55 protein-coding genes, 2 tRNA genes and 2 pseudogenes are annotated in these 53,871 nt (G+C 66.5%); 15 read left to right on the top strand and 44 right to left on the bottom strand.

Annotation, left to right across the window (positions count from 1 at the left end):
- Positions 1-92: 92 nt before the first annotated feature.
- From AB0269_RS15110 to AB0269_RS15075, 8 genes are all read right to left on the bottom strand, one after another.
- On the bottom strand, positions 93-1,379 hold the full coding sequence (locus AB0269_RS15110; RefSeq protein WP_366212064.1) for an ATP-binding protein: 1,287 nt from the start codon (positions 1,377-1,379) through the stop codon (positions 93-95).
- A 375-nt stretch (positions 1,380-1,754) separates the two neighbouring features.
- Complete coding sequence (locus AB0269_RS15105) at positions 1,755-2,855, bottom strand: CHAT domain-containing protein (RefSeq protein WP_366212063.1); 1,101 nt, start codon at positions 2,853-2,855, stop codon at positions 1,755-1,757.
- Positions 2,852-4,843, bottom strand: coding sequence for a DUF3732 domain-containing protein (locus tag AB0269_RS15100; RefSeq protein ID WP_366212062.1), 1,992 nt, complete (start codon positions 4,841-4,843; stop codon positions 2,852-2,854). Before AB0269_RS15100 ends, AB0269_RS15105 begins: the two co-directional genes overlap by 4 nt.
- A complete protein-coding gene (locus AB0269_RS15095; protein WP_366212061.1) occupies positions 4,840-5,340 on the bottom strand; it encodes a three component ABC system middle component in 501 nt (166 codons plus the stop codon). Before AB0269_RS15095 ends, AB0269_RS15100 begins: the two co-directional genes overlap by 4 nt.
- On the bottom strand, positions 5,337-6,563 hold the full coding sequence (locus AB0269_RS15090; RefSeq protein WP_366212060.1) for an ABC-three component system protein: 1,227 nt from the start codon (positions 6,561-6,563) through the stop codon (positions 5,337-5,339). The genes AB0269_RS15095 and AB0269_RS15090 overlap by 4 nt, the downstream gene beginning before the upstream one ends.
- Positions 6,560-7,009, bottom strand: coding sequence for a site-specific integrase (locus AB0269_RS15085; protein ID WP_366212059.1), 450 nt, complete (start codon positions 7,007-7,009; stop codon positions 6,560-6,562). Before AB0269_RS15085 ends, AB0269_RS15090 begins: the two co-directional genes overlap by 4 nt.
- A 24-nt stretch (positions 7,010-7,033) precedes the next feature.
- The gene (gene mobF / locus AB0269_RS15080) at positions 7,034-10,327 is read right to left on the bottom strand and encodes a MobF family relaxase (protein WP_366212058.1); all 3,294 of its coding nucleotides are present in this window, start codon (positions 10,325-10,327) and stop codon (positions 7,034-7,036) included.
- Between the two features lie 36 nt (positions 10,328-10,363).
- Entirely contained in the window at positions 10,364-10,948 is a 585-nt protein-coding gene (locus AB0269_RS15075; protein WP_366212057.1) for a hypothetical protein, read from the bottom strand.
- Positions 10,949-11,229: 281 nt separating this feature from the next.
- On the opposite strand from AB0269_RS15075, the pseudogene AB0269_RS15070 reads away from it, so the two are divergent.
- Positions 11,230-11,465 (top strand): annotated as a pseudogene (locus tag AB0269_RS15070) (cation-transporting P-type ATPase); the annotation flags it as partial.
- Positions 11,466-11,588: 123 nt separating this feature from the next.
- Here AB0269_RS15070 and AB0269_RS15065 read toward each other — a convergent pair.
- On the bottom strand, positions 11,589-12,917 hold the full coding sequence (locus AB0269_RS15065) for an MFS transporter (RefSeq protein ID WP_366212056.1): 1,329 nt from the start codon (positions 12,915-12,917) through the stop codon (positions 11,589-11,591).
- A 185-nt stretch (positions 12,918-13,102) separates the two neighbouring features.
- On the opposite strand from AB0269_RS15065, the gene AB0269_RS15060 reads away from it, so the two are divergent.
- The 3 genes from AB0269_RS15060 to AB0269_RS15050 all read left to right on the top strand — a co-directional run bounded on the left by AB0269_RS15060 (position 13,103) and on the right by AB0269_RS15050 (position 14,960).
- The gene (locus AB0269_RS15060) at positions 13,103-13,558 is read left to right on the top strand and encodes a DUF6153 family protein (protein WP_366212055.1); all 456 of its coding nucleotides are present in this window, start codon (positions 13,103-13,105) and stop codon (positions 13,556-13,558) included.
- Positions 13,559-13,669: 111 nt separating this feature from the next.
- On the top strand, positions 13,670-14,263 hold the full coding sequence (locus AB0269_RS15055) for a DUF305 domain-containing protein (protein ID WP_366212054.1): 594 nt from the start codon (positions 13,670-13,672) through the stop codon (positions 14,261-14,263).
- A 73-nt stretch (positions 14,264-14,336) separates the two neighbouring features.
- Positions 14,337-14,960, top strand: a complete 624-nt coding sequence (locus tag AB0269_RS15050) for a CueP family metal-binding protein (RefSeq protein ID WP_366212067.1) — start codon at positions 14,337-14,339, stop codon at positions 14,958-14,960.
- A 147-nt stretch (positions 14,961-15,107) separates the two neighbouring features.
- Here AB0269_RS15050 and AB0269_RS15045 read toward each other — a convergent pair whose 3' ends face one another.
- The 3 genes from AB0269_RS15045 to AB0269_RS15035 form a co-directional block, all read right to left on the bottom strand.
- The gene (locus tag AB0269_RS15045) at positions 15,108-15,605 is read right to left on the bottom strand and encodes a universal stress protein (RefSeq protein WP_054683612.1); all 498 of its coding nucleotides are present in this window, start codon (positions 15,603-15,605) and stop codon (positions 15,108-15,110) included.
- 45 nt (positions 15,606-15,650) lie between these two features.
- Positions 15,651-17,072: a DHA2 family efflux MFS transporter permease subunit gene (locus AB0269_RS15040; RefSeq protein ID WP_366212053.1), complete on the bottom strand. Its 1,422-nt coding sequence runs from the start codon at positions 17,070-17,072 to the stop codon at positions 15,651-15,653.
- A 534-nt stretch (positions 17,073-17,606) separates the two neighbouring features.
- A complete protein-coding gene (locus AB0269_RS15035; RefSeq protein ID WP_366212052.1) occupies positions 17,607-18,275 on the bottom strand; it encodes a TetR/AcrR family transcriptional regulator C-terminal domain-containing protein in 669 nt (222 codons plus the stop codon).
- 63 nt (positions 18,276-18,338) lie between these two features.
- On the opposite strand from AB0269_RS15035, the gene AB0269_RS15030 reads away from it, so the two are divergent.
- Positions 18,339-18,983, top strand: a complete 645-nt coding sequence (locus AB0269_RS15030; RefSeq protein ID WP_366212051.1) for a DUF4386 domain-containing protein — start codon at positions 18,339-18,341, stop codon at positions 18,981-18,983.
- Between the two features lie 267 nt (positions 18,984-19,250).
- Here the strand turns inward: AB0269_RS15030 and AB0269_RS15025 are convergent, their stop codons facing one another.
- From AB0269_RS15025 to AB0269_RS14965, 13 genes are all read right to left on the bottom strand, one after another.
- Complete coding sequence (locus tag AB0269_RS15025; protein ID WP_366212050.1) at positions 19,251-19,661, bottom strand: hypothetical protein; 411 nt, start codon at positions 19,659-19,661, stop codon at positions 19,251-19,253.
- Complete coding sequence (locus AB0269_RS15020) at positions 19,661-20,053, bottom strand: VOC family protein (RefSeq protein WP_366212049.1); 393 nt, start codon at positions 20,051-20,053, stop codon at positions 19,661-19,663. The genes AB0269_RS15025 and AB0269_RS15020 overlap by 1 nt, the downstream gene beginning before the upstream one ends.
- A gap of 11 nt (positions 20,054-20,064) precedes the next feature.
- Entirely contained in the window at positions 20,065-20,337 is a 273-nt protein-coding gene (locus AB0269_RS15015) for a metalloregulator ArsR/SmtB family transcription factor (RefSeq protein ID WP_366212048.1), read from the bottom strand.
- A gap of 198 nt (positions 20,338-20,535) precedes the next feature.
- Positions 20,536-20,609, bottom strand: a tRNA-Cys gene (locus AB0269_RS15010).
- A 9-nt stretch (positions 20,610-20,618) separates the two neighbouring features.
- Entirely contained in the window at positions 20,619-21,152 is a 534-nt protein-coding gene (locus AB0269_RS15005) for a carboxymuconolactone decarboxylase family protein (protein ID WP_366212047.1), read from the bottom strand.
- Between the two features lie 72 nt (positions 21,153-21,224).
- Complete coding sequence (locus AB0269_RS15000; RefSeq protein ID WP_366212046.1) at positions 21,225-21,536, bottom strand: metal-sensitive transcriptional regulator; 312 nt, start codon at positions 21,534-21,536, stop codon at positions 21,225-21,227.
- Between the two features lie 8 nt (positions 21,537-21,544).
- Complete coding sequence (locus AB0269_RS14995) at positions 21,545-23,767, bottom strand: heavy metal translocating P-type ATPase (RefSeq protein ID WP_366212045.1); 2,223 nt, start codon at positions 23,765-23,767, stop codon at positions 21,545-21,547.
- Positions 23,768-23,810: 43 nt separating this feature from the next.
- Entirely contained in the window at positions 23,811-24,962 is a 1,152-nt protein-coding gene (locus tag AB0269_RS14990; RefSeq protein ID WP_366212044.1) for an FAD-dependent oxidoreductase, read from the bottom strand.
- A 58-nt stretch (positions 24,963-25,020) separates the two neighbouring features.
- Entirely contained in the window at positions 25,021-25,362 is a 342-nt protein-coding gene (locus AB0269_RS14985; protein ID WP_366212043.1) for a metal-sensitive transcriptional regulator, read from the bottom strand.
- Positions 25,363-25,431: 69 nt separating this feature from the next.
- Positions 25,432-25,701, bottom strand: coding sequence for a YHS domain-containing protein (locus AB0269_RS14980; RefSeq protein WP_366212042.1), 270 nt, complete (start codon positions 25,699-25,701; stop codon positions 25,432-25,434).
- Between the two features lie 49 nt (positions 25,702-25,750).
- Complete coding sequence (locus tag AB0269_RS14975; protein ID WP_366212041.1) at positions 25,751-28,021, bottom strand: heavy metal translocating P-type ATPase; 2,271 nt, start codon at positions 28,019-28,021, stop codon at positions 25,751-25,753.
- 50 nt (positions 28,022-28,071) lie between these two features.
- Positions 28,072-28,983: a hypothetical protein gene (locus AB0269_RS14970; protein WP_366212040.1), complete on the bottom strand. Its 912-nt coding sequence runs from the start codon at positions 28,981-28,983 to the stop codon at positions 28,072-28,074.
- 41 nt (positions 28,984-29,024) lie between these two features.
- Positions 29,025-29,234: a heavy metal-associated domain-containing protein gene (locus AB0269_RS14965; RefSeq protein WP_366212039.1), complete on the bottom strand. Its 210-nt coding sequence runs from the start codon at positions 29,232-29,234 to the stop codon at positions 29,025-29,027.
- A 154-nt stretch (positions 29,235-29,388) separates the two neighbouring features.
- On the opposite strand from AB0269_RS14965, the gene AB0269_RS14960 reads away from it, so the two are divergent.
- The 4 genes from AB0269_RS14960 (at position 29,389) to AB0269_RS14945 (ending at position 33,412) form a co-directional block, all read left to right on the top strand.
- The gene (locus tag AB0269_RS14960) at positions 29,389-30,363 is read left to right on the top strand and encodes an AraC family transcriptional regulator (protein WP_366212038.1); all 975 of its coding nucleotides are present in this window, start codon (positions 29,389-29,391) and stop codon (positions 30,361-30,363) included.
- A 283-nt stretch (positions 30,364-30,646) separates the two neighbouring features.
- Positions 30,647-31,651 (top strand): site-specific DNA-methyltransferase, encoded by a 1,005-nt coding sequence (locus tag AB0269_RS14955; RefSeq protein ID WP_366212037.1) that lies wholly within the window; start codon positions 30,647-30,649, stop codon positions 31,649-31,651.
- A gap of 89 nt (positions 31,652-31,740) precedes the next feature.
- Positions 31,741-32,256, top strand: a complete 516-nt coding sequence (locus tag AB0269_RS14950) for a hypothetical protein (protein ID WP_366212036.1) — start codon at positions 31,741-31,743, stop codon at positions 32,254-32,256.
- 505 nt (positions 32,257-32,761) lie between these two features.
- The gene (locus AB0269_RS14945) at positions 32,762-33,412 is read left to right on the top strand and encodes a site-specific integrase (RefSeq protein WP_366212035.1); all 651 of its coding nucleotides are present in this window, start codon (positions 32,762-32,764) and stop codon (positions 33,410-33,412) included.
- A 170-nt stretch (positions 33,413-33,582) separates the two neighbouring features.
- Here AB0269_RS14945 and AB0269_RS14940 read toward each other — a convergent pair.
- Positions 33,583-33,656 (bottom strand) — tRNA-Pro (locus tag AB0269_RS14940).
- A gap of 198 nt (positions 33,657-33,854) precedes the next feature.
- Here AB0269_RS14940 and AB0269_RS14935 point away from each other — a divergent pair.
- From AB0269_RS14935 to AB0269_RS14925, 3 genes are read left to right on the top strand one after another with little or no spacing between them, the layout of a single operon-like run.
- On the top strand, positions 33,855-34,436 hold the full coding sequence (locus tag AB0269_RS14935) for a GNAT family N-acetyltransferase (protein ID WP_366212034.1): 582 nt from the start codon (positions 33,855-33,857) through the stop codon (positions 34,434-34,436).
- Between the two features lie 24 nt (positions 34,437-34,460).
- On the top strand, positions 34,461-35,132 hold the full coding sequence (locus AB0269_RS14930) for a lysoplasmalogenase family protein (RefSeq protein ID WP_366212033.1): 672 nt from the start codon (positions 34,461-34,463) through the stop codon (positions 35,130-35,132).
- A 17-nt stretch (positions 35,133-35,149) separates the two neighbouring features.
- A complete protein-coding gene (locus AB0269_RS14925) occupies positions 35,150-35,509 on the top strand; it encodes an RNA-binding S4 domain-containing protein (protein ID WP_366212066.1) in 360 nt (119 codons plus the stop codon).
- A gap of 14 nt (positions 35,510-35,523) precedes the next feature.
- On the opposite strand, the pseudogene AB0269_RS14920 reads toward AB0269_RS14925, so the two are convergent.
- Positions 35,524-36,006: pseudogene (locus AB0269_RS14920) on the bottom strand (NUDIX hydrolase); the annotation flags it as partial.
- Positions 36,007-36,096: 90 nt separating this feature from the next.
- On the opposite strand from AB0269_RS14920, the gene AB0269_RS14915 reads away from it, so the two are divergent.
- Positions 36,097-36,654: a nucleoside phosphorylase gene (locus AB0269_RS14915; protein ID WP_366212032.1), complete on the top strand. Its 558-nt coding sequence runs from the start codon at positions 36,097-36,099 to the stop codon at positions 36,652-36,654.
- On the opposite strand, the gene AB0269_RS14910 is transcribed toward AB0269_RS14915, so the two are convergent.
- Positions 36,651-37,721, bottom strand: coding sequence for a Glu/Leu/Phe/Val dehydrogenase dimerization domain-containing protein (locus AB0269_RS14910; protein ID WP_366212031.1), 1,071 nt, complete (start codon positions 37,719-37,721; stop codon positions 36,651-36,653). The genes AB0269_RS14915 and AB0269_RS14910 overlap by 4 nt on opposite strands.
- A gap of 180 nt (positions 37,722-37,901) precedes the next feature.
- Here AB0269_RS14910 and AB0269_RS14905 point away from each other — a divergent pair, with 180 nt between their 5' ends.
- Complete coding sequence (locus tag AB0269_RS14905) at positions 37,902-38,462, top strand: carboxymuconolactone decarboxylase family protein (protein WP_366212030.1); 561 nt, start codon at positions 37,902-37,904, stop codon at positions 38,460-38,462.
- Position 38,463: 1 nt separating this feature from the next.
- Here the strand turns inward: AB0269_RS14905 and der are convergent, their stop codons facing one another.
- From der to AB0269_RS14825, 16 genes are all read right to left on the bottom strand, one after another.
- Positions 38,464-39,987 (bottom strand): ribosome biogenesis GTPase Der, encoded by a 1,524-nt coding sequence (gene der, locus AB0269_RS14900; RefSeq protein WP_366212029.1) that lies wholly within the window; start codon positions 39,985-39,987, stop codon positions 38,464-38,466.
- On the bottom strand, positions 39,977-40,654 hold the full coding sequence (gene cmk, locus AB0269_RS14895; RefSeq protein ID WP_366212028.1) for a (d)CMP kinase: 678 nt from the start codon (positions 40,652-40,654) through the stop codon (positions 39,977-39,979). Before cmk ends, der begins: the two co-directional genes overlap by 11 nt.
- Positions 40,647-41,771: a prephenate dehydrogenase gene (locus tag AB0269_RS14890; RefSeq protein ID WP_366212027.1), complete on the bottom strand. Its 1,125-nt coding sequence runs from the start codon at positions 41,769-41,771 to the stop codon at positions 40,647-40,649. The genes cmk and AB0269_RS14890 overlap by 8 nt, the downstream gene beginning before the upstream one ends.
- Positions 41,768-42,577, bottom strand: a complete 810-nt coding sequence (locus AB0269_RS14885; RefSeq protein WP_366212026.1) for a pseudouridine synthase — start codon at positions 42,575-42,577, stop codon at positions 41,768-41,770. The genes AB0269_RS14890 and AB0269_RS14885 overlap by 4 nt, the downstream gene beginning before the upstream one ends.
- Positions 42,574-43,194 (bottom strand): SMC-Scp complex subunit ScpB, encoded by a 621-nt coding sequence (scpB, locus tag AB0269_RS14880; RefSeq protein WP_366212025.1) that lies wholly within the window; start codon positions 43,192-43,194, stop codon positions 42,574-42,576. The genes AB0269_RS14885 and scpB overlap by 4 nt, the downstream gene beginning before the upstream one ends.
- On the bottom strand, positions 43,184-44,065 hold the full coding sequence (locus AB0269_RS14875) for a ScpA family protein (protein WP_366212024.1): 882 nt from the start codon (positions 44,063-44,065) through the stop codon (positions 43,184-43,186). The genes scpB and AB0269_RS14875 overlap by 11 nt, the downstream gene beginning before the upstream one ends.
- The gene (locus AB0269_RS14870; protein WP_366212023.1) at positions 44,049-44,960 is read right to left on the bottom strand and encodes a ParA family protein; all 912 of its coding nucleotides are present in this window, start codon (positions 44,958-44,960) and stop codon (positions 44,049-44,051) included. The genes AB0269_RS14875 and AB0269_RS14870 overlap by 17 nt, the downstream gene beginning before the upstream one ends.
- A gap of 67 nt (positions 44,961-45,027) precedes the next feature.
- Positions 45,028-45,930 carry a site-specific tyrosine recombinase XerD gene (gene xerD / locus AB0269_RS14865; RefSeq protein WP_366212022.1) on the bottom strand — a complete coding sequence of 301 codons (903 nt, stop codon included), beginning with the start codon at positions 45,928-45,930 and terminating at the stop codon, positions 45,028-45,030.
- 2 nt (positions 45,931-45,932) lie between these two features.
- Positions 45,933-46,529: an NUDIX hydrolase gene (locus AB0269_RS14860; RefSeq protein WP_366212021.1), complete on the bottom strand. Its 597-nt coding sequence runs from the start codon at positions 46,527-46,529 to the stop codon at positions 45,933-45,935.
- Entirely contained in the window at positions 46,522-48,216 is a 1,695-nt protein-coding gene (locus AB0269_RS14855) for a CTP synthase (protein ID WP_366212065.1), read from the bottom strand. Before AB0269_RS14855 ends, AB0269_RS14860 begins: the two co-directional genes overlap by 8 nt.
- Before the next feature lie 14 nt (positions 48,217-48,230).
- A complete protein-coding gene (recN, locus tag AB0269_RS14850) occupies positions 48,231-49,940 on the bottom strand; it encodes a DNA repair protein RecN (protein ID WP_366212020.1) in 1,710 nt (569 codons plus the stop codon).
- On the bottom strand, positions 49,937-50,848 hold the full coding sequence (locus tag AB0269_RS14845; protein ID WP_366212019.1) for an NAD kinase: 912 nt from the start codon (positions 50,846-50,848) through the stop codon (positions 49,937-49,939). The genes recN and AB0269_RS14845 overlap by 4 nt, the downstream gene beginning before the upstream one ends.
- Positions 50,845-51,642 carry a TlyA family RNA methyltransferase gene (locus AB0269_RS14840; protein WP_366212018.1) on the bottom strand — a complete coding sequence of 266 codons (798 nt, stop codon included), beginning with the start codon at positions 51,640-51,642 and terminating at the stop codon, positions 50,845-50,847. The genes AB0269_RS14845 and AB0269_RS14840 overlap by 4 nt, the downstream gene beginning before the upstream one ends.
- Positions 51,639-51,818 (bottom strand): hypothetical protein, encoded by a 180-nt coding sequence (locus tag AB0269_RS14835; RefSeq protein ID WP_366212017.1) that lies wholly within the window; start codon positions 51,816-51,818, stop codon positions 51,639-51,641. Before AB0269_RS14835 ends, AB0269_RS14840 begins: the two co-directional genes overlap by 4 nt.
- 45 nt (positions 51,819-51,863) lie before the next feature.
- Positions 51,864-52,895: an HAD-IIA family hydrolase gene (locus tag AB0269_RS14830; protein WP_366212016.1), complete on the bottom strand. Its 1,032-nt coding sequence runs from the start codon at positions 52,893-52,895 to the stop codon at positions 51,864-51,866.
- Positions 52,896-53,489, bottom strand: coding sequence for a hypothetical protein (locus AB0269_RS14825; protein WP_366212015.1), 594 nt, complete (start codon positions 53,487-53,489; stop codon positions 52,896-52,898). It lies immediately after the preceding gene.
- On the opposite strand from AB0269_RS14825, the gene AB0269_RS14820 reads away from it, so the two are divergent.
- Positions 53,478-53,871 (top strand): hypothetical protein (locus AB0269_RS14820; RefSeq protein ID WP_366212014.1); only part of this gene is annotated, 394 nt, incomplete at its 3' end. The two genes, AB0269_RS14825 and AB0269_RS14820, sit on opposite strands and share 12 nt — an antisense overlap.

Genomic DNA, 53,871 nt, shown 5'->3' with positions numbered 1-53,871 from the left:
ATGCGATCAGACAAACTCGCCCGAAACTACCGCGCTGCCATCTGCCTCTCCTCGACCCTCATCTGGATCAAGACCGACTTAATCAACACGGCCTAAGCCTCTACACCAATGACCTCCAGCAGGTCACTCTGTTCCTGATGCTGCAGCCAGACTAGGAAACTGCGGTCTACGACAGCGAGCCTTCGGGCCGTTTGATCGTAGTCAAGCACGATGGGCTTCACCGCCAGCTTGTTCACTTGCAATCGCGCGATTGCAGCAAGCGCGATGGTTATGTTCCCGGCGTTCACCTTCTGCTCAGGGTGAGCATCGTTGATCGCACGCGAGATCTCGGCGTAGGGGACCCCCTTCTCGAGTTGATTGGAGTCCGCCTTGATGACCGCATACAGGAGCCATCTGTAGATCTCAAGGCGTGCGCTCTGGAATCCTTCGGCGAAGTGAGTGAGAAAACCGTTGAAGCGCGCGGAGTCAGAGTCAACCACGGCCTTCACGATCGCCGTGCCGTCTGCAGACACGGGCGTCAGGTCGCTCATCGTCGCAAAGACTCCGGCGGCCTCACACGCAATCTTGCAAGCCTCCTGGACAATCCAGACACTATCCATCGCACTCTCAAGCACGGCGTCCACGAACTCGGGCGTGAACTCGATCTTCAACAGTCGAGCCCCCTCGCCGACGACTTCGCGCAGATCATCCTCACGCCACTTGTCCACGTTGATCGAGACCACGCGCCCGCCAAGATCGCCGTTGTGCTGCGTCATTCGGTTCTCGTCAATCCATACTCCGACGACGATAAAACTGTATGGCGACGATTCATGGAACGCCTTGAGAGCTACCGCGAAGTCCTTCTGGGTCTCTTCCGGCAAGTAATGGAAGTCCTCCAGCACAAGATACTTTGGTGCTTCCGCGTTCTGTAGGCCGGCTATCACGTCGTTGACATCGTTCGGGTCGAGTTCCAACGCCTGACCTTGCTGAGCCGTCTGCTCCGTGTGGCCCGCATCGGTACCGGCGGTACCTCCGAACTCACCGACGAGCGGAACCTTTATCCCTGCACGAGCTTCGACACGAATCTTAAAATCACCAGACACCGTGCGAGTCGTCGTTCCCTCGACCACATACCCTGCCGCCTTGAGCACTGCGGTGTGAAGGTCGCGAAGGGCCCACTTATTCGAACATGTCACAACCAAGTGATCATCTTCCCCGAGGTTGAACTTGCGCAGCGAAGTCTTGCCCTGCTTCGAGCTCCCATGAATGACGATGTGCTTGTCCTGCGTCAGCGCGTCGACGAATGCCTTGTCAACCGCCTCCCGGACGGCGTAATTCGCCGGGACGTCGCGAGACATGCCGAAAACGTCGTATACCGAGTACTCCCGTGACTTGCCCATAACCGAATGCTACTGGAGGGGTTTCGGAGGGGCTGGCACTGCCCGGACATGCAGATGGCCCGGAGACTCTTGCGAGTTTCCGGGCCTTATCTGGTCGGGCTGACAGGATTTGAACCTGCGACCCCTTGACCCCCAGGTATCCCGTTCGACCTGATTCCTTGATTTTCCGGGCACCCCTGCGTGTCAAACCGCGTCATTTCATGTCGTGGGTTGCATGGATTGCGTGGTTCTGGTCCCGGTTTGGTCCCGGCCCTCGGTAGCCATCCGCCTCTCAACAGGGTTGTGTGGAGTTTACGGAGGTGGCCCGGGGAATTCTGCAATGAGAAGGTGCGCGCACTCCTCTTGCGAGTGCCGCTGCGGTGATTCTTCGAAACGTCACGCAGGCGGTGTGACGAGCACGAGTGCTGCCGGATCTACATCATCGCGGATACGCAATTCGGGTAGCTCAGACCCGTCGAGCGCTGCAGCGAGCATCTGAACCTTTGCCTGCTCAAGCGCGGATGCGAGAGACTGCGCAGAGGCGATGGCCGAGTAGAACGCGGATGCGAACACGATCGCGGATGTGTCGTCGATCGTGTCGGACATCCCGATCACTGCAAGCACCGTTTGTAGCATATCGCCGGCACCCGCAAGACTCTCGCAGGCGTTCAGCACTAGCAGTCGCGGCGGCTCATCCGTAGCGCCGAGAACACGTGCAAGGAGCTCGAAGGTGACACCGGCACCGTCTTCATCTCCTGCCTCGTTCTCCATGAGGAGGCCATCCGAACCAGCGTGGCCAGAGAAGTGGACGATGTGTGGTCGGTGATCGTTCAGCCCGTCTAGGAGGTCGTTGACCGTCGCGGCCGGTGCGTGGTCAACCTGCACGAGATCGCGGTACTTGGAGCCGCGCAGAGCTTGCCGCACCTGACGCACCTCCTGATCGACACGAAGCCAGGTACCGAAACGCTGCTCGGTGCCGTCTGGAGTGGTGACAGTTTCTTCCGTCGCTTCCGGGTTGGCGGTGACGTACAGCACCCGTAACTTCTCGGGCTCAGGTGGACGCACCTCGACGTAGCGGATCTGCGTTGGAGGGGTGCCCAAGCGGGCAATCTCTTGCGCGTGCGTTCGCTGTTCTCGTCGACGCCGTGAGTCAGCTTGCTTCTGCTTGCTTTCGGCTGAGCGACGTTCATTATCCTCGGCAGAGCGCAGCGACTTGGTCTTTGTGGCGATCGATTTGTCAATCATTGCGATGTCCTTTCGCGCCTTCGCGATCTTGGACTCCGCAGCCGCGACCTTCTTGTCTTCGCGCTCCGCAGCGGACAGGGAAGATCTCACCGTTGAGGCGCTCTTCGAGCGTCCAGCTTGCTCGCGTTTCTTTCGCGCGCTCTCGCGAGCGGCGGTCGCATCCTTCTCGGCCTTTGCGAGGTCGCCGGCCAGTGTCGCCTTGCGATTCTGGAGACGCGCAAGCTCCGAGCGGAGTGTGTCACTTCGCGTCACGGTTCTAGCTCTCTCCCCTCGCGGTGACTCAACGCGCCTTGCTCTGTCCCCTCATGCCACTCGCGTGGGATGAGGGCGGTACCATCACGCCAGGTCTCAATAATCGAGTCTTGGAACCATTCATCAGCGAAGTCGGCGTGGTCGAAGGCGATGATCTGTAATTGACCACCAAGTTGCGTGACGGCCTCAAACATCATTCGGTACAGCTTGAGGGTGTTGTCGCGGTCTGTGTCGGAGAGCTCTGCCAATTCTCCCCCAGTTTCTCTGTCGCGTGGGAAGAACGCCTGGCTTGGCTGGTCGAGGACGACGAATCGAGGCACGGGGCGGTTCGTTTGGATGAAGTAGTCTTGAAGCGCCAAGTACGCAGTGAGGTGATAGCCAACCCAACTCATTCCGCTGCCGATGGCTCCCGCATCCATATACGCGGGACCCTGGAGCGTATCGGCGACGACAGTGAGGCGGTACGGGTCGATCCGTACGCCGTGTTCGGAGTGTTCAAGCGGGAACTGCTGCGCGAGCGCAGTCATACGCCGGTTGACGATGTTGAGCAGAGAGTCGACGGCAGAGCGGAGCGCCTCAGGATCCAGCTCATCCGCGAGTTCCGCTGCTTGAGCTTTGAGGGTGTCGACAGTAAGTTCAAGCTCAGCGATGGTGCCGTCGCTCTCAACTGTGGTTGTGTCGAGGTACTGGGCGATGCGGCCTCGAACGAAGCTCTGTTGATTCCAGGTGCGCTGTTCTGCTGCCCGAAGGTCGTCGGAGCGGGCGAGATCTTCCAATGAACTGTTAATGTCGCTGAGTTCTGCGCGCACTTCGGCGCGCTCCCGCAGGAGCTCGGCTCGGGCGTTGGTGATGCGTGGTTGGTCTCGTTGCGCAAGCTCTATTCGGCGCGCGACGCGGCCCAGGCTTTGTTCGATCGCATCGTGCGTGGCTGTTGCGGTCAGCGTTGTTTGGCAAACCGGGCATGCCGCTTCGTCATCCGCGGTGTTTGGGATGAGCCCGATAGACGCAAGCCGAACTCGGTGCTCGTTCAACTCCGCGCTGTATTCGGTACCGACCCGGGCAAACTCGTCGAGGCCGCGAAGCTTTTCATTGATGCTTCGCAACACACTGCGGAGGTTCGTCCGACGTGTGACAAGGCTCTCGGTTTGCGCGTCACTGTCAACATCGTCCGTATGGGTCGAGGGCTGCTCGCGCTCCAGGATCGCGGTCAACAGTGTGATCGCTTCTGCGACGTCTCCCGGCACAGTCTCAGACGGGAGCAGTCCGCTACCGCGGGCGTCAGCGATGAGGCCTGCCGCGCGTCCTATCCCTAGTTCCCGTGCAGCACGTGCTTCTGCGAGGCGAGCTTCTTGGCGCCGGATGTTTCGGCGGAGTTCAGTGAGCTGTTCGCGTTTGCGGAGCGCGTCGGGAGCCTGTGCACCAAGAAAATAAGGAAACGTATCCCGGATCGTCTGCTTCTGGAAGTCACGATTTTGGTGATGGAACAGAAGATCGGGGTTGGCAACTTCTCCTTGTCCTTGGAAGTTGTAGTAGAGCGAATGACGGAAGTTCGCGGCGAGAGCTCGGCGAGTTCGGCCTTCCCCTGGCACATGCAGGTTTTCCTCGATCCCTACCAGGCCGCCGAGGTAGTCAACAAGATCGTCCTTGTTCGAATTCACCTCGAGATGCTCAGCCTCAGGGACATCGCTTTCGCCAATTGAAAGCATCACCTGCGATGTAGTTGCGCCGTGAGCTGGTGCGGGACGCCCGACGAAGAACCGTGTCTCTCCAACGTGTGCAAGCAATCCGTACCAGGCCACGGTCTCCTGAATCGGGCCGAGTGGCACCTGCGGGCTGTCGCCGCCGAGAAGGAAACGAAGGATCCCGATGATGCTGGTTTTCCCGGTCCCGGATTCTCCCGAGATGATGTTGAGCTGTCCTGGGCGGAAGGTGATCTGGCGGATCTCACCGTCGGCGTTGTACAAGATAAGCGCGTCGAGTTGCATCATGGTTTAACTCCCCAGCGGGCGAGAGTGGTGGCTTCGTCAGCCTCGGATCCTCCGAGCCACCGTCCGAGGAACTCAGCAGCCTTTATGCAATCGTTCCAGTCGTCGGTAGGGAGAAGAGTGCGCGGGCGGCGAGCAATCTTTCCTGAGGTAATCGAGCCGAGTGAGCTAGTAAGAACAGCGTGCCGCAGACCGAAGCTGATGGCTGCTCCGGTGAAGCCACGAAATGCGCGGATCCGGTTAGCAAGATCCATAAGGATAAGGGGATTGCTTCGAAGCCATGCCCACATGGAGGACGCGGTCGTGGATGGCAGTGCTTCGCGAGTTGGCTTATGTAGCGCGCTGGGCAGGACCAGGAAGGCGAATGTGACCGGCATTGCGGTGTCTGACTTGCTTTCGTATGCGGCGCAGGCTTTGTTGAGAAGCAGCGCACAGAATGCCGGATTGAACAGTGTCGTAGTTTCGGATTCCCCAGCAAGGATCGATGCGGTGGTGCTCATGCCACCTCCGCCACAGCGATCGCCTGCGCCTCAGCCAAGCGGTGTTTAAGGAGGTCGACCCAATCGGGATGCCAGCCAATCTGCAACCGATCCGCGAGGATGTGGAGCGATCCGAGCGGGACGTAGCCAGACTGAACCTCCGAACGGATCTCCGGCAGAACCCGTTCCTGAAGTCTTTGGAACGTGTTTCGTGCAAACTTGCGTTTGTCCTCGTCACTGATGGAATCATTTTCATCCGGTTCTTCCAGCGGGAGGAACACCCGCTTCCATTCCTCCATCAGCCGTCTGTCATAGGAATCAAGTTCACCCAGCGCGAGTAGCTCCTCACGTTGCCATCGTGAACGCTGGAGGAAGGCACGGTTGTGGTCGTATACAGCTTGTCGGATACGTTCATGATGAAGAAGGATGAGCCGAAGCTGCTCGACAAACACCCGGTCATCTCTATCGACCTCGTCAGACGTAGGTTCCGGCTCATTGCCATAGTCCAACGGCAAATTGTCATCTCGGAGCGACTGCGCAATCACATGCAGCTGATCCTCAATCTCACTGAGGTCAATCCAATCGCCCTCCCCTCGAGCCACCTTGCTGAGGTGAAGCATCGTGCGCCCATGCCACCAGCCACGCAACCGATCGATGAGGGGGCGACGCCGCCTCTGCACCGCAGTCTTACGCACCGTAGCAACGAGTTGATCGGTGATCTGTTCGGCTGTCACCGTTGCACCGAGAACGATAACGCGACTTAGAAGCGCGGTCCGTTGCGAATCATCGAGCGAGAGGTACTTCGTGTAGTAGTCGATAGAAGCTGCATTTCCGGCGGCTCGAGCAACTGTATCGAGCTTCTCTCTGGCAGCCACGATATCTTCGCCGTTACGCGAAGGACCTAACAGCGCTGCTACCGTTCCGGTCTGGGCTGTTGCTGTCGTGTAGAGGAAGCAGGCTGAACGGTCATCGGCCGTCTCGATCCAGTTATGCAGTGTCTTCCAGAGGTCCGGGCTGGCGTCGCCGAGAGATCCCTGCCGATCGACGTGATGCTTCGTCTGCCACAATTCCTGTGGCTTCCCCTCCGCTTCAAACGTGATGTCGTCTACGGTTTCGAGTGATAGGCGGAGGCTCTCTTCTGAGTCCATACGCTGGAGCGCGATGAGCAAGGCATACTCCACCTGGGCTAGATAGCCGAGCGCCGAACCAGCGGCGCCAAAGCGATTGCTGGCGACATTGCTCATGACACGATCCTATCGTCGAGCGAGCCTCGATCCCGGGTTTCGCCTATGCCGATGCCCTTCACGCCGGCCCGGCCGCGCGACTCCACTGAGCTGCCGAACGCCTGCTCCAGGTACCCAGCAGTCGCTGGGTTCACGGTCTCGTCGCGGCGGATGTAGTGCTCTCTCGTTATCGCCGGGTCGCTGTGCCCGAGCAGCTCGGATGCGAGCTGGAGACCGCCGATCTCGTTGATCGCGGTAGCGGCGGTGCGGCGGAAGCGGTGCGGGGTGACGTCGGGAACGCCTGCGCGCTCCATGACCTCGCGGAGCTGCCTTCGGACGTTGTTCGTCGTGTGCGGAGTACCGATGCGGGTCGAGAACAGCAGCACTTCAGGGTGTGTGAACCGGATCCGCTCTAACCTCGCCCGGATTGCGCGGAGCGTGAAGCTTGGAAGGGCGACGCGGCGCACCGAGCGGGCCGTCTTCGGATGGTCCTACCGATACGTGGACTCCCCCTTTCTGCTGATGATGGTGCAGATCCTCACGGCAGGGATCGGCGCGTCGAGATCGAGATCCCGCTCGTGCAGAGCTCGTTGCGTCTCGGGGTCGGTGGTCCCGGTGGCGCGGGGCACGAGACCGGCAATGCGGCCGGTCGCGCGGCGAGACGCAGGCGGGTAGGTGGTGGTGATGCGGTGGAGGCGGTAGCGCAGCAGCGATCCGAGATCCTGCACGTCGTCCAGGCCACCGGCATGGATGATGCGCGGCAGGAGGTCGTCGACGTGATGGCCGTCGGCTTCGAGCCTGCGCAGCTCGGTCGTGAGGATGCCGAACGCGTCCGTCTCGACGAGCTCATCGATCGTCTCTGGGGTGAGGCCGCCGGTTTCGAGGAGCCGGATCCACCGTTGTTGCCCGGCAGCCTGGGCGATGGTGTCGTACTCGGCGGCGAGCTGCTCAAGCGACCCCCACATGTCTTGTTCGACGGTGATGGTGTCGTGGGCGGAGAGCTCGGCGCCGGGGTGCTGGAGGATGCCGTAGAGGATGCTGCGGGCGGTGTGCTGCAGATCCTGCCGGTGCTGGTGCTCTTCGAGATGGTGCTGATCGGTCGCGACGTACACCTTGTTGGATTCGCGGCCCCTTGTCATTGCGACGTAGAGCGATTCGCGGGTCACTTCCGGGGAGTGGACGATCGCGTGCGCGGTGTCGACGGTGGAGCCCTGGGCGCGGTGCGCGGTGACGGCGTACCCGAGCTCGATATGCTCGGCGACGTAGGCGGCGGGCAGCGTAATCGTGGTGCGCCACCGAGACTTCGCCCGCCGCACCGTCAACGATCCGTCCTCGTTCGCGCGGGCGACTTCCCACCGGTCACCGTTCTTCACCCACCCCCGCCCCACGGTCAGGCGGCGATCGTTGTGGCGGGTGATGATCAGGTCGCCGCGGGAGGCTTCGTTGCCGTCGTGGAGGCGCACCCCGTCGAGCGCAACATGACCGGCGAGGATGCGGTCGGTGCGGGCGCGGGTGTTGAGCTCGGAGACCGTGTCGAGGGTTTCAGCGATCAGCACCGTCGTCTTCCCGGCCTCTTGATCTGCCCGCCAGGCTTGGTAGGCGGCGTCGAGGATCTCGTCATACCCGCCCGGTGTGACCCGGCCTCGGGCGAGGTAGGTGTCGATGACGTCGGTGTCCCCGACCCGGAGCTGGAGGGAGGCGTGCTTCTCCCAGTCGTTGCGGAAGCGGCGCACATCGACCAGCTCGGGGACGTCGCCGCGGTCGCGGACGAGCATCCCGAACGCCCCGCCCGCGCCCACCGCGGCCAATTGCGCCCAATCTCCTACGAGCAGCACTTTCGCCCCGACGCTCTGGGCGTGGGCGGTGATCGCGTCGAGCGCGAACGTGCCCGCGAGCGACGCCTCATCGATGATCACGAGCTGCCCGCGAGTGAGGTTCCAGGTTCCGCGGCGGTGCTCGTGCAACCACTTCGCCGTGTTCTCCGTACCGATCTCCAAGTCGTCGGCGAGAACGTCCGCCGCAGCCGCCGACGGGGCGAGGCCGATCACCGAACCTGCCCCGTACCGGCGCTCCCACGCCCGCCGAAGCGCACGCATCGTCGTCGTCTTCCCCGTCCCCGCAGGCCCGACGAGCACGTCGAGGGCACGGCCGGAGACCCCGATCTTCGCGATCGCCTGCTCCTGATCCGAAGACAGGGTGTGCCCGTCCCGGTTCCGCTCCCGCGCCGCGTCCTCCACCCACGCCAGCGGCACCGTCGGCGCCGTCCTCGCGTGGGAGGCGGTGAGGAGGCGGTCTTCGGCAGCGAGCACCTGCTCCGAGGAGAACACGATCCCACCCTTCGGACGAAACACGCTCGTCCCATCGAGGCGGCGAAACACCGGTGGGCTTGAGGCGAGCTCGGGTGGGGTGAGGCGGAGCGAGGCGTGCTCGGCGGCGTCGACGATCCGCTGGAGGATCTGGTCGCGGTCGGTGGTGTGGGAGAAGCGGAGGCCCATCGTCTGCCGTACCGCTTCTGCGTGCAGGTTCCACCGCTTCCATGTCGCCGACCGATCACCCACCTGCTCCACCACCACCGCGGCGACCTGATCGAGCACGTCGAGCGGGATATCGTCGGCGCGCAGCAACGGCTCCCCAACCGCCTCAACAAGGAGCGCGGTCGCCCAAGTCGGAGCGTCCTCGCCCAGCAGTCGGGTGGCCCGCTCCCGCCACCCGGTCGTGAGGTCGCTCAGCGAGTAGTGCTGTTTCGGGGGCCGGGTCTCGAGGGTGGCCTGCTGCCGGAACTGCCACAGCAGCTTCCCCGACGGCTGCCTGCCGTGCTTCTCGACGTACTCGGCGACGAGGCGATCCTTGACCCGCTCGATATCCCTTGTCCGGGATGAGAACTCATCCATGAGCGCCTGCGGCACCCCAGCGATCTCCCACGCCGTCGACCGGCCCGCGCCGCGGTCGCGGGCCTCCCAGCCGACGCCGAGGATCCGGGTGAGATGGTCAGAGAGCACAGCGTTGTAGTGCTCCGAGAGCCCGGTCACCGCGGCATGCAGAGCACGGGAATCGAGGGTGCGCCACTTCCCATCCTGGACGGCCTGGACACGATTCGCGACCACGACGTGGGTGTGGAGCTGCGGGTCGGACGCCCGTGAATCGTAGTGATCGTAGGCGGTCGCGATCACACCCCGCACCTCGACCTGCGCGACCGCGCCGCGCGGCCCTTTCCCACCCGCCCGCGTCATCGCGACATCCCGCTCGAGCACCATGATCACGTCCTCGATCGCGGCGTGATGGGCCTGCGCGATCAGTGCCTGCGTGCCACCGTCGGCGGTGGCCCACAGCGTCGAGACCGATTTCGGCACCGAGAACGTCAGATCGAACCCCGCCACCGGAGCGTTCGTCGGCTTCTGCGCCTCCTCTGCCTCGATCAGCGCTCGCTGCACCGCACGTTCACCCGGCGGCAGTGAGTCCGGGAGCAGCGCGATGCGGCGTTCTGCACGTTCGGTAGCGGTGGCGAACTTCCGATACGGGCGACCCAACGGCTCACCCGTGTTGGGATCCTGCCCGTGTCCCATGAGCCGTCGCAGCTGCTTCTCGCTCACTTGAGCGCCCGCGGCGATGTTCCCGGTGAGACCGGGCAGGCCGGCCCCGAGCCAGGAACCCGGCGGGGTGCCCGCCTGGAGGTAGTACCTCGTCAACGCCGACGCCGCATCCCGGTCGCCGTCACCGATCACGACAGAGTTCAGCAGGTACCGGTACCCGTCGCCGGCCGTCATCACCCTGATCGAAACCGTCACGATAACCGCCCCGCATGTCAGCCCTTGTAGGCGAGGTCAGGATCGCTCGACGGGGCTGTGCTTCGGTGATTCGGTGACGATCGGCCGCGACTTTGCATCTGGATCAAGTTGGCGTTCCCTCCGTTCGAGGAAGCGTCGAAAGTTGCGGAGTTCTTCCTCGGCGAGCGGATCATGCACTGGCCACACCAAAGACGACGACTCGGCGCCGACCGCCATCAGCGTGCTCCGTAAAGTCAGCATCTGAGTCGAAGCCGCGGCCAACAGACCGCCAGCGAACCTCGCTCGCGCCGAGCCGCGCGCCTGATCGCCGAAGGTTGTGACCGCGGTCCCGCCGTGCTCTTGGAACGCGGCGCCAGCAGCATCCATTACCCGAGCTAGCGGCACCAACATGTTGATGAGGAGATCCACGACATCGGCAACCTGCTCGGGATGCTCACGCAACACGCCCCTCGCACGATCGAGCTTTTCAGCCTGTTCAGCAATCGCGCGCGCAATGTCGGCAAGCTCAGTTGATGTGGACATCACCGGCTCCTTCCCGAAGCGGGGCCAACGGAACGGCCGCCTCATCCGGAAGGTGCGCGCATGCTCAACCACGCGGCGCGTGTCCAGCACCTCTATCATCTGAAAGTCCTGCTGCGCCGCGACAGCTGCGGGTCACGGATCCTTCTCGATTCCCCTTCCCCGCAGGTGGATCTGCACAGCTTCGTCTGCTCCGGCAGAGCCACCACGTAGACCAGTCGCACCCAGCGAGCCGCCCCGTCGGGTCTCCGAACGCCTCGTGGCCGGCTCCGCTGCTCCCCACTCACCGAAGCTCTGAAGGGATGTCACCCGTGAGGCCGGGTATGTCGGCCCCCAGCCAGAAGCCGGGCCGCGTTGCCAATTCAAGGTGGTACCTCGTGAGCGCATAGGCTGCGTCCGCTGATGTCGCCTTCACCGGCCATGACCTGCGCCTCATCTCGCAAGCCCTGCAACATGCCAAGCGCGGACGGCGATCATCAACCAGAACATCGTCCTCTCGTTCGCGATCATTCTCGCGCTGCTCCCGTTTGAGATCACCGGCATACTGGGCATCTTCGTCCGCGAGATTACCGAAGTCATCGTGTTCGGTAACGGTCTCCGTGCCGCACACGCCACACGACAATTCTCGGTGCAGCACCTACCCCGCTATCCGCCACCGCGACTGCCGAACGATTCTGAGCGCGGTTTTGGGGTGCGCTCACCATGCGACGTACGGAACAATGCACCCGCCCCATCTTTGTGTTCATGCCAGGCGCACGCAGGCGCACTGGGAGGCCGCAAGCGTGCCCTCGGCGGCTTCTGTCTCCTCACCTAGCTCACGAGGCACGTGGTCACCAGTCTCCCGTTCCGCGTCGCTAGCAACATCAATGGCCTCGGTCTTCTTCTCGCGGTGCCACAGGATCGGCGCCGCGATGGCCCCAGCGACGGCGAGCGCTGCGAGGATCGACCAGGCGAGCGTGAATCCGGACGCTGTGCCGACCCATCCCGCGATCGGGTAGGTGACGAGCCAGGCGAGGTGAGACAGCGAGAACTGTGCCGCGAAGGCCGCCGGGAGCTCGCGCTTCGCGACCGAACCTCGGATGACACGTCCGGTGGGCGTGACGATCAAGGCCATTCCGCCGCCGATGACCACCCAGATCGGTGCCGTGATCATCCAGGAGGCCGCCTGGATGGCGGTCATCGCGACGGCCGCCAGCACGCCGACAAGCAGGACCGCGGCGCCGGTCATCATCACGACCCGCTCGGCGATCCGATCGAGTACGCGTGGCAGGAACAGGGCGACCAGCAGTGTGCCACCGCCGGAGGCTGCGAGCATCCAGGCGACGTCGGCCCGCGTGCCGCCCAGTTGATCGCGGACGTAGTTGACAGTATTGACCACCACGATCGATCCGGCTGCGGCAACCACCAGATTCAGTGCCATGACGCCGCGCAGACGAGGAGTGCTGAAGAAGACCTTCACGCCTGAGGTGACCCGGTTCCACGCACCCGCGTGCCCACTCGGTGCCGCGTTGGGGATGCGGGTCGAGAGCACCAGGAGGGCGGAGAGCACGAAACCCACCGAGGTGCCGACGAACAACCAGTTGAACGTCATGAACGTCAGGGCGACCGCCGCGAGCACCGGACTGAGCAGGCTCTCCATCGTGTAGGCCACCTGCGACGCGGACAGCGCCCGCGTGTAATCGGACTCCTCGGCCACGATATCGGGGATGACCGCCTGGAACGTCGGCGTGAACGCCGCAGAAGCCGCCTGCAGCACCCCGATGAGAACGTAGATCTGCCAGATCTCCGTGACGAACGGCAGAGCGAGCACCACGGCCGCACGCACCACGTCGAGCAGGGTCAGGAACATCCGCCTCGGGAGCCGGTCGGCATAGGCCGCCGCCAGAGGCGCGATCAAGACGTACATGACCATCTTGATCGTCAGCGCCGTCGCAAGCACCGCCCCCGCGCTCGGGCCGGCGAGCTCGTAAGCGAGCAGACCGAGGGCGACGGTCGCCAACCCCGTCCCGAACAGGGCGATGATCTGCGCGCTGAACAAGTGACGGAAGTCGCGGATCGCGAACAAACGCATGGGGTTCTCCTGACCTTCGTGGAAACTCTCCACCATCAACCATATACCCCCTAGGGGTATTCCCGTCAGTCTGCGCATGGCGGAGCACGGAGCTGCTCGGCGGGATACGGAGCCAGTCGGCCTCGGCCGTGCCGATCACTCCCGCCGTCGGCGGATGCACATCGGGGGCCGGTAAACTCCGGAGTATGGCGGTGACGGCGGCAACGCGATCCAGGAAGGGCCTTCAGGGCCTCCGGCGCGTCGTGCTCGGAGGGCTGCTGGTGGCAGCGGTTGTCCTCGGCCTGCTGGCCATGCACACGCTGAACCTGCACGGCACCGCGGCCGCCCACGCGCCCGCGGCGATCTCGGTCTCCGCCAGCGACGCCGTGGGCGCTCATCACGGCGCGCTCGGCGCCCATGAGTCCAGCGGCACTGCCAGTGATGTCGGTGGTACGTGTGCGGACTGCGGGGGCGGCACCCATCTGGGCATGGCGATGGCATGCGTGCTCGCATTACTGCTCTTCCTTCTCATCCTGGTGCCGCCTCGGCTTCTGCCTGGATGGATGCACACCGCACCCCGGCCGCCCCTCGTGGCGCGTTTCATCAACCGGCTGTTGCCTCGGGCGCCGTCGCTGCACGTTCTCTGTATCAGTCGCACGTGATGGAGCGGTGAACCCGGCGCACACCAGCGCCGACGGTTCCCCTCTCTCATTCACGCGGTGCCCGCCCGGGTGCCGCGCCACTGAAGCGACTGTTGATATTGGAGAACACTCATGAAGTTTCGCACCGCGGCGACCGCCGCACTCGCCCTCACCGCCGCGCTGGTCCTGGCCGGATGCTCGGCCGGAAGCGACGACGAGGACTCGATGCCGGGCATGGACCACGGCTCGTCCGAGCAGGCAGCCGACGCCAACGACGCGGACGTGATGTTCGCCTCGATGATGATCGTCCACCACGAGCAGGCCATCGAGATGAGCGACATCGTCCTCGCCAAGCAGGATGTCAACCCCGAGGTGGTCGAACTGGCCGAAGCGATCAAGGCCGCCCAGGGGCCCGAGATCGAACAGCTCCAGGGGTGGCTGGACGACTGGGGCGTCGACCCCGAGGAACAGCAGATGGACGGGATGGACCACAGCGACGGCATGATGACTGAGGACGACATGGCCGCCCTCGAATCGGCCGACGGACCCGAGGCCTCGCGACTGTTCCTGGAGCAGATGATCGTCCATCACGAGGGAGCGGTCGAGATGGCCCAGACGCAGATCGATGACGGCAGTAACCCCGATGCCGTCGAGCTCGCGCAGACCATCATCGACGCGCAGACCACCGAGATCCAGCAGATGCAGGACCTCCTGGCCACCCTCTGATCGACCATCCGGGTCGGTGCCGCGGCGAGATCGCCCGGCACCGACCCATCCGACACTCTTGAAGGATCACACCATGCCCCATCCCACCACGCCCCGGTGGCGGAAACTGATCGTCGCCGCCACCGCGATGCTTGCCGCCACCCTTGTGCTCGCCGGATGTGCCACCGCGTCCTCGCCCGAACCCGCGTCGCCCTCGACCAACAGTCGGGCCGTCGACACCGACTTCCTGGCGGACCACGACCTGGAGGGCCTCGACGCCGCGCAGGTCGTCGAACGGCTCGACACGATGCCCGTCGCTGACCGACCCGCCGATCTGATCGCATCTGTACAGCCGGATGCGCTCGTGCTCACCGACGACCAGGAGCGCGAGACACAGCTGCCGATGCCCGAAGACGAGGTGTACATCTCGGTCGCTCCCTACCGGGAACAGACCCATGACTGCTACTTCCACAGCCTGACCACCTGCCTCGGCGAACTCGCCAACACCGAGGTCCAGGTCACCCTCACCGGCGATGGGGGCGACGTGCTCCTCGACGAGGTACGGCAGACCTACGACAACGGCTTCATCGGCATCTGGGTGCCTCGCGGCATCAAAGCAACTCTCAGTATCGAACACGAAGGGCAGGTGGGAACCACGACCATCTCTACGATGAACGAAGACGACCCGACCTGTATCACCGCGGTGCAACTGACCTGATCGCACAGCATCAATGCTGCTATTTCGCACGCATAAAACGATGCCTCGGTCGACCATTCCATGCCGCGAGCGACAGGGAAGGCCGACCGAGGCGGTGGCATCGAATCGGTTGACGTTGAGTATCGTGCCCGGCAACCGCTGACGAGCTCAGCTTGGAAGGGCTGCAGCCCGTTGTGCGTAGCGTGCCTGGGCCACAGAATCCGACGGAATTACGAGAGTCGGAAGCGTGGCGTGATGGAGCACGTTCGCTGAGGTGCTCCCAAGCACAGTGGCCTTGAGACCGCGTAGCCCTCGAGAGCCGATCACGATGAGCTCGACGTTCAGCCGATCGGCGGCATCGAGGATCGCTTCGGAGGCGGTAGCAACCGTTGAGGATACGAGCGACTCGGCCTTGAGCCCCTTCGACTGAGCCAGTTCCGCCCCTTCGGCGGCGATCTTTTCGGAGGCGTCGAGTGCGGCCCTGTCGAGTGCGTCGAGCTTCTCCAGTGCCGGGTGGCCCTGGAGGTGCGCGGCGAATCCTTCCATGGGCTGCCGTGCGTAGAACACGACGGCTTCCGTGCCCGGGAAAAGAGAGGAGGCGGATTCGATGGCGTACTTCGCGTTGGGTGAGCCATCGTAGGCGATCAGCAATCTCGGTACAGACATGGTGCTCTTCTTTCGTTCAGTAGTTGGATGTGACGCGATGCAGAGTTATGAAACTGGCAGTGCGCGAGTAGGTCGCTTGGTGCGGAAGAACATCGGGACGAGGATCGCACCGGCGAGGGCAATGATCCCGGCCGCAATGAACGCCGCCGAGTACCCCTGAGTGAGCGCTTCGGTGTCACCGAGCTGTCCCGCGCCGAAGCCTGCAGCGACGGCAGACACGACGGCGAGACCGATCGCGGACCCGACCTGGTAGCTCGTGTTCACGATGCCCGAGGCGAGACCGCCTTCCTCGGGCGGGGCTGCAGAGATGGCAACTTGCAGTGAGGGGATGAAGGCAAGTGCTTGCCCGAAGGCCACGATGAGCGAGGGTCCGAATGCGTCGACCCAGTAATTGCCGTCGGGTCGAATGAAAGCCATCCACCCGAGGCCCACCGCGAGGATGACGAGGCCGAGCACGATGGGGACCTTCGGTCCGACTGCCGCGATGATCCGAGGAGCGAGCACGATCATGCCGAGCATGATCAAAATCGTCATCGGAAGAAGAGCTGCTCCTGCCGGGAACGCGGAGAAGCCGAGAACCTGCTGCAGGTACAGGTTCAAGAAGAACCACATGGGCACCCACGCCCCGCCGAGCAGCACCTGCGCAAGGTTTGCGGCGCCCAGATTGGGAGAACGGAAGATCGACAGCCGCATCAGAGGCTCGCGCTTGACGCGCTGGATGATGACGAACAACACGAGGAGGATGACGCCGAGTCCGATCGCGATCCACGTCTCTGGCGACGCCCACCCGGCGACTTCAGCGCGCACGATTCCGTAGACCAGCGCGGCAAGGCCCACCGTTACCGTGAGCGCACCGATTACGTCAACCGACCCGCGTGCGCCGAGCTTACCGCCGGGCAGCGCCTTCCACATGACCAGCAGCACGAGCACCGCGATCGGCACGTTGATGAGGAACACCCACGGCCAAGACGCGAACTCTGTGATCACACCGCCCAGGAAGACCCCGGCCGTGCCGCCGGCAGGAGCGGCAGCCCCGTAGAACGCCATCGCTTTCGTGAGCTCCTTCGGGTTCGCCCCGAACAGCATCATCAACAGCGTGAGCGCGGCCGGCGCGATAAGCGCAGACCCCGCCCCTTGGAGCACCCGTCCGAGCAGCTCGACCGGCACGTTACCCGCGAGGCCAGCGACGAGAGATCCGATCGCGAGGATTACCCAGCCGGTCGCGAACATCCTGCGCGGGCCGAACAGATCGGAGAGGCGACCGCCGAGGAGCAGAAGCCCGCCTAGCGCGATCACGTAGGCATTGAACACCCAGGAGAGATCGTGCGGGGTGAAGCCGAGATCCACCTGCATCTGCGGCAGGGCGACCCCGATGATCGAGGCATCCATGATGACCATGAACTGAGCCAGCGCGATGAGGAACAGACCCCACCACCGGGCGCTGCTTGTCGGAGGGGACGAGGACATATTTGGGCTCCATTCGAGTTGGGTGGCAAAAGGTCGTACGACATCTTCAATATATACCCTAGGGGGGTAGGGTAACAATGTCGCGATGTAGTTACACGCAGTTGCATGGGCCAGCGCGAGGTCCGCTCCAAGGAATCACGCGAGTCCGACCGGTCCCCCGCACGTTGGCAGCGCTCAGTTCTCCGTCATGAGCGGCAGGGAAGTCGGCGCGGTCTGCTGCCACGTCGCGGAGCGATAGCTCGCAGCGACGTTGCAGGGGTAGCCAACAAGGTCATTGAGGCGAGCTTGATTGATCGTCGCGATGCGTCACATCCGCTTAGGTTGCTGGGCATCGCTCGACAACGCCGACAGCAACGGTTCCCACTGCTCGCTCCTGGGCGTCGATCGACCATCACAACGCTCTCGATCGATGCGGGATCTAAGCGTCACGCCGAGGAGGTCGCGGCGATCATGCGCTCGCAGCCGCCTGGCTCGATTAAATTCGACGGCTAGGCTCACCCGCCATCGTCTCAGTCCAGGCCCGCCCGTTGCCTGTCACGCGTTGAATTCTGAGCGCCATCCGGTGTGGTGAAGCCGTTCAAATCCGTCGAGAAGGATGTCGAGCGCAAATACGAACTCGGTCTCCTCGTTGCAGTCTGCGCCCGCCTGTGACGCCGTGGACGCCATGCGGACGATGGCCGGGTACGCCTCGGCGTACGCCGCGAGGGCGGCTGCCCGCGTCGAGGCATCGGCGGGTAGTGAGGGTGTCGGCATGACATCCCGCGTGAAGCCCCACATGCGCGTGCTGAGCGCATGCATAGCGTGGTGGACGAGGTCCGCGGAGAGGCCCCCGCGAAACATGGCGTCCATCAGCGCATCCATATGCGAGAGCACGGCATCGCCCGCCATCGTCCGAGTCTCAATCGCCGGGCGCACCCACCCGTGGCGCGTCGTCGCTGCTCGCGCCGCGAGGATGCGTGCTCGGAGTTCGTGCCGCCAGTCGTCATCCTGGATCGGGACGTCGAACCCCGCGACGATCCGCTCGACCATCGCGTCGATCAGTTCCTCGCGATTCGCCACGTGCTTGTAGAGCGCCATCGGCGTCACGCCGAGAGCTTGCCCCAGGCGCCGCATGCTCAGACCGTCCAGGCCGACCTCGTCTGCCAGCGCGATGGCGGCGTTCAGCACGGTGCTGCGGTCGAGAGGAGGTCTGACGCTTGACATATATACAGCGTATACCTAAGCTGATTACTACGGGTATACGCCGTATACCAGGAGAGGTCTTCCATGAGTCAGCAGAATCGCATCTACGCGCGCAGCGCAGGCATCGTCTACCTCGTCACGCACGTGACCTCTGTGACTGCCGTGGCCGCGTACGCAGCTTCGGCCGTGCCGTTGGGGGTGGCGCTCGAGTTCATCCTCGCGCTCGGCTGCCTGCTCACGGGCCTGCTGCTCCTCCCCCTGCTGCGCACGGCCGGCGAGGTGCGAGCACTCACGTTCGCGTTCCTACGTACGCTCGAGGCTGCCGTTATCGCCGCCGGAACACTCCCGATGCTCGCGCTCCTGTGGACCGATGCCGCGGGTACGGTGGCGGGTGAATCGCTTGAGGCGCTGCACACCGCCGCGTTCCTTGTCGGCCAGGGTCTGGTGATCAGCGTCAACACGATCGTCCTGGGGTGGTTGCTCCTGGAGTCGGGCCTCGTTCCCCGTGCTCTCGCCGTCCTGGGCCTGATGGGCGGCGTCTTGGTACTGGGCAGCAACGCGGCGCAGCTGTTCGGGCTCGTGCCCCTGAACGGCGCGGTCGCGGGCGCGTGCGCCGTGCCCGTCTTCGCCTTCGAGCTCTGGTTCGCGTTCTACCTGATCATTGCGGGGCTCCGGCCGCGCACCGACCGGAACGCGGCAGCGATCCCGGACACCATCCCGGCCGCGTGAAGAATCCACCGCTCATCAACCGGAGAACGCTACTTCACGCCTCCATCCCGCCCCGGCCAACCGGGCGCCGACGATGCTCGGCGCGCTGAACGGTCGCTGTTGGTCGCTGATTGAGCCGAGTTCTACGACTGTTCAACTGCCTTCTTACCCTCGGTCGGTCCCGTTCACGAACCAAGTACTCAGGGGAATGGATATCTGCTCTGCGCGTCAAGATATGTTCGGCCTGCAGGTCAAGACGACGAGTGGGTGAGCGGCGGTGGGGTCGGCCTAGCTTGAAGCGAGCGGACGGCCGCGGTGGTGCGTGGTGCGTCGCACGGTGCCGTCCGGGTTGTAGCTGATCCAGTCGCCGATCTTCTTGCCGTGCGACCAGTCCCCGCTGTCGATCAATGTCTGCTCGGCGGTCCAGCGCTCCCAGCGGCCGTGTTTCTCGCCCTCGAAGAAGCCGCCCCGCTGCAGCATCCCGCCGGCTGCGCGATACCACGTCCACTTTCCGTGAAGTGCGCCGTTGCGGTACTCGCCCTCCGAGCGCAGCCGGCCGTCCGCGAAGAAGTGTCGCCAGAGGCCCTGCCGGTCGCCGTCGACGTATTCACCGACCATGACACCACCGTGGGCATCTGGCTCCGACCAGTCGCCGACCTTCCGTCCCGCGCTGTCGAACGCGTTGCGCGTGGCGGCCATCAGGCTGGGCTCGAGATCATGATCAGGTTGCCGCACGTGTCGTCGAGCACCGCACTGGTGACGGGGCCCATCGGTGTCGGGGGCTGGAGGAATGTCACGCCCTGCTCCTCGAGCTCACGATGTGCCGCGTGCACGTCGTCGACTGCGAAGGATGCCGCGGCGATTCCGTCTGCGACGAGCGCCTTCTTGAACGCCTGGGTCGCTGGGTTCTCGTCAGGCTCGAGGAGCAGTTCGACTCCGTCCGGGGCGTCGGCTCCGACGACGGTCAGCCACCGGAACTGACCGACCGGGATGTCGTGCTTCGTGACGAAGCCCAGCTTGTCGGTGTAGAAGGCGAGTGCCTTGTCCTGATCGTCGACGAAGACGCTCGTGACGTGGATGCGTGCCTGCATGGTCGTGCTCCTCAGTGTGTGGTGAGCCAGCGCGCAGTGAGGGAGCGGAGTGGCTCGGGGTTGAGTCGATGGATTTTCGTGCGTCCGGCCCGGCGCGAGTGGACGAGGTCTGCGTCCTCTAGTACCGCGAGGTGCTGGGAGATCGCCTGTCGTGAGGATGTGTTTCCGTGCTTCATGACGAGTCGACTGCAGATCTCGAACAGGCTCTGGTCGTCGCGTTCCGCCAGCTCGTCCAGGATCAGCCGCCGGGTGGGATCGGCAAGAGCTCGGAAGACATCGCTCATGCCTCGACAATAGGCAAGTAGTTACTTGCATGTCAATCATGAAGCTCAGAACCTATCTGTCGCCGGTGGGGTTGCGCCTTCGTGAGGGCGCGGCTTCATCGTGGGAGCGACTTGCGTGCCGTCTATCTCATCAGTCGGCCCCGTTACGGACGAGCGAGCTGTGATACGCGCAGGTGGCGACCGCGGCTTTGGGCCAACTGGAGGTGCCTACGGGATTCGAACCCGTGTGGACGGCTTTGCAGGCCGCTGCCTATCCTCTCGGCCAAGGCACCAGGGTGAGTTCAGTCGCCGGGGGTGAGTCCGGCGACAAGGTTGAAAGCTCCGGTGAGGATGTTCAGTGCCACCACGCCGACGACGTCGGCGATCTCACGGTCGCTGTACCCGAAGCCGCGCAGTTCCTCCACCTGCGCGTCGGTGATGGACGCAGGCTCCCGGTAAACCCGCACGCCCAGTTGGATCATGGCTGCGACGGAGGGATCGTGCGAGGTGCTTTGCTGCGCCCGGGAGATCTCGTTCTCCGAAAGCCCCAGGGAGCGGGCGGCGCTGATATGAGAACGCAGGCACATACCACAGCCCTGTTGAGTCTGCACGGCGATCGAGACGAGTTCGCTAACCTTGCGGTCGAGCTTCGCCCTGCGCATCGCCTTGCTCAACTGCAGGTAGCCGCCGAGCACGGCAGGCGAGTGCGCCATGGTCGCCACCATGTCACCGACGGTGCCGTGGCGCTCGACGAGTTCGCCCAGCAGATCACGAGAGGTCCCGACAGCAGAGGCCGGGGTGAGTTGGGAGAATCGCGGCATCATGCGCTCCTTCATCGGATCGGATCGGATCGAGGCAGGGCGGGACGGGTGGAGCGTTGCGAGCGACGGCAGCAGGAGGATTGCTTCTTAGGAGCGCACCAGTCGGTTGATCGCGTCGGTGGCTTCCTGGATCTTCGCCTTGCCAGCATCGTCGCTGAGCTTCGCGGCATCGAGCACGCAGTGCTTGAGGTGGTCATCGAGCAGACCGGTGGCGACGCCTTGGAGGGCGCGGGTGAGCGCACTCACTTGGGTGAGGATGTCGATGCAGTACTTCTCCTCGTCGATCATCTTCGCGATCCCGCGCGCTTGCCCTTCGATGCGCTTCATACGCTGCAAATATTGAGTCTTGTCGTCGATGTAGCCGTGATGACCGTCGGCGACTTCATTCTCCGATGACATGGGAGTCCTTACTGTTGGCGTTCCAGAATGGAACGGGTACTGACTGCGGGTGTGAGGTCGATGCGGCGCAGCAACTGTGCGTTCAGCGCGACCACGATGGTCGACAGCGACATTAGGATCGCGCCGACGGACATCGGGAGCACGAATCCGACCGGTGCCAGGATACCGGCCGCCAGCGGTACCGAGAGGAGGTTGTAGCCGGCCGCCCACCACAGATTCTGCTTCATCTTCCGGTATGCCACGCGAGAAAGCTCGATCACGGAGAGCACGGAACGTGGGTCGGAGCTGGCAAGGATTACCCCCGCGGACGCGATCGCGACATCGGTCCCCGCGCCGATTGCGATGCCGACGTCGGCCTGAGCGAGCGCGGGGGCGTCGTTGACGCCGTCGCCGACCATCGCGACCTTCTTGCCCTCCTGCTGCAGGGCGGCGACCTTGGCTGCCTTATCCTCGGGGCGCACACCAGCGAAGACCCGGTCAATGCCGAGCTCGCGTCCGACCTCACTGGCAACGGCCTCGGCATCTCCGGTGATCATGACGACTTCGACGCCGAGCCGGTGCAGTGACTTGACGGCATCGCGGGACTCGGGGCGGATCTCGTCGGCGAGGCGGAGCCCGCCGATCACTTGACCGTCACGGAGGACGTGCAGGATGATCGCACCCTCGGCCCGCCATCCGCCAGCTTCACCAACTTCGGGCTGGCCCGTCTCCTCGAGCAGGCGCGGACCGCCAACCCGTATCTCGTGACCGGCGACGTTGGCGGTGACGCCGACCGCCGGTGAGGAGGAGAAGCCGCTCGCGGAATCGAAGGTCAGGCCGCGATCCTTCGCCGACGCGACGATGGCCTTCGCGAGCGGATGCTCACTGTCGGCTTCGGCTGCGGCGGCGAGGGCGAGCACCTGATCGGCGTCGAGGTCACCTGCGGGAGCGACGCCAGTTACGGTGGGCTCGCCCTTGGTGAGGGTGCCGGTTTTGTCGAAGAGCACCGCGTCGACCTGGCGCATGGATTCAAGCGCCAGACGATCCTTGATGAGCACCCCACCGCGCGCAGCACGCTCGGTCGCGATCGACACGACGAGCGGTATCGCGAGCCCAAGCGCGTGCGGGCAGGCAATCACGAGCACAGTGATGCTTCGCACCACGGCGGAATCAGGGTCACCGGTGAACGTCCACACGATCGCAGTGATGACCGCCGACCCCAGAGCGAACCAGAACAGCAGTGCGGCAGCACGGTCGGCTATGCGCTGCGCTCGTGAAGACGAGTTCTGCGCCTCAGTGACAAGACGATTGATGCCCGCGAGAGTCGTATCATCGCCGGTGGCCGTGATCTCCACTCGCACACCGGAATCGGTCGCGACTGTGCCTGCGATCACCGCGTCACCCTCACCCCGGCCGACCGTACGCGATTCACCGGTGATCATCGACTCATCCATCGCCGCGTGGCCGTCGACGATGCGACCGTCGGCGGGCACGCTCCCGCCCGGGCGAACGATGACGATGTCTCCGACCTGTAGTTCAGCCGGAGCGACGGTGACGACCTCGTCGCCCTCGACGCGCTCGGCTTCATCAGGAAGCAATGCGGCCAGGGAATCAAGGGCGGAGGTGGTCTGCGCGAGGGATCGCATCTCGATCCAGTGTCCGAGCAGCATGATGACGACCAACAGCGCAAGCTCCCACCAGAACTCGAGTTCGTGGTGCGCGAGTCCGAGGGTCGCGGCCCAGGAAGCGAAGAATGCCACAGTGATCGCCAGGGCGATCAGCAACATCATTCCCGGCTTACGGCTCGTGATCTCCCTCCACGCTCCGGCGAGGAATGGCCAGCCACCCCAGCCGTACATGGCGGTGCCGAGTACGGGCGCGATCCACATCGCCCAGCCGGGCACTTCGTAGCCGAGCAGCATTGCGAACATGGGAGAGAATGCGACTACGGGGATCGCGACGACGAGGTTGATCCAAAACAGCCGCCGAAACTGCCCCACATGGTCGCCATGTCCAGCATGCCCACCGTGTTCATCGTGACCGCCATGCGCGTCATGAGCAGCGTGACTGTCGATCGTGTGCGCATCATGGCCGGGGTGGTGCTCCTGGCCGTCATGGCCATGGTGCGGACGGGCGTGCTCGATTGACCGCATTTGCATGGCGTCGTGCTCATGGTTCGAGCGGGCCTGGGAGCTGGCGTCTACATGGGAATGATCGTGATGTGCTTGCGGGTGCGCGTGAGGGTCAGTCATGATCTGCTCCTGTTCTTCGAGTAGTACCAGTTTCGGGTAGATCTCAGACCGATACCCCGTGGAGTCGTTGCCCCCACTGGTAGACGGTACTCACTGCATCGATACCAGTGACTCCGGTCACGGTGCCACCCACCTCGTGCCGGACCACGAACTCGTCGCCGTCCTCACGGTGGCTGTCGGCACCGCCGATGTAGCCGACGCCGGAGATCATCCGCCCGTGGACCATCGCCATGTAGGGGCTGCGCGGCATGTAGGCGCCGGGATCGTCTCCGATACCAAGGTCGTGCAGGGCCACCTGCGCTGCGTGTCCCCCCTGGGCGGCGGCATCCTCCCAGTGGTCGATGCGCCAGGCGCCCAGCGCTTCGTCATAGTGCTTGGCGGCACCTCCGGCTGCAAAGACGTATGCAGGTTCGGCGCGGAGATGGTCGTCGACGTCGACTCCGGTCGTCCATGGTGCCGGCGCGGAAGGGATCGTGCCGAGTGCTATGAGGAGGAAGTCGGCAACGACGGGGTTGCCTTCATCAAGGGTGATGGCAACGCCGGATTCGGTTTCATCGACGTGCTGGATGGTGCGACCGAATCGGGTCTGCACCGTTGCGGCGTGGTCAGTAGCAATGCGTTCGGCTACTGGGGCGCCGAAGGCTCCGGTGCCCGGGATCTGGCTGCGGGAGATCAGAATGACCTCGTGTCCGTCGGCATGCAGTGAAGATGACGTCTCGGCTGCGATGATTCCGCCGCCGTAGATCGCCACGCGCGCGGGCCGCCCAAGGCTTGTCCTCAGCTCGCGGATGTGCAGCGCGTCCTTCAGGGAGTGCAACGTGCTGACCCGGCGTCGATCGCTGGCGGTCTCACGTCTGATGACATCAGTGGTGAGGAGGCGGGGCTTACTTCCGGTCGCGACGATGAGCGCGTCGTAGGCAAGCTGCGCGCCAGAGGCCAGTTGCACCTCCTGGTCCGAGGTATTGACTTCGAGCACGGTGTCGGCGACGACCTCGACCTCCGGCAGAGGGAGTGTGATGGCCTCCGGGGGTGTCGGGCCGAACGCGATGCCCTTGATCAGCATCCGTGTGTACGGGGTCTCGCCAGTACGCGTCACCAGCGTCACCCGCACGTCGTCACGGGAGGCGAGACTGCGCGCGGCGGTGGACCCGGCGGCTCCTGCGCCGAGAATGAGGACGTGCGGCGTGGTGGTCATGACGGAAACTCCTGGGCTGTGTGCGGAAGGGGGGTTGGCTATAAGCGGGGTGTCGGTTCTATGAGCGCACGAGGCGTGCGATGGCTGCGGTGGCTTCGGTGATCTTGTGATCAGCGGATTCTCCCCCGGCGACAGCAGCGTCGAGGACGCAGTGCCGCAGGTGGTCGCCCAGTAGACCGATGGCCACGGTTTCGAGAGCGTTGGTGATCGCTGAAATCTGGGTGAGGATGTCGATGCAGTAGCGGTCCTCGTCGACCATGCGGTCGATGCCGCGTACTTGTCCTTCGAGGCGTCGTAGACGGTTACGGTACTTTGCCTTGTCGCTGATGTAGCCGTGCACCGAACTCTCGCCATGCTCGCTCGTCGGACAGATGTCGGTGGCAGCGGTCGTGACGGTCATTTGCTTCGCTCCGATCAGGTGGCGGGGTGGCGCGCTCACCTGGCCGCGCCACCCCGCACGCTGGTGGGTTTACGCCATGTTCGCCGCGTACTTGGCGGGATCCGAGTCGAACGCGGGGCCACAGCCGGCGCAGCAGAAGTAGTAGCGCTGGCCTTCGAAGTCACGGAACAGGCCGGCTGCCTCGGCAGCCGTTTTGTTGACGGGGCTCCCGACCATGACCGGGCAGGTGGTCATGTCGCCAGCGCCGCCAAGGAGGTTGTCGCGGCCGTTGCCGGCCGTTGACGGGTTCGGGGCGGAGGTGCTGCAGCAGCTGGACGTAGCCTGGGTGTCATTCGTCATGATGGGTCGTTGCCTTTCGTTCTGGTGTGGGTAGTGGTGGTTCAGAGCGTCACTGCTGGGTGACGCTCTTGAACCCGCGCAGGCGGAGGCTGTTGCCGACGACGAAGACGCTGGAGAACGCCATCGCCGCACCTGCGAGCATGGGGTTGAGCATGCCCAGCGCTGCAATCGGGATCGCTGCGGTGTTGTAGGCGAATGCCCAGAACAGGTTGGTCTTGATCGTCGACAGCGTCTTCCGCGAGAGCCGGATCGCGTCGACGGCGGCCCGCAAGTCGCCGCGTACGAGCGTGATGTCGGATGCCTCGATAGCCACGTCTGTGCCCGTACCCATCGCCAGCCCCAGGTCGGCCTGGGCGAGCGCGGGTGCGTCGTTGACGCCGTCGCCGACCATCGCGACGGTCTTGCCCTCCTGCTGCAGCCGGGTGACGACGTCGACCTTGTCCGTTGGGAGCACCTCGGCGATGACCTCATCGATGCCGACCTCGGCCGCGATCTGGCGGGCCACGGCTTCGTTGTCACCGGTGAGGAGCACAGGGGTCAATCCGATCTCCTTGAGCTCGCGGATCGCCTCGGCGCTGGTGGGCTTGACGGTGTCGGCGACGATCAGGATGCCGCGTGCGCGCCCATCCCAGCCGATCGCCACGACCGTCTTGCCCTCCGTCTCGGCGCGCGCCTTCGCCTGTGCGACGTCGGTGGAGAGGTGCTGCGACCAATCGGCGAGCAGGGACTCGCGGCCGACGACGACAGCGGTACCGTCGACGATGCCTTGCACGCCCTTGCCCTCAACGTTCGCGAAGTCCTCCGGGGCCGGCAGTTGACCGACCTCCTGCGTGGCGCCCTTGGCGATCGCCTGCGCGATTGGGTGCTCGGAAGCATCCTCCAACGCACCGGCGAAGCGCAGCAGTTCGGCACGATCCACGCCGGGCTCGGTGATGACGTCGACGAGGGTCATCTTGCCGGTGGTGACGGTGCCGGTCTTGTCGAGCACCACCGTGTCGACCTTGCGGGTCGACTCCAGCACCTCGGGGCCCTTGATGAGGATGCCCATCTGCGCCCCCCGACCGGTGCCGACCAGCAGAGCCGTGGGGGTGGCGAGACCCAGCGCGCAAGGGCAGGCGATCACGAGCACTGCGACCGCGGCGGTGAACGCCGCGGCAACGGGGAACCCGGCGCCCAGCCAAGCGCCGAGGGTGACGAACGCGACTACGATCACGATCGGTACGAAGACACCGGAAATGCGATCAGCGAGGCGCTGCACCTCGGCCTTGCCGGTCTGCGCGTCCTCGACGAGCTTCGCCATCTGCGCAAGCTGCGTATCCGAGCCGACGCGCGTGGCACGCACCATCAGACGCCCACCGGCATTCACGGTGGCGCCGGTGACCGAGTCGCCCTCACTGACCTCGACGGGCACTGATTCCCCGGTGAGCATGGACGCATCCACGGCGGACGTGCCGGAGACGACGATGCCGTCTGTGGCGATCTTCTCACCCGGGCGCGCCAGGAACTCGTCACCGACCTGCAGCTCGGATGTGGGGATCTTCACCTCGGTGCCGTTCCGCAGCACGGAGACCTCCTTCGCGCCGAGTTCGAGCAGGGCGCGCAGCGCGGCTCCGGCCTGGCGCTTGGAGCGCTTCTCGAAGTAGCGGCCCGCGAGGATGAACATCGTCACGCCTGCGCCGACCTCGAGGTAGATGTTCGCCGCGCCGTCCGACGGGGCGATCGTGAACTCGAAGGGGTGCGTCATGCCGGGGGTGCCCGCGGTGCCGAAGAAGAGCGCGTAGAGCGACCACAGCAGCGCGACCGACGTGCCCATTGAGATGAGCGTGTCCATCGTCGCAGTGCCGTGCTTGAGGTTCGTCCACGCGGCCTTGTGGAAAGGCCAGGCGGCCCAGATGATGACCGGTGCAGCCAGGGCGAGCGACGCCCATTGCCAGTAGGTGAACTGCAGCGCGGGAATCATCGCCATCGCGATCACGGGCACTGTGAGTACGATCGACCCGATCAGCCGGTGCCGCAGCGAGGTGAGCTCAGTGTCCTCCTCGTCGACCGCCTCGGTCTCCGACGCACTTGCCTTGGCGTTCTTGGGCTTGGGTAGTGCAGCCGTGTAGCCGGTCTTCTCGACCTCGGCGATCAGCAGTGCCGGGTCGTAACCGGCGGGCACCGTAACCTTGGCCTTCTCGGTGGCGTAGTTGACTGTCGCCTCGACGCCGTCGAGCTTGTTCAGCTTCTTCTCGATCCGGTTCGCGCACGAGGCGCAGGTCATCCCCCCGATCTCCAACTCGAAGCCCGGACCACCCGTGGGTGGCGCTGATGTGCTCATCCTCTTCCTTCTTTCAGCTCTGTGTATGCAACGGGGGTCACCAAGATGGATCAGTGGCCGCCCTCGTCGTCCGAGTGAGATTCATCGCTGTCGCCATGGGTGTCGCCGTGGCCGGCGTCCATGACGAACTCGGCGGTGTGCACCGTCCCATCGACCTGGAAGTCGAAGTACAGGAGATAGCGACCCGCAGTGGGCGCCTCGGCCATGAACCCAATCTCCGGGCCGGCCGTGTCGCCCGCGCGAGGCTCGTCGCCTTCGGCGTGGACGTGCAGATACGCCAAATCTCCGTCGCGCAACGCGACCAGGTGGCCGAACGCACCGAGGTATGGCTCGAGCGTGGTGACCGGCTCCCCGTCGCGTTCGACCGATATCGTCAGATCGCTCGACGCTCCGGCCGTGAGGTCGCCGTCGAGACTGACGGTGAAGCCGTCGACCTCGTCGGTACGCTGCACCTCTGCCGTGACCGGGGCAAAAGTGCCCGAGACCTCCACGGTGCGGGTGAGAGTGACGCCTTCGGCGCCCTCGGTAGCGGGGGTGAAGTCGGCGTACACACGGTACGTGCCCGCTGCGTCCCAGGTCCACGGCAGTGACCACGTCCCGGTGGCTTCGTCCAGTTCTGGGTGGACATGCCGGAACTCGGCGCCGTCGGTGCGGACGATGATCAAGTGGAGATCCTTCTCGTGAGCCTCAGCGAACTCTGTCACGGCCTCACCTGAGATGGTCTGAACCTGGAAGCTCAACTCGCCTGCGGCATCAACGGTCCCAGGAGCCTCGACAGGCGAGAGCACGAAGCCGCTCGCGTCGATCGAGACACCATTCGGGGCGTGCACGGCAGCCTGCGCCTCGCTCCCGCCGTGGTCTTCATCATGCGCGTTCATATCGCTTCCTTCCGCCCACGCTGCAACAAAACCGTCTGGGATAACGACCCCTGCGGCCGCGAACGCGCCGCCGAACGCCACCACCAGGCCTGCTCCGTAGAGCGCGAGCCGTGCGCCGGCCTTCATCAGACCCTCACCGCCGAGTACCCGGCCTCCTCGACCGCGGCAAGCACCTGCGCGTCGTCGATCTCACCCTCACCAGTGACGACGAGCTTGCCCGTCTGCGCGCTGACTTCGATGCCCTCGACCCCAGCGATCTCACTGACCTCCTCGCGGATCGACATCTCGCAGTGACCGCAAGTCATGCCGGTCACCTGGTATTCATTCGCAGCCATCAGCTATCCTCCTACCCATGCGGTACCCCCACCGGGTACCCGTATTGTCCCCAACCATATACCCCTGGCAGGTATTCCACAAGGAGGTGAGGAGCGCGACAGCCCAGTGGCACGGACGGCTCCACGCGATCCGTGAAGAACCAGCGACACTCACATGAACGCAGCCTTGCCCCTCGATCACACAGCAAGTCCGCCAGCCCTCCACTTGGTTGGCGGAGACGGTGTGCCTTTGCGAGTGAAGGATCAGATCGCGCACACCCCTTCAGGGCCGGTAGCGGTGCCCTTCGCAAAGCTGATCTTCACCCTTTCCGGCTGGGCACGGGTGGAATCGCCCACAGGCGAGGTCCATCTGGAAGCGGGCAGTATCCTCACGATCCCTCCAGGCTTGGAATGCAGAGGTTTTCCTGAAGAGCATGCCCGTACCGTGACCTTCTACTTCCACCCGGACTACTTGGCTGATCAGATACGGTGGCTGTCGCTCAGGCATCCGCTCGTGCACTGTCTACATCGGGCGTTGGACGGAGAACCTGCACTCGATTCGTTGCGCCTCACGCCTGCCGCAATGCGTGATCTCACGCCGCACTTGGTCAGCCTGTCCCAGTCATCGGCCGGTGCACTTAGTGACTTTGCGAGGCTGTCGATCGCATCCGAGGTGTTCGACGCCGTAGGGCGGCTGAGCGGCCAGTCAACGGGAACCATCCCGGACACAGGCAGGGTCCCTGATCGGGAGGTTGCCACGGCCCTTACGCTTCTCCGAGCAGATCTAAGTCAGCGGTGGAGGATCGATGATCTCGCCCGAGCGGTTGCATTGTCCCCATCTCAGTTGTCGAGGCTATTCCGCGCTCAGGTGGGTCTGTCTCCTGCTGCCCTTCTCCGGCAACTCCGCGCTGATCGCATGGCCGAACTCCTCGTGACCACGAGCTTGCCAGTCAGCGAAGCAGCGGCAGCCGTGGGCTGGAGGGACCCCGCATTCGCCTCACGCTCGTTCAAGCAGCGGTTTGGCATTGCACCGAGCGTTTATGCGAACTCGTGCGGTCCACGATCCGCAAAGAGGCCTATAGTCACGGCAGATACTCACTTGAGCGATTCGCCGTCAACTCGCAGTGCCACCATCGGGGGCGCTCGTTGATTGCCGATCGTGTGTGGGAGAAGTGGAGCTCTGGATTTCGGGGTCGTGCAGGCGGCTCGTGGATGGCTGCGTCGCGTCGGAACCTCGGTTCTCGTGACTCGGTGATGGTGCCGCAACGGGGGCTCGGGATGGATGGGACGGCTCGTACCTGCTGGGTATTCCTGTTCGTCGCACACGGCGGCGAACAAGCCCCGAACAGCAGGGAGCCTCCGCCATGTCAGACCCCACGCCGCCCGGCCCGCGCGCCGCCGACCTCCCTGCTCCGGTCTTCACCGACCCGCGGGTGACGCTCTTCCACGGGGACGCGGTCGAGCTCCTCCGGCTCCTCCCCGAAGCCAGCGTCGACGCGCTGGTGTCGGACCCGCCGTATGGGTTGAGCTTCAACGGGCAGGCCTGGGACGACGCGGCCGGGTTCCGCGAGTCGCTCCCGCACATCGACACCACGGCGATGAGCGCACCCGAAGTCTTCGAGGCGTGGTGCACGGAGTGGGCTGCGGGGGCGCTGCACGCGTTGAAGCCGGGCGCGCATGTTGCAGCGTTCGGTGGTGCACGCACTTGGCATCGCATGGTGCGCGGCTTGGAGAATGCAGGTTTTGAGATTCGCGATCAGATTGCGTGGCTGCACACCACTGGGATGCCGAAGAGCATGGATCTCTCGTACGCGATCGATAAGCACCAGGGCGTGCAGCGCACGGATCGCATCGTGCAGACGAGTGAGCACGATGGGGTTCTCGGCGCAACCCGCACGGTGCTCTCCAAAGGCGCACCGGTTACCGAGGACGCTGCGCGCTGGGAGGGGTGGGGCACCGCGCTCAGGCCGGCGTTCGAGCCGATCATCATCGCCCGTAAACCCTTCGACGGGAGCATCATCGGAAACGTGCTCGAGCACGGGGTCGGAGGCATCAACATCGACGGCGGCCGGTTCGCCGACGATAGGTGGCCGACGAATGTGGCGTTCGATGCGGGGCAGGCGGATGCGCTCGATGTGCTGACGGGGACGTGGCAGGAAGGGGCGTTGTCGCGGAAGTTCCCGATCTTCCGGTTCGAGCACAAACCCGCAGCTCGTGAACGGCCGCGCGCGTACGGCATCTCGCACGCGACGGTGAAGCCGCTCGCGTTGATGCGGTGGCTGGTCACGCTCGTCGCGCCGGTCGGTGGGGTCGTGCTTGAGCCGTTCGCGGGCTCGGGCACCACGGTGGAAGCGGCAGCGGGTGCGGGGTTCCGGGTGGTCGCGATCGAGAAGAACGCCGACTACCTCCCGCTGATCCGTTCCCGCATGGATCAGTGACCGCTTACGCCGACGTGCCGTTCGACGGCGGCTCTCCTGGTGGTGCCCTACCTGAGAGGTAGGCGACTGCTGCACCGGGCGGCGGATCCGTGAACGGAGGAATCATGACCAGTACCGAAGCCGAACCAGCGGAGCCGCCGACCGTCCCGCCGGTCGAGGTTCCTCGCCCGGCGCTGCGTTCTGAGCGGTCGTTGTGTATCGGGGTGATCGTGTGGTCGGATGATCCGGAGGTGGAGCCGACGGTGATCGCGGATCGCAGCCCGGTGACGTTGGCGCGGGCGGTCGCGATCACAATCCACGAGATGCTCGAAGACTCAGACGCCTACGCGGGCGCGACCGAGTTCCTGGTCGAGAATCCGCCACCGCAGGACTGGGTCCTGCCCGAGGACGTCGATGACTGGCTGGAAGCCCTGCGGGAAGCGACCCCGCATCCGTCGCATTCGTTCCATCAGATCCCGCTCGCGGGCGGCGCGGATGGCACGAACCACACGGTCGTGAACCGTCACTTGCAGCAGGCGTTGCGCGATCGAGAACGCGCCCTCACCGCCGACGCTCCGGAGATGCCGCCGCCAGGCGACGGGCACGAGCGGTGGCTGGGGAGATGACGATGACGCGCACGTCTTTGACCATCCGGCGCAACTTCCTCCGGCCCGCTCGACCGCGCCGACCTGCTGCGCCTACTCAGGGAGTACCCGAGTGTTCTTTCGCGGCCGTCGCCGCACCGATGTTCGCTGCCCATGTTCACTGTTCGAAGGAGTATGCCCATGTCTGATCCGCCCCTCCCGCCCGAGCCGGGGCCGACGCCAGCGGCGTTGCGCTCGCATCGGGTGACGATCGAGTTCGATGTCCTCGCCCGCTCCCAGGCGGCGGCTGACTACATGGTGGATGAGGTGCTTGTCGAGGAGCTCGCTGGCCCGCCGGAACAGCTCCGCACCGACGGGGACCGGGTGTTCGGTGAAGACTTCGGCAACGATGTCGCACACATTCTGTCCTGGGCGAAGGTCCCGGATGCTTCAGCGTCGCCGAGGATCGTAGCGGTGCCGTCGGTGGAGTGGGAGCCGTTGGAGGATTCGGGGATCCCGGAGATCGTCGTACGACACATCACCACGCGTGCACGCCCTCAAAGATCTTGCGACGCTCACCTCCCTGGCCGAGGCCTGCGGCAAGGTGCACCAAAGCTACTCGGACTTCGTCATGCTCTGCGCGCTGCTCGCCTCACGAGGATCCGAGATCGCGGGGCTCCAGGTCGGCGACGTGGATTGGGATCAGCGGATCGTGACGATCCGACGCCAGACTTTCCCCGGCTCCGGTGGGCTGGTCACGAAGCAGACCAAGGGGCGCGAGATTCGGCACGTCCCGATCCTGCAGCACCTCGAGCCCGTCCTCCAACGTCTTGCAGTTGGTCGCGCGCCGGAGGAGCGACTGCTTACCGGGCCGCGCGGAGGCGTCCTCACAACAGCTACCGTTCGCGATGCCACGAAGTGGGATGCGCTGGTCTCTCAGCTCGGCATGCCAAACCTCACCCGGCATGGCCTTCGGCACACCGGAGCGACCTGGCTCGCCGATGCGGGCATCCCGCTGCACGTGCTCCAAGGCATCCTCGGACATAAGTCGTTGGAAACCACGCGAGGCTATCTGCACCCCGACACCCGGCACCTCGCCGACGCCGCAGCACAGGCCAACGCGTTCCTCAGCGGCCAAGATGCCAAGGGTACCGAACGACCAGCGCAGGGCTCGCGTAGTCCCTCGCTTAGCCGATGACGGGAAAGCGAATCAGGTCGATTGGTCCCGGTTTGGTCCCGGCTCGTCGTAAACGGCCTTCTCGGGGCGATGCTAAGGCAACCAGTTCGGAGCGGCCGGAGGCTTACATAAACCCTCCGAGGAAACAACGAAGCCCCGGTGAGATTTATCGTCTCACCAGGGCTTTTCTGTCGGGATGACAGGATTTGAACCTGCGACCCCCTGACCCCCAGTCAGGTGCGCTACCAAGCTGCGCCACATCCCGTGGCCTTCGATATTCAGTTCTTCGGGCGACTGGAGAGGGATAAACCCCTTGACCCCCAGTCAAGTGCGCTACCAAGCTGCGCCACAGCCCGTTGTCGTGCGCTCGCGCGCAGGCAACTCCCCTATCTTAGCCGCACGACGGAGCCTTCGCGAACCAGGATGCTTGCCCGTGTCGGAGGCTCGGCGTAACCTGCCGCACATGCCCACGATCACCACCGAACTCGCAAGCCCTGCCGTGTGGGACGACATTCAGCATGCTCTGAGCGGCGGCGGCGACGGTCGCGGCTGTCAATGCGTCTGGCCGGTCCTCACCAACAAGGAGTGGGAGGCCACCGATCTCGCCCAGCGCACAACGCTGTTCCAGCAGGAGGTGGCATCCGACCGTCCGCCCGGGGTCGTCGCCTACGTCGACGGCGAGGCCGCCGGCTGGATCCGCGTGGGTCCGCGGCCCGCGCAGCGGCGCCTCGGGCGCACCCGCAACATCGTCGCGACGACGCACGAGCCTCTCGACGACGAGGGTGTGTGGGGCGTCAGCTGCTTCGTCGTCCGCAAGGAGCATCGTGGCCAGGGACTGAACGCCGCCCTGCTCGACGCGGCCGTCGCATTCGCGAAGGACTCCGGTGCCCGCGTGATCGAGGGCTACCCGATCGACACGAGCAAGACGAAGCCGCACGTGAACGACCTGTTCCACGGTGCTCTGTCGACGTTCCTCGCCGCCGGTTTCACCGCGATCCCCGGGCCGAAGCCCGAACGCCCGATCGCCAGCCTCACCGTCGCCTGACGACCTCCGCTCTACGATGGGTGGATGCCGCGTCGCATCCTGCCCCGAACGATTCTGCTCGCGGCGTTCGTTCCCGTCGCGGCGATGTCGCTCGTGCACGTGTGGGCCCTCGCGGTCGGCAGTGGGATCGCGAGTCCGACGAAACTGTGGCTGATGCCGCTGCTCGCGATCCCGGTGCTGGTCTCCGTACGTCTGCAGCCGGCTCTCGCGATCCTGCTGCTGCTCGCCGCCATCGCGCTCTCCTGGCTCGGCGACGGCGCCGGCGCGTTCTTCCCCGGCGGCCCCGAGCTGCCGCTCATGCTCCTGTTCTTCGGCCTCGCGCACATCGCCTACATCGTGCTGTTCGCACGCATCCTGCGTACGCGCCGGATGCCGTGGTGGACGCTCGTCTACGCCGCGTGGTGGATCGGCATGATCATCGTCCTCGGCCCGCACACCGGAGCACTGCTGCCCGCCGTCGCCGCATACGGAATCGTCCTCGGTGGCACTGCGGCCGTCGCAGCCCGCTGCCATCCGCTCATTGCCGTCGGCGGGGTGTTCTTCCTCGCCGGCGACACGATCCTCGCCTTCCGGCTGTTCATTGCCGACGCCATGCCGGCGTGGACGAGCCCGCTCGTCATGCTCACCTACACACTCGGGCAGGGACTCCTCGTCGCCGGCGCCCTTGTATCCCTGCGGAAGAAGGCCACCGCATGAATGCGCAGAACCCGATGATGACGGCGCCGGTGCGCATCGACAGCTGGCTGTGGGCCATCCGCGTGTACAAGACGCGCTCCGCCGCGACCACCGCATGCCGCGCGGGGCATGTACGCGTCAACAGCGACAAGGTCAAAGCCGCGCAGACGGTCAAGCCGGGTGACGAGGTGCGCGTCAGGATCAGCGGATTCGACCGCATCCTCATCGTCCGCCAGACGCTCACGAAGCGCGTCGGCGCCCCCGTCGCGGCACTCGCGTATGACGACCGCACACCCGCACGCGAACCCGTCGCCGCCCTCGGAGTCCGCGACCGCGGCGCCGGGCGCCCGACCAAGCGCGAACGCCGCGAGATCGACCGGCTGCGAGGTCGGGACTAGGCGTTCAGGCGCTCCCGCAGCTGCGGCCAGGCATCCGCGAAACCCGGATGCAGCGGCCGCTCGTCGACCTCGTCGATCGGAACCCACTCGAGAGCGACGCTCTCGGGGTCGCTGATCACCGGCTCGAACGGCTCGACGACGTCGGCGACCACGGTCGTGTACGACCAGATCCGAAGGTCGAGCACACTGGTGAACCGCACCTGCACCGCCCCCTCGGGGATGCCGGCCTCCTCGGTCGCCTCGCGGATCGCGCCGTCGATCGGCGTCTCGTCCTCGTGCAGCGCGCCGCCGGGCAGACCCCACGTTCCGCCGAAATGGCTCCAGCTCACACGGTGCTGGAGGAGGATGCCGCGCTCGGCGTCCACAGCGAGGAGACCCGCCGCACCGTAGCGGCCCCAGTACTTCTCCCCCGTCTCGGCGACGACCCAGGCGTCGCCCGGATTGCGGGGGCCCAGCGGGCGCCGCGGCTCTCCGCGTGCGGGGGGAACGATCGTCACCGTTCCAGCTTTTCACAGGAGACGGCGGTCGGGGCTGTGCGTTGCGGAAGGTTTCGCGGTGGGACCGCCCCGCTCTGGGAGGATGGAGGCGTGAAACTCCTCGTCGCCGCCCTCGAATCCGAACTCGTCGCCTTTCCCGAGAACCTCCCCGGGTTCGAGCGCCTCGTCACCGGTCCCGGCAAACTCAAGGCCACCTACGGGCTGACCCGCGCTCTCGATGCCGCACAGTACGACGAGATCCTCGTCGTCGGCACGGCCGGCGCGCTCGACGAGACCATCGGGTCCGGCGTGCACGAAGTGCACTGGGCGTTCCAGCACGACGTCATCAACGAAGAGGGCGTCCGCGGCGAGCACGTCTCGATGCCGCAGCGCATGCAACTCGGTGAGGGCGACGTCTCGATCGCGACCGGCGACAGCTTCATCGACGATGCCGAGGCCGTGGAGCTCATCCTCTCCCTCGGCGGGCGCCTGGTCGACATGGAGTCGTTCGCCTACGCCTGGGTCGCCGAGCAGTTCGGCGTGCCGATCCGCATCTGGAAGGCCGTGTCCGACAACGCCCAGGACGGCGCGAACCTCACGTGGGAGCAGGCCGTGACAGCCTGCTCCCACGAGCTCCGCGATCGCGTCCGCGAGGAGTACGGGGTCTAGCCGGCGAGGGCCGGCGCCCCGGCGCGCAGGCGCTCCGCAGCGAGCTCTTCCGCGGCGGCGAGCGGCGTGATGCCCCGCTCTTCCGCGTCGGCGAGGATGCGCCGCACCGTGTCGCCGATCTGCGCGACCTGACCCATGATCTCCTCACGGGTGCCGCGCTGCTTGGCCTCGTTGTCCAGGTAGATCACGCCGCCGGCGTTGACGACGAAGTCGGGGGCGTACAGGATGCCGCGCGAGGCGAGACGGTCGGCGCCGTCGTGTTTCGCCAGCGGGTTGTTCGCCGGGCCGCACACGGCACGGGTGTCGAGGGCGTCGATGACCTCATCGGTGAGGAGCCCGCCGATGCCGGCGGGGACGAAGACATCGGACGACGCGAGGTGCTCGGTTCCGGGCTCAGCCCAGGTCGCACCGAGTTCACCGGCGAGGTGCCGACGGGCCGGATTCACGTCGGTGACGGTGAGGATCGCACCCTCGGCCGAGAGACGGATCGCCAGGCGCCCGCCGACCTGGCCGAGGCCCGAGATCGTGATGCGTCGACCCGCGACGTCCCCGGTGCCCGTGGTGCGCTCGAGAACGGCCCTGAGCGATTCGTAGACGCCCAGGCTCGTGGGACCGGCCGGCTCGCCCGAGCCGCCCGCAGCATCGGGAAGTCCGACGACGTGCGCGGTGCGCTCCCCCACGACAGCCATGTCGTCCATGGTCGATCCGACGTCCTCCGCCGTGCGGTACAGGCCGCCGAAGGACTCGACCGCGTCGCCGAGGTCGAGGAAGGCGTCACGGCGGCGCTCGGTGTCGAGGACGGTCCCCTCCTCGAGTCCGATCACGGACTTGCCGCCACCGGCATCCAGCCCGGCCGTCGCGTTCTTCAACGTCATCGCCGCGGACAGGCGCAGGGCGTCGCCGAGCGCATCGCTCCAGTGCGGGTACGTCCACAGCCGCGCACCGCCGAGGGCGGAGCCGAGAACGGAGGAGTGCAGGGCGACGGCGATGAACAGTCCGCTGCGCCGGCCGGTGATCACCTCCACCCGTTCGTGAGTGAACTCGGGAAGGGGCAGGGTGTGCGACATTGCATCCTCTTTCGGCAGGCCTTGTGGGCGCGGTGAACGGACGCCGTCAGGTTGCGGCATCCACCCTCCATTGCACCACTCGGCCCGTCTTTCGGCAACCAGCACACAGCCTCTCGAGAACGCCTGTCGGACAGTGCTCGATGGTGGGATCCTGTGAACAGGACGCGAGGAGAACCTGCCATGTCCATCATCAGCACCCCGGACGACGCCGATGCAGCAGTCACAGACCTGTTCGCCTCCGAAATCGCCGATCTCGGCTACGTTCCCACCCACACACGCGTGATGGCGGTGAACCCCGAGGCGTTCCGCGCCTTCCAGCAGCTCGTGCGCACCATCGTCTCGCAGCTGGGCGTGCGGCGATACGAACTGGCAACCCTCGCCGCCGCGGACGCCATCGGTTCGCAGGCGTGCCGGTATGCCCACGCCCGCAAGTCGCTGAAGCTGTTCGACGAGGAGCAGCTCGAGCGGATTCTTCGCGACTACCACGACGCGAAGCTCAGCGAGAGCGAGTTGGCGTTGATGGACTTCGCCGCCAAGCTCAGCCGTGATTCGGCGTCCATGACCGATGCCGACAGCCTCCGCCTGCGCGAGGTCGGCTTCACGGACCGGGAGATCGTGGACATCGCCCTCGCCGCATCGGTGCGCAACTATTTCAGTCGAGCACTGCACGCGCTCGCCGTCGACGTCGACATTCCACCTGGGCTCAGTCCCAGCATCCAGGATGCCCTGACGCGGAGTTGACTCAGCGCTGGCGGCGCTCCCGCACGCGCATGTTGATGACGATCGGGGTGCCCTCGAACTCGTACAGCTCCCGCAGGCGGCGCTGGATGAACCGGCGGTAGCCGGGGTCGAGGAACCCGGTCGTGAACAGCACGAACGTCGGCGGACGCGTCGACGCCTGCGTGCCGAACAGGATGCGCGGCTGCTTGCCTCCGCGCAGCGGGTGCGGGTGCTCGGCGACCAGCTCGGAGATGAACGCGTTGAACTTTCCGGTCGGGATGCGGCGATCCCAGTTCTCCAGCGCCGTCTCGAGCGCAGGCACGAGCTTGTCGAGGTGACGCCCGGTCTTCGCCGAGATGTTCACGCGCGGAGCCCACGCGACGTGCGCGAGGTCCTGTTCGATCTCACGCTCCAGGTACCGGCGGCGGTCCTGGTTCTCGAGGTCGACGTCGCTCAGGCGGTCCCACTTGTTGAAGGCGAGCACGAGCGCGCGTCCGGATTCGAGCACCAGGTCGATGATGCGCACGTCCTGCTCGCTGAGGGGCTCCGAGACGTCGAGCACGACGACGGCGACCTCCGCCTTCTCGAGCGCGGCGGACGTGCGCAGCGACGCATAGAAGTCCGCACCCTGCTGCAGGTGGACGCGGCGTCGGATGCCGGCCGTATCGACCAGTCGCCACAGCTTGCCGCCGAGTTCGACGACCTCGTCCACGGGGTCGCGGGTGGTGCCGGCGAGGTCGTTGACGACCACGCGCTCCTCCCCCGCGGCCTTGTTCAGCAGCGACGACTTCCCGACGTTCGGGCGACCGAGGATCGCGACGCGGCGCGGCCCGCCGATCTCGTGCTTGGCGACCGCAGACACCTCGGGCAGCTTCTCGAGCACGGCGTCGAGCAGGTCGGCGACACCGCGGCCGTGGACCGCCGAGGTCGGGTACGGCTCGCCGAGACCGAGGTTCCACAGAGCCGCGGCCTCGGGCTCCTGGCGCGTGTCGTCGATCTTGTTCGCGACGAGGAACACCGGCTTGCCGCTCTTGCGCAGCAGCTTCACGACGTGCTCGTCGGTGGAGGTGGCGCCCACCATGGCGTCGACGACGAACAGCACGAGGTCCGCGAGGTCGATCGCGACCTCGGCCTGAGCTGCGACCGAGCGGTCGATGCCCTTGGCGTCCGGCTCCCAGCCGCCCGTGTCGACGAGCGAGAAGCGGCGATCGTTCCACTCCGCCTTGTACGTCACACGGTCGCGGGTGACACCGGGCGTGTCCTCGACGACGGCCTCACGACGGCCGAGGATGCGGTTCACGAGAGCGGACTTGCCGACGTTCGGCCGTCCGACGATCGCGACGACCGGGAGTGCGGGCAGGAACTCGACTCCGCCCTCGGCGAGGCTGAGGCCCGCGAGAAGCGCCGCGTCCTCCTCATCCAGGTCGTAGTCGGCGAGTCCGGCGCGCAGGGCCTCGGCCCGCTGCTCGGCGAGCTGCTCGTCGAGCTCGTCCATCTTCTCGGCGAGACGGTCGGGGCCGCCTTCGTATTCATCTTCAGCGGCCATGTTCCGCTCCTTGCTTTCGGTCGATCACCGCGAGGACGGCGTCGATGGTCTGTGAGAAATCGAGGTGGGTGGTGTCGACGACCTCGACGCCCTCTGCGGCGTTCAGGAAGTCGACGACGGCGCTGTCGGAGGCGTCGCGCTTGTGCAGCGCAGCGGCGACCTCTGCGGCGTTCTCGCCGGCGAGTTCGCCGGCTCGTCTGGCCGCGCGCACCTCGGGCGCCGCGGTCAGGAGGATGCGTACGGGCGCGTCGGGCGCCACCACGGTCGTGATGTCGCGCCCTTCGACGACGACCGCCGGATGCGAGGCGTTCGCGACCAGCGACCGGAAGAAGATGTTCACCTGCTCGCGCACGGCGGGCACGCGCGCGACGCCGCTGACCGCGCCGGACACGCGCGGCTCGCGGATCGCCGCCGTGATGTCGGTGTCGCCGACGGCGACGGTGCGGTCGTCGGGGTCGAGTCCGAGGCGGAGGTCGAATGCGGATGCCGCAGCGAGCACCGCCTGCGCGTCATCGGTGTCGTCGCCGCGGTCGAGCACGTGCCAGGCCAGCGCCCGGTACGCCGCCCCCGTGTCGAGCAGGCCGTAGCCGCGCTGGCGCGCGATGGCCGCGGAGACGCTCGACTTGCCCGAGCCCGCCGGTCCGTCGATCGCGATGAAATCACTCATTAGTCGCTCCTGCAATCCGCCATCCGCGCTGCTGCAGCCCGTCGACGGCGCCGAGCAGTGCGGCCGGGGCCACGCTGATCTCGGCGAGGCCGAACTGCGCGCCGGGAGAATGCTCCAGGCGCAGGTCCTCCACGTTCACACCGAGCTCGCCGAGCTCGCCGAACAGACGTCCCAGTTGACCGGGGGTGTCGTCGACCATGACGACGAGCTGCTCGAATCGGCGGTTCTGTCCGTGCTTGCCCGGCAGCCGCTCGACGCCGTCGTTGCCCTGTCGGATCGCCTCGGCCACCACTCGCCTGGCCCCGGGAGCTCCGGGCTCGCGCAGCGCATCCGACACGGTCTTCAGGTCGGTGGCGAGAGCATCGAGCACGTCGACGACCGGCTCGGCGTTGGCGCCGAGGATCTGCACCCAGAGTTCCGGCGCGGATGCCGCGATGCGCGTGGTGTCGCGGACGCCCTGGCCTGCAAGGCGGAGGGCATCCTCGTCCGCGGTCGCGAGACGTGCGGCGAGAAGGCTGGCGACGACCTGCGGGACGTGCGACGTGAGCGCGACCGAGCGGTCGTGCTCCTCCGGCGTCATCTCGAGCGGCATCGCGCCGACGTCGAGCGCGAGGTCCTCGACGAGGGCGAGGTCGGCAGCGCGGGTCTCCTCGTCGCGGCAGACCACCCAGGGGCGTCCGATGAACAGGTCGGCGCGCGCCGAGATCGCTCCCCCGCGCTCCCGGCCGGCGAGCGGATGCGAGCCGATGTAGCGCGTGAGATCGACGCCGCGCTCGGTGAGCGCACGGAACGGCTCGAGCTTCACGCTCGCGACGTCCGTGACGACAGCATCCGGGTATTTCGTGAGCTCCGCCTCGATGACATCGGCGGTCACGTCCGGAGGAACCGACACGACGATCAGCGACGGCGAGTCGTCGTCGCGAGCCGCGCGTCCGGCTCCGTAGTCGATGGCAAGACGCAACTGGGCGGGCGACGTGTCGGCGAGGACGACATCCACGCCCTTCGCACGCAGTGCGTGACCGATGCTCGCGCCGAGGAGCCCGGCGCCGACGACGCGCACGGTCCCCGACAGGCGCGGCGCATTGCCGTTGCCACGGGTTCTGGCGGTGTCGCTCACTCGGTCTCCTGGGCGTCTCCCGGCGTGGCGTCCGCAGGGGCATCGTGGCGCGCGAGGGTCAGCAACGCACCACGTTCGATTTTACTCAGTTCCCTGCTCTTCCCCGCCGGGAGGGTTCCCAGGTGCAGAGGACCGAACTGACGGCGCACGAGTTCGGTGACAGGATGCCCCACCGCGGCCATCATGCGGCGCACGATGCGGTTGCGTCCGGAGTGCAGTGTCAGCTCGACGAGGCTCGATGCCGCCTTCCCGGTCACTGAGCCCGTCGAAGTGTCGAGGAGTCGCGCCTTGTCCGCCTGGATGAAGCCGTCCTCCAGGTCGAAGCCCTTCGTCAGCTTGGCGATCGTCTGCGCCGTGACAGCGCCCTCGACCTTGGCGATGTACACCTTGGTGACCCCGAAGGACGGATGCGCGAGCACGTGCGCGAGTTCGCCGTCGTTCGTGAGGATCAGGAGGCCGCTCGTCTCGGCATCCAGCCGCCCGACGTTGTACAAGCGCTCCTCGTAGTCCTTCGTGAAACGACGGAGGTCGGGTCTGCCGTTCTCGTCCTTCATGGTGCTGACGACCCCGGTGGGCTTGTTCAGCATCACGTAGCGCTTGGAGACGTCGAGCTGAATGGCCGTGCCGTCGACGTCGACGAGGTCGGTCTCTGGGTCGATGCGCCGACCGAGTTCGGTGACGACCTCGCCGTTGACGCTGATGCGCCCTTCGACGATGTACTGCTCGACGACGCGGCGGGATGCCACGCCCGCTGCGGCGAGTACCTTCTGCAGGCGGACGCCCTCGGGGGCGGCGTTGTCACTCATCGGATGGTTCCTTCGTCGAATCCGTCGGCGCCGTCGTCGAGCAGCGGCGAGATCGGCGGCAGCTCGTCGAGCGAGTTGATGCCGAGGTTCTGCAGCAGCGCGTCCGTGGTGCCGTAGTTGATGGCGCCGGTCTCGGAGTCGGCGAACAGCTCGGTGATCAGGCCTCGCGCGAGCAGCGTCCGCACGACGGAGTCGACGTTCACGGCGCGGATGGACGCCACCTGGCCGCGCGTGACCGGCTGCTTGTAGGCGATGACGGCGAGTGTCTCGAGGGCGGCCTGAGACAGGCGGGCCGGCGCCTGCCCGCCGACGAACTCCGCGACCAGGGCGTCGTGGTCCTCGCGGACGTAGAGGCGCCAGCCTCCACCGACCTCGCGCAGCTCGAAGCCCCGCCGCGGACCCGCGCCCTTGCCGTCGTAGTCGTCGACGAGTGTCTCGATGGCCTGGCGGACGGCGGGCACCGGAGAGCCGACGGCCGCGGCCAGTGCGACCAGGCCCAGCGGCTCGTCGATGATGAGCAGGATGGCTTCGAGCCGCTCGGTCAGCGGGGTCGTCGGCGGCTCCGCAGGCTCAGCGGTCGTCTCGGCAGGGTCAGCGGTCGAGGTGTCATCGGTCATAGTCGGCCCCCAGGGTCGCCAGTGTCTCATCCGACCAGGAGTCGGCTGCCCAGCGGAGCGTCAGCTCGCCGAGCGGTTCCAGTTGTTCGAAGGACAGCGCCGCGTGCCGGTACAGCTCGAGGACCGAGATGAACCGCGCCACGACGATGCCGGGCTCGGTCGTCCCCGCGACGAGTTCGCGGAACGTCAACGACTCGGTGTTCCGCAGCAGGGTGACGACGATCGCCGCCTGCTCGCGGATGCTGACCAGCGGCGCATGCAGATGGTCGAAGCCGACGGTGGGGATCTCCTTGGGCGCGAACGCGAGCAGGGCGAGAGCGGCGAAGTCGTCGGCGCTGAGCGTCCAGACGAGCTCCGGCGTCTGACGGCGGTGCTTCTCATCCAGCCGGACGGCGCGCGTGTGCCGGCGATCCTCTCGCTGCAGGCAGCGCGCGAACCAGGCGGAGACCTCTTTGAACGCCCGATACTGCAGCAGCCTCGCGAACAGCAGGTCGCGGGCTTCCAGCAGCGCGACGGCCTCGGCATCGACGAGCTCGCCCTGTGGCAGGAGTCCGGCGACCTTCATGTCGAGCAGGGTCGCCGCGACGACGAGGAACTCGGATGCCTGATCCAGCTCCTCCTCGGCCTCGAGCTCGCGCAGATAGGCGATGAACTCGTTGGTCACGGCGCTGAGCGAGACCTCGGTGATGTCCATCTCGTGCTTCGAGATGAGGTTCAGCAGCAGGTCGAACGGCCCGTCGAAGTTCGTCAGCGAGACGCGGAAGCCGTGCGCATCGGTTTCGGACCCTTCGACGGGCTCAGGGGCCGAAGACTCGATCCCTGAGCCTGTCGAAGGGTCGAGGGAAGCCTCAGCCTCAGGCGACGGCGCCACGGGCGACCAGCTCCCGGGCCAGTCGCAGGTACGCCTGAGCGGCGGCATGCTCCGGCGCGAACTCGGTGATGGGAACACCCGACACCGACGCGTCGGGGAACTTCACGGTGCGTCCGATCACGGTCTCCAGCACGTCGTCGCCGAACGCCTCGACCACGCGCTCGAGCACCTCGCGCGAGTGCAGCGTGCGCGCGTCGTACATGGTCGCCAGCAGCCCGTCGAGCTCGATGGCCGGGTTCAGGCGGTCGCGCACCTTCTCGATCGTCTCGATGAGCAGGGCGACGCCGCGCAGCGCGAAGAACTCGCACTCCAGCGGTATGAGCACGCCGTGGCTCGCCGTGAGCGCGTTGACCGTGAGCAGTCCGAGCGAGGGCTGGCAGTCGATGAGGATGACGTCGTACTCCCCCGCGACCTGGCGCAGCACGCGCGCGAGGATGGTCTCGCGGGCGACCTCGTTGACGAGGTGCACCTCGGCGGCCGACAGGTCGATGTTCGCGGGGATCACGTCGAGGCCCTCGACCTGCGACTTCACGATCACCTCATGCGCGTCGCGCTTGGTGTCCAGCAGCAGGTCGTACACCGTCGGCACGTCGTGCGTCTGGATGCCGAGGCCGGCAGACAGCGCGCCCTGCGGATCGAAGTCGACGGCGAGCACCTTGCGGCCGTATTCGGCGAGGGATGCTGCGAGGTTGATCGAGGTCGTCGTCTTGCCGACGCCGCCCTTCTGGTTGCACAGCGCGATGATGCGCGCAGGTCCGTGCGAGTCGAGCGGGGCGGGGATCGCGAAGCCGTGGTACGGACGCCCCGTGGGACCCAAGACGATGTCGTCGGCCTTCGACGTCTTGCCCTTGGTCTTCGTCGCGTTCTGAGCCACCGAATCTCCTGCTTCCTTCATGCTTGCTCGATTCTAGCCAGTCACCTGCGCATTCGCCGGTTCGCCCCCGGCGATCCCCCACAGCCCGTCAGCGCGCCCGCGGGTGCGATGTGGCGTAGATGTCCCGCAGCGTGTCGACGGAGACGTGCGTGTATATCTGCGTCGTCGCCACCGACGCGTGCCCGAGCAGCTCCTGCACGACGCGCACATCGGCGCCGCCCTGCAGCAGGTGCGTCGCGAACGAGTGCCGCAGTGTGTGCGGCGACACCTCGGCCGTGATCTGCGCGCGCTCCGCGGCGGACCGGATGACGAGCCACGCGCTCTGCCGCGACAGCGGAGCGCCCCGCGCGCCCAGGAACAGTCGGGCCGATGCTTTCCCCTTGGCCGCCAGGGCCGGCCGGACACGCGTGAGGTAGGCGTCGACGGCATCCCGGGCGTACGAACCGACCGGCACGATCCGCTCCTTGGAGCCCTTGCCCCGCAGACGCAGCACGTCGCCGTGCGCGAGGTCGTCGACATCGAGCCCGACGGCCTCCGACACGCGGGCGCCGGTGGCGTAGAGCAGCTCGAGCAGTGCGCGGTCGCGGATGCCGATCGGCTCCTCGGCGGATGGCGCCGCGAGCAGCCGCTCGACCTGATCGATCGTCAGGGCCTTCGGCAGCCGCTGCGGCGTCTGCGGCGGACGCAGCCGTCCGCTCGGGTCCTCGACCTCGATCCCTTCGCGGACGAGGAACCGGTGCAGCCCCCGAACCGACGACTGCAGCCGCGCGAGACTCGTCGCCGCAGGTGCCGGAACCACGGCGGAGCGGTCGGCGACGAACCGTCCGATGATCGCGCCCGTCACAGCCGTGGTGTCGTCGATGCCGGCATCCGTCAGCCACTCGAGATACCCCGCCAGGTCGCGCCGATACGCGCCGACCGTGTGCTCCGACAGGCCGCGCTCGATCGTGATGTGCCGCAGGTAGGCGTCGACAGCACGGTCCAGGCGCATCGCTACGCCCGCAGTCTCCGCTCGGCAGCGAGGACGCCGAGGGACAGGATGCCGTTGCGCAGGCGACCAGTGAGAACAGCTTCGACGGCCTCGGAGAGCGGCACCCACTCCAGGCGGATGTCGGCCTCCTCGTCTTCGCGGTCGAAGACCTCGGGCGCCGCCTCGACGCCCGTCGCCAGGTAGATGCGGATCAGCTCGCTGTTGCCGCCGGGAGTCGTCCACGTCGAGACGAGCAGGTCCCAGTGCTCGGCGACGAGATCGGCCTCCTCGGCGAGCTCGCGCCGCGCGGCATCCATCGGGTCCTCGCCCTCGACGTCGAGCAGCCCGGCGGGCAGCTCCCAGTCGCGGTTGCGGATCGGATGACGGTACTGCTGGATCATCAGCACCCGGCCGTCGTCGTCCAGTGCCAGCACGGCGACAGCTCCGGTGTGCTCGACGTACTCCCGGACGAGCTCTCCGTCGCCGTAGGCGAACCGGTCCGAGCGGACGTCCCAGACCCAGCCCCTGTAGACGACGTCGCTCTGCAGGATCTCCGGCTCGAACGGCTCGTCCCGGATCTCTGACGCTTCGACGGGCTCAGCGGTCGAAGGATCAGTCATCTTCGACGTCGAACAGTTCGCTGGAGCGGTGACGATCGATCGCCGCGCCGATGAGTCCGCGGAACAGCGGGTGCGGGTCGGTCGGGCGCGAGCGCAGCTCGGGGTGCGCCTGCGTGGCGATGTAGTACGGGTGCACGTCGCGCGGCAGCTCGACGAACTCGACGAGGTCGAGCTCGGGGTTCAGGCCCGAGAACACGATCCCGGCGTCCGACAACCGCTGGCGGTAGGCGTTGTTCACCTCGTAGCGGTGACGGTGCCGCTCGGAGATCTTCGTGGTGCCGTACACCTCGGCCGCGAGCGTACCCTCGCCGAGCGCCGCCTCGTACAGGCCCAGGCGCATGGTGCCGCCGAGGTCGCCGCCGTCGAGGATCTCGACCTGCTCGGCCATCGTCGCGATGACGGGCTCCGCGGTCTCGGGGTCGAACTCGCTCGAGGATGCGCCGGCGATGCCGGCCACGTTGCGGCCGTACTCGATCACCATGCACTGCAGGCCCAGGCACAGTCCGAGCGTCGGGATGCCCTGCTCGCGGGCGAACCGCAGAGCACCGAGCTTGCCCTCGATGCCGCGGATGCCGAAGCCGCCGGGCACGCAGATGCCGTCGAGGTCGGACAGCGCCTTGGCCGCGCCCTCGGGCGTCTCGCACGAGTCGGAGGGGATCCACCGGATGTTGACGTGCGTCTCGTGGGCGAAGCCGCCGGCCCGCAGCGCCTCGGTCACGGACAGGTACGCGTCGGGCAGGTCGATGTACTTGCCCACCAGCCCGATCGTGACCTCGTGCTTGGGGTTGTGGACGGCCTGCAGCACCTTCTGCCAGCGCGACCAGTCGACCTCGTCCGCGGCCTTGCCGTCGAGTCCGAGTCGGCGCACGATGTACGAGTCGAGGCCCTGGTCGTTCAGCGTCGACGGGATGTCGTAGATGCTCGGCAGGTCGACCGTGTTGATGACGCCCTCGGCGTCGACGTCGCACATGAGCGCGATCTTGTTGCGGTTCGACTCGCTGACGGGCCGGTCGCTGCGCAGCACCAGCGCGTCGGGCTGGATTCCGACCTGGCGGAGAGCTGCCACGGAGTGCTGGGTGGGCTTGGTCTTCTGCTCGCCGGAGGCGCCCATGAACGGCACGAGCGAGACGTGCACGAAGAAGACGTTGTCGCGGCCGAGCTCGTGGCGCAGCTGCCTGGCGGATTCGAGGAACGGCTGCGACTCGATGTCGCCGACGGTTCCACCCACCTCGGTGATGATCACGTCGGGGCGCGGCTCCTCGGTCGCCTGCAGGCGCATGCGGCGCTTGATCTCGTCGGTGATGTGCGGGATGACCTGCACGGTGTCGCCGAGGTACTCGCCGCGGCGCTCCTTGGCGATGACCTGGGAGTAGATCTGGCCGGTGGTGACGTTGGCCGCCTGCGACAGGTTGATATCGAGGAAGCGCTCGTAGTGCCCGATGTCGAGATCGGTCTCCGCGCCGTCATCGGTGACGAACACCTCGCCGTGCTGGAACGGGTTCATCGTGCCGGGGTCGACGTTCAGGTACGGGTCGAGCTTCTGCATCACGACGCGCAGTCCGCGCGCGGTCAGGAGGTTGCCGAGGCTCGCAGCCGTCAGGCCCTTCCCCAACGAAGAAACGACACCACCAGTCACGAAGATGTGTTTGGTCGTGTCGTTGTCGGGCCGCGCCTCAGAAGAGTTCATCACGGGCTTCAATCCTAACAGTTCGCCGGGGCCGAAAGGCTGAGCAGTTCACGGGCATGGGTGAGTGCGGCGTCGGAGTCCGCGAGACCGGAGAGCAGGCGGGCCATCTCGGCCTCGCGCTCGGGTCCGTCGAGGCGACGAACGCTCGACGCGGTGACGGCGCCGTCGTTGGATTTCACGACCGACAGGTGGTTCGACGCGAACGCCGCGACCTGCGCCAGGTGAGTGACGGCGATGACCTGCGAGGACTCCGCCAGCCGGGCCAGGCGCCGCCCGACTTCGATCGCCGCGGCGCCGCCGATGCCGGCATCCACCTCGTCGAACACGAACGTCGGCACCGGATCGGTGCCCGCGATCACGACCTCGATCGCCAGCATGACGCGGGACAGCTCGCCGCCCGAGGCGCTCTTGGCAACCGAGCGCGGTTCGGCGCCGGGGTGCGGTGCGAGGAGGATCGCGACATCGTCGCGCCCGTGCGAGCTCTCGGCGCCCTCGCGGACGGCGACCTCGAGCCGGGCGTCGGGCATCGCCAGCGCGTGGAGTTCCTCGGTGACGGCGGCGCCGAGCCGGGATGCCGCTTCACTGCGCGCACCCGTCAAGGCGGAGGCGGCGGCGTCGAGCGCCTCGCGCGCGGCATCCCGCTCGCTCTGCAGCCGCTCGAGGCGGTCGCCGTCGTCGTCGAGTTCGGCGAGCCGGTTCGACCCGGTCGACCAGAGCTCGAGCGCCTCGTCGAGGCTGCCGTGCGTGCGGACGAGAGTCGTCAGCGCCGCGCGGCGCTCTTCGACCGCGGCGAGTTCGTGCGGCCCCGACTCGTCGAGATCGGCGAGGTAGGCGGACAGCTGCAGGGCGAGGTCGGAGAGCCGGTAGCCGACGTCGGCGATGCCCTCGGCGATGCCGGCCAGCGCGGAGTCCGCGGATCGTTCGAGGTGGCGCCGCGCCTCGGCGACGAGCGCCGACGCGTCGAGTTCGCCCTCCTCGCTGGAGATCGCTCCTCTGGCGAGGGATGCCGCGACCCGTAGCTCCTCGGCGTTCGCGAGGCGCTCGGCGCGCTCGGCGAGGACGACGTCCTCCCCGGGTTCGGGCGCCGTCGCCTCGATGAGAGCGAGCTGCTCCCGGAGACGTGCGGCCTCCTCGGCACGGCGATCCCGGTTCTCGGACAGATCGGTGATCTCGGCATCCAACTCGCGCCACCGCGTGTACGCACTCGAATACGTCTCGAGGGCTGCGGCGATCGGGGCGCCGCCGAAGCGGTCGAGGGCGTCGCGCTGGGCGGCCGCCGAACGCAGCCGCAGCTGCTCGGACTGGCCGTGCACGACGACGAGTTCATCCGCGAGCGCCGACAGCACGCCGGCGGGCGCTGCACGACCGCCGACGCTGGCTCGGCTGCGCCCTTCGGCGCTGAGGGTGCGCGAGACGTAGAGTTCGCCCTGCGGGGTCCCGCCCTCGCCGGATCCGAACTCCTCGAGCTCGCCTCCGGCGTCGGCGACGATGTCGGCGACGGCGCCCTCGGCGGGAACGACCCAGACGCCGGCGACGGACGCCTGATCGGCTCCGGCGCGCACGGCCCCCGAGTCGGCACGGTTGCCCAGCAGGAGTCCGAGCCCGGTCACGACCATGGTCTTCCCCGCGCCGGTCTCACCCGTGATCGCGGTGAACCCCGGTCCGAGCGGCAGGACGGCGTCGTCGATCACGCCGAGGCCGCGCATCCGCATCTCCTCGATCATGAGGACGCCCCTCGCCACCCCGCCACCGGGAGCTGGAACTTGCGGACGAGACGGTCGGTGAACGCCGCCGGGTGCAGGCGCGCGAGACGAACGGGGCGCGACGACCGCCGGACGACGACGCGGGCTCCGGGCGGCAGGTCGTGCGAGCGCCGGCCGTCGCACCACAGGATGCCGGTGCCGCTGGTGCGCTCGAGCATCTCGATCGCCACGGATGCGTCGGGGCTCACGACGAGGGGGCGGGCGAACAGCGCGTGGGCCGACAGCGGGATGACGGTGATGGCTTCGACGCTGGGCCAGATCACCGGCCCTCCGGCGGAGAAGTTGTAGGCGGTCGAGCCGGTCGGCGTGGAGATGACCATGCCGTCGCAGCCGTAGCTCGACAGGGGCCGGCCGTCGATCTCGACGACCACCTCGATCATGCGCTCCCGGCTCGCCTTCTCGACCGTGGCCTCGTTCAACGCCCACGTCTCGTAGACGACGTCGCCGGCGGCGTCCTTGACGCGCACGGCCAGCGCCATGCGCTCCTCGACGACGTAGTCGCGGTCGATGACCCGCTGCACGGCGTCGTCCATGGCGTCGCGCTCGATCTCGGCGAGGAAGCCGACATGACCCATGTTGATGCCGAGCACGGGCGCGCTGCGCGTGCTCCGGACGAGCTCGGCCGCGCGCAAGATCGTGCCGTCGCCGCCGAGGACGATGGCGAGTTCGAGGTCGTCGACCGCGACGTCGTCGATCAGCACGTCGACGTCAGAGAAATCGCCGTCGACGGCGGACAGCTCTGTGCGGTCGTCGATCGAGAGGACCGGGCGCGCGCCGGCGCCGCGGAGCAGTTCGATGACGCGACGGGCTGCGGCGACCGTGTCGTCCCGGCCGGCGTGAGCGACGACCAGGATGTTGCGCTCGTTCATCGTCCTCCTGCCAGCTCGTCGATGCGTTCCGTCCATTCTGTCGGATTGCTGCCGCGTCCGGGCGCCATGTGGACGAGGAACTCGGCGTTGCCGTGCGTGCCGAGGATCGGCGACGCGATGATGCCGAGCATCCCGAGTCCGGCATCCCAGCCGTGCCAGACGACGCGCGCGACGGCATCCGCGCGCGTCGCCGGGTCGGTCACGAGACCGCCCCTGACCGCGGTGCGCCCCACCTCGAACTGCGGCTTGACGAGGACGACGACGTCGGCATCGGACGCCGCGACGGCGGCAGCGGCGGGAAGGATGTGCTCGAGCGAGATGAACGAGAGGTCGCCGACGATGAGCTCTGGCGCAGCAGGCTCGCCCGTCGCCTCGGCGAGGCTCTGCGGCGTCATGTACCGGACGTTGAAGCCCTCGACCTCGACGACGCCGGGATCGGCCGCCACGGATGCGGCCAGCTGCCCGTGACCGACATCGACCGCGAGCACCGTGCGCGCGCCGCGCTCACGGAGCACCTGGGTGAAGCCGCCGGTGGATGCCCCCATGTCGAGCGCGAGCCGGCCGGTTGCTGCGACGTCGAACGCATCGAGGGCAGCGATGAGCTTGTGCGCGCCGCGACTGACGTAGTGGTCGGATGCGGCGACGTCGATGACGGCGTCATCTGCGACCCCGGTCGAGGGCTTGATGATCTGGCGTCCGTCGACGCTGACCAGTCCTGCTGCGATCAGTGTCGAGGCGTGCGTGCGCGAGCGGGCGAGTCCGCGAGCGGCGAGAGCGGCGTCGAGGCGCGTCACCGGTCTCCTGACGGCGATGCGCCCGGCGAATCGAGTCTGGCGCCGGCCTCGAGCCGGCGGAACAGCTCGTCGTGCACGGCGGTGTAGGCCTCGGCCCTGGCCGCCAGCGGCTGGCCCTCGATCAGGCGCAGACGGCTCCACAGGCCATCGGTCGGCTGCGGAGTCTCGTCGTTCACGCCTTCCACTGTACGTGCCTTCGGACGCGGAGACGCCGAGGCGCGTCAGGGGCGGTGGAACGGGTCGTGGTAGAGCTTCTCGGGGACGTTGAGCACGAAGATCGGTGTGCCCGATTCCCAGATGGCGGTCGCACCCGCGCGTACGAGGTCGATGTGGCGCTTGCCCTCGGCGAGGATCTCGACGTCTCCCCCGACGACGCGCACGGTGGCGCCGCCCACGGTCACGGCACCGCCACGGCGCTCGGTCTCCGGGTAGGGCTCGTGCAGCTCGCGCAGGTCGCTGAGCACATAGGTCGGACGCGAGCCCTCGGGGGCGGCGAGAACGTGCTTGGGCCGGTCGATCCCGGTCAGCACGAGCGCGGATTCGATGCCGACGCGCGCGGCCCCGAGGATGTCGGTGTCCAGGCGATCCCCGATGAACAGGGTCTTGTGTGCGTCGAAGCGGGCAATGGCCTCTTCGAAGATCGGGACCTCCGGCTTGCCCGCGACGGTCGCCAGGCGGCCGACGGCGGTGTGCACGGCTGAGACCAGAGTGCCGTTGCCGGGGGCGACGCCGCGCTCGCGCGGAATCGTCCAGTCGCTGTTGGTGGCGATCCAGGGGATGCCGCCTTCATCCTCGGGCACCTTCAACGCGAAGGCCGCCTCGGCCAGGTCCGTCCAGGCGACCTCGGGTGCGAAGCCCTGGACGACGGCATCCGGCGCGTCCTCCGCGCTGCGGGTGACGCGATAGCCGGCCTTCTCCGCCTCGACGACGAGTCCCTCGCCGCCGACGATCAGGAGCGTCGCAGGGGCGGGGACCATGGTGGCGAGCAGGCGCATGGCCGCCTGCGGGCTGGTGACGACGTCCTCGGCGGCGACGGAGAGGCCGAGCTCGGTGAGGTGGCCGGCCACGGACGCATCCGTGCGCGACGCGTTGTTCGTGATGTAGCCGACCCGACGGGTCTCGGCCACCCGATTCAAGCTCTCGACCGCGTACGGCAGAGCACCGGGGCCGGCGTAGACGACGCCATCGAGGTCAGCGAGGACGACGTCGACGCCGTCCAGAGGTGTGGGGCGCGCTTTGGAGAAGAGTCCCACTCAGGATTCCTCACCCTCGATGAGGCCGTCCTCGATGAAGATCTCCTCATCGTCCTCGTCGTTCAAGCCGAGCGCGTCTGCGGCTACCTCCGCGCGCGCAGCCCAGAAGGCCGCTTCCTCGTCTCGCCCGAGGTCCTCGAGCACGGCGGCGTGCGCGCTGAACAGCGCGGGGCTCCATTCGAAGGCGCGGTCGGGGTCGAGTTCGGGGATCTGCAGCTCGCCGAGGGCGAGTTCTGCCTCGCCCTGGTCGAGGCGGGCACCCGACATTGCGATCGCCAACGCCACGCGTACGGGCGTCGGCAGAGCGCTGCGGTCGACCGCACGACCGGCCTCGAGCGCGCGGTCGGGGCGTCCGACGCCGCGCTCGCTGTCGACCATGAGCGCGATCTGGTCGTCCTTGCCGGAGATCCGGCGATAGGTGCGCAGTTCGCGAAGCGCGAGGGCGAAGTCTCCGGTCGCGTATGCGGTGATCCCGAGGGTCTCGCGGACGATCGCGATGCGACCGGCGCGTCGGGATGCCGCGAGGGCGTGCTTGTGGGCGAGCTCGGGGTCCTCGTCGATGAGCTGCGCGGCCATCGCCAGGTGGCGCGCCACCTGCTCCGCGTTCTCCTTGCTCAGAGTCTTCAGCTCATTGCGCGCCGAGTTCTGCAGATCCTTCGCGGTGACTTCTTCGGGAACGACCGGGTCATCGTGACGCGGACGATCTTCGGACCGACGATCCGGACGCTCACGTCCGGCACCCCCGCGCTGCGGGAAGCCGCGGCCGTCGCGCTGATTGCCGCCTTCGCGACGCTGGTAGCCGCCCTCTCGGCGGTCACCGTCCCGACGCGGAGCAGCACCATCACGACGCTGATACCCGCCCTCACGACGGTCACCATCACGACGCGGAGCAGCACCATCACGACGCTGATACCCGCCCTCACGACGGTCACCATCACGACGCGGAGCAGCACCATCACGACGCTGATACCCGCCC

The sequence above is a fragment of the Microbacterium sp. NPDC077644 genome, assembly GCF_040702785.1.
GTDB lineage: Bacteria > Actinomycetota > Actinomycetes > Actinomycetales > Microbacteriaceae > Microbacterium.
This window is presented reverse-complemented; position numbering and strand designations above follow the sequence as displayed.

Excerpts from the sequence above, each read along its gene's own strand:
- AB0269_RS15110 (WP_366212064.1), bottom strand. The coding sequence starts at position 1,379 with ATGGGCAAGTCACGGGAGTACTCGGTATACGACGTTTTCGGCATGTCT.
- AB0269_RS15100 (WP_366212062.1), bottom strand. The coding sequence starts at position 4,843 with ATGATGCAACTCGACGCGCTTATCTTGTACAACGCCGACGGTGAGATC.
- AB0269_RS15095 (WP_366212061.1), bottom strand. The coding sequence starts at position 5,340 with ATGAGCACCACCGCATCGATCCTTGCTGGGGAATCCGAAACTACGACA.
- AB0269_RS15090 (WP_366212060.1), bottom strand. The coding sequence starts at position 6,563 with ATGAGCAATGTCGCCAGCAATCGCTTTGGCGCCGCTGGTTCGGCGCTC.
- AB0269_RS15075 (WP_366212057.1), bottom strand. The coding sequence starts at position 10,948 with ATGATAGAGGTGCTGGACACGCGCCGCGTGGTTGAGCATGCGCGCACC.
- AB0269_RS15065 (WP_366212056.1), bottom strand. The coding sequence starts at position 12,917 with ATGCGTTTGTTCGCGATCCGCGACTTCCGTCACTTGTTCAGCGCGCAG.
- AB0269_RS15060 (WP_366212055.1), top strand. The coding sequence starts at position 13,103 with ATGGCGGTGACGGCGGCAACGCGATCCAGGAAGGGCCTTCAGGGCCTC.
- AB0269_RS15055 (WP_366212054.1), top strand. The coding sequence starts at position 13,670 with ATGAAGTTTCGCACCGCGGCGACCGCCGCACTCGCCCTCACCGCCGCG.
- AB0269_RS15050 (WP_366212067.1), top strand. The coding sequence starts at position 14,337 with ATGCCCCATCCCACCACGCCCCGGTGGCGGAAACTGATCGTCGCCGCC.
- AB0269_RS15045 (WP_054683612.1), bottom strand. The coding sequence starts at position 15,605 with ATGTCTGTACCGAGATTGCTGATCGCCTACGATGGCTCACCCAACGCG.
- AB0269_RS15040 (WP_366212053.1), bottom strand. The coding sequence starts at position 17,072 with ATGTCCTCGTCCCCTCCGACAAGCAGCGCCCGGTGGTGGGGTCTGTTC.
- AB0269_RS15035 (WP_366212052.1), bottom strand. The coding sequence starts at position 18,275 with ATGTCAAGCGTCAGACCTCCTCTCGACCGCAGCACCGTGCTGAACGCC.
- AB0269_RS15030 (WP_366212051.1), top strand. The coding sequence starts at position 18,339 with ATGAGTCAGCAGAATCGCATCTACGCGCGCAGCGCAGGCATCGTCTAC.
- AB0269_RS15025 (WP_366212050.1), bottom strand. The coding sequence starts at position 19,661 with ATGGCCGCCACGCGCAACGCGTTCGACAGCGCGGGACGGAAGGTCGGC.
- AB0269_RS15020 (WP_366212049.1), bottom strand. The coding sequence starts at position 20,053 with ATGCAGGCACGCATCCACGTCACGAGCGTCTTCGTCGACGATCAGGAC.
- AB0269_RS15015 (WP_366212048.1), bottom strand. The coding sequence starts at position 20,337 with ATGAGCGATGTCTTCCGAGCTCTTGCCGATCCCACCCGGCGGCTGATC.
- AB0269_RS15005 (WP_366212047.1), bottom strand. The coding sequence starts at position 21,152 with ATGAAGGAGCGCATGATGCCGCGATTCTCCCAACTCACCCCGGCCTCT.
- AB0269_RS15000 (WP_366212046.1), bottom strand. The coding sequence starts at position 21,536 with ATGTCATCGGAGAATGAAGTCGCCGACGGTCATCACGGCTACATCGAC.
- AB0269_RS14995 (WP_366212045.1), bottom strand. The coding sequence starts at position 23,767 with ATGACTGACCCTCACGCGCACCCGCAAGCACATCACGATCATTCCCAT.
- AB0269_RS14990 (WP_366212044.1), bottom strand. The coding sequence starts at position 24,962 with ATGACCACCACGCCGCACGTCCTCATTCTCGGCGCAGGAGCCGCCGGG.
- AB0269_RS14985 (WP_366212043.1), bottom strand. The coding sequence starts at position 25,362 with ATGACCGTCACGACCGCTGCCACCGACATCTGTCCGACGAGCGAGCAT.
- AB0269_RS14980 (WP_366212042.1), bottom strand. The coding sequence starts at position 25,701 with ATGACGAATGACACCCAGGCTACGTCCAGCTGCTGCAGCACCTCCGCC.
- AB0269_RS14975 (WP_366212041.1), bottom strand. The coding sequence starts at position 28,021 with ATGAGCACATCAGCGCCACCCACGGGTGGTCCGGGCTTCGAGTTGGAG.
- AB0269_RS14965 (WP_366212039.1), bottom strand. The coding sequence starts at position 29,234 with ATGGCTGCGAATGAATACCAGGTGACCGGCATGACTTGCGGTCACTGC.
- AB0269_RS14960 (WP_366212038.1), top strand. The coding sequence starts at position 29,389 with ATGAACGCAGCCTTGCCCCTCGATCACACAGCAAGTCCGCCAGCCCTC.
- AB0269_RS14935 (WP_366212034.1), top strand. The coding sequence starts at position 33,855 with ATGCCCACGATCACCACCGAACTCGCAAGCCCTGCCGTGTGGGACGAC.
- AB0269_RS14930 (WP_366212033.1), top strand. The coding sequence starts at position 34,461 with ATGCCGCGTCGCATCCTGCCCCGAACGATTCTGCTCGCGGCGTTCGTT.
- AB0269_RS14925 (WP_366212066.1), top strand. The coding sequence starts at position 35,150 with ATGACGGCGCCGGTGCGCATCGACAGCTGGCTGTGGGCCATCCGCGTG.
- AB0269_RS14910 (WP_366212031.1), bottom strand. The coding sequence starts at position 37,721 with ATGTCGCACACCCTGCCCCTTCCCGAGTTCACTCACGAACGGGTGGAG.
- AB0269_RS14905 (WP_366212030.1), top strand. The coding sequence starts at position 37,902 with ATGTCCATCATCAGCACCCCGGACGACGCCGATGCAGCAGTCACAGAC.
- der (WP_366212029.1), bottom strand. The coding sequence starts at position 39,987 with ATGGCCGCTGAAGATGAATACGAAGGCGGCCCCGACCGTCTCGCCGAG.
- cmk (WP_366212028.1), bottom strand. The coding sequence starts at position 40,654 with ATGAGTGATTTCATCGCGATCGACGGACCGGCGGGCTCGGGCAAGTCG.
- AB0269_RS14885 (WP_366212026.1), bottom strand. The coding sequence starts at position 42,577 with ATGAGTGACAACGCCGCCCCCGAGGGCGTCCGCCTGCAGAAGGTACTC.
- scpB (WP_366212025.1), bottom strand. The coding sequence starts at position 43,194 with ATGACCGATGACACCTCGACCGCTGACCCTGCCGAGACGACCGCTGAG.
- AB0269_RS14870 (WP_366212023.1), bottom strand. The coding sequence starts at position 44,960 with ATGAAGGAAGCAGGAGATTCGGTGGCTCAGAACGCGACGAAGACCAAG.
- xerD (WP_366212022.1), bottom strand. The coding sequence starts at position 45,930 with ATGCGCCTGGACCGTGCTGTCGACGCCTACCTGCGGCACATCACGATC.
- AB0269_RS14860 (WP_366212021.1), bottom strand. The coding sequence starts at position 46,529 with ATGACTGATCCTTCGACCGCTGAGCCCGTCGAAGCGTCAGAGATCCGG.
- AB0269_RS14855 (WP_366212065.1), bottom strand. The coding sequence starts at position 48,216 with ATGAACTCTTCTGAGGCGCGGCCCGACAACGACACGACCAAACACATC.
- recN (WP_366212020.1), bottom strand. The coding sequence starts at position 49,940 with ATGATCGAGGAGATGCGGATGCGCGGCCTCGGCGTGATCGACGACGCC.
- AB0269_RS14845 (WP_366212019.1), bottom strand. The coding sequence starts at position 50,848 with ATGAACGAGCGCAACATCCTGGTCGTCGCTCACGCCGGCCGGGACGAC.